Origin of the sequence: Acinetobacter sp. ANC 4173 (assembly GCF_004331255.1) — a bacterium.
Classification (GTDB): domain Bacteria; phylum Pseudomonadota; class Gammaproteobacteria; order Pseudomonadales; family Moraxellaceae; genus Acinetobacter.
This window is the reverse complement of the sequence record NZ_SJOF01000007.1, coordinates 57672-115342: the sequence shown is the minus strand read 5'-3', so window position 1 is coordinate 115342 and position 57671 is coordinate 57672. Positions and strand designations below refer to the sequence as shown.

53 protein-coding genes (2 of these 53 cut by a window edge) are annotated in these 57671 nt (G+C 38.2%); 35 read left to right on the top strand and 18 right to left on the bottom strand.

Annotated elements, in window-relative coordinates:
- The 7 genes from E0H94_RS10065 to E0H94_RS10035 form a co-directional block, all read left to right on the top strand.
- Positions 1–1638: the 3' portion of an autotransporter assembly complex protein TamA gene (locus E0H94_RS10065; RefSeq protein WP_131326481.1), read on the top strand. The gene continues 1134 nt to the left of window position 1, outside the view; the window shows 1638 of its 2772 coding nt (coding positions 1135–2772); its start codon lies beyond the left edge, outside the window; it ends in the stop codon at positions 1636–1638.
- A gap of 30 nt (positions 1639–1668) precedes the next feature.
- On the top strand, positions 1669–6189 hold the full coding sequence (locus E0H94_RS10060; RefSeq protein ID WP_131326398.1) for a translocation/assembly module TamB domain-containing protein: 4521 nt from the start codon (positions 1669–1671) through the stop codon (positions 6187–6189).
- A gap of 711 nt (positions 6190–6900) precedes the next feature.
- The gene (locus tag E0H94_RS10055; protein ID WP_131326396.1) at positions 6901–7350 is read left to right on the top strand and encodes a type IV pilin protein; all 450 of its coding nucleotides are present in this window, start codon (positions 6901–6903) and stop codon (positions 7348–7350) included.
- Positions 7344–7832, top strand: a complete 489-nt coding sequence (locus E0H94_RS10050; RefSeq protein ID WP_131326394.1) for a Tfp pilus assembly protein FimT/FimU — start codon at positions 7344–7346, stop codon at positions 7830–7832. The genes E0H94_RS10055 and E0H94_RS10050 overlap by 7 nt, the downstream gene beginning before the upstream one ends.
- Positions 7810–8424: a type II secretion system protein J gene (locus E0H94_RS10045; protein ID WP_131326392.1), complete on the top strand. Its 615-nt coding sequence runs from the start codon at positions 7810–7812 to the stop codon at positions 8422–8424. Before E0H94_RS10050 ends, E0H94_RS10045 begins: the two co-directional genes overlap by 23 nt.
- Positions 8424–9089, top strand: coding sequence for a PilW family protein (locus tag E0H94_RS10040; protein WP_131326391.1), 666 nt, complete (start codon positions 8424–8426; stop codon positions 9087–9089). Before E0H94_RS10045 ends, E0H94_RS10040 begins: the two co-directional genes overlap by 1 nt.
- Positions 9090–9098: 9 nt before the next feature.
- Positions 9099–11399 (top strand): hypothetical protein, encoded by a 2301-nt coding sequence (locus E0H94_RS10035; RefSeq protein ID WP_131326389.1) that lies wholly within the window; start codon positions 9099–9101, stop codon positions 11397–11399.
- A gap of 519 nt (positions 11400–11918) precedes the next feature.
- Here the strand turns inward: E0H94_RS10035 and E0H94_RS10030 are convergent.
- Positions 11919–12155 (bottom strand): hypothetical protein, encoded by a 237-nt coding sequence (locus tag E0H94_RS10030; RefSeq protein ID WP_131326387.1) that lies wholly within the window; start codon positions 12153–12155, stop codon positions 11919–11921.
- Positions 12156–12875: 720 nt separating this feature from the next.
- On the opposite strand from E0H94_RS10030, the gene E0H94_RS10025 reads away from it, so the two are divergent.
- The 8 genes from E0H94_RS10025 (at position 12876) to E0H94_RS09990 (ending at position 18532) form a co-directional block, all read left to right on the top strand.
- A complete protein-coding gene (locus E0H94_RS10025) occupies positions 12876–13079 on the top strand; it encodes a hypothetical protein (protein WP_131264419.1) in 204 nt (67 codons plus the stop codon).
- A 138-nt stretch (positions 13080–13217) separates the two neighbouring features.
- Positions 13218–13652: an I78 family peptidase inhibitor gene (locus E0H94_RS10020; RefSeq protein WP_131326385.1), complete on the top strand. Its 435-nt coding sequence runs from the start codon at positions 13218–13220 to the stop codon at positions 13650–13652.
- A 111-nt stretch (positions 13653–13763) separates the two neighbouring features.
- Positions 13764–14123 carry a hypothetical protein gene (locus tag E0H94_RS10015; protein ID WP_131326383.1) on the top strand — a complete coding sequence of 120 codons (360 nt, stop codon included), beginning with the start codon at positions 13764–13766 and terminating at the stop codon, positions 14121–14123.
- A 247-nt stretch (positions 14124–14370) separates the two neighbouring features.
- A complete protein-coding gene (locus E0H94_RS10010; RefSeq protein WP_131326382.1) occupies positions 14371–14640 on the top strand; it encodes a hypothetical protein in 270 nt (89 codons plus the stop codon).
- Positions 14641–14934: 294 nt separating this feature from the next.
- Positions 14935–17574 carry a bifunctional aconitate hydratase 2/2-methylisocitrate dehydratase gene (locus E0H94_RS10005; RefSeq protein WP_131326380.1) on the top strand — a complete coding sequence of 880 codons (2640 nt, stop codon included), beginning with the start codon at positions 14935–14937 and terminating at the stop codon, positions 17572–17574.
- Between the two features lie 63 nt (positions 17575–17637).
- Positions 17638–17982: a hypothetical protein gene (locus E0H94_RS10000; RefSeq protein ID WP_131326378.1), complete on the top strand. Its 345-nt coding sequence runs from the start codon at positions 17638–17640 to the stop codon at positions 17980–17982.
- On the top strand, positions 17960–18202 hold the full coding sequence (locus tag E0H94_RS09995; protein WP_131326376.1) for a hypothetical protein: 243 nt from the start codon (positions 17960–17962) through the stop codon (positions 18200–18202). Before E0H94_RS10000 ends, E0H94_RS09995 begins: the two co-directional genes overlap by 23 nt.
- A 108-nt stretch (positions 18203–18310) precedes the next feature.
- Positions 18311–18532 (top strand): hypothetical protein, encoded by a 222-nt coding sequence (locus E0H94_RS09990; protein ID WP_131326373.1) that lies wholly within the window; start codon positions 18311–18313, stop codon positions 18530–18532.
- A 178-nt stretch (positions 18533–18710) separates the two neighbouring features.
- Here E0H94_RS09990 and E0H94_RS09985 read toward each other — a convergent pair whose 3' ends face one another.
- Positions 18711–19196, bottom strand: a complete 486-nt coding sequence (locus tag E0H94_RS09985; protein WP_131326371.1) for an Lrp/AsnC family transcriptional regulator — start codon at positions 19194–19196, stop codon at positions 18711–18713.
- Between the two features lie 525 nt (positions 19197–19721).
- On the opposite strand from E0H94_RS09985, the gene E0H94_RS09980 reads away from it, so the two are divergent.
- Complete coding sequence (locus tag E0H94_RS09980) at positions 19722–20453, top strand: hypothetical protein (RefSeq protein WP_131326369.1); 732 nt, start codon at positions 19722–19724, stop codon at positions 20451–20453.
- A gap of 30 nt (positions 20454–20483) precedes the next feature.
- On the opposite strand, the gene thiM is transcribed toward E0H94_RS09980, so the two are convergent.
- The 3 genes from thiM to E0H94_RS09965 all read right to left on the bottom strand — a co-directional run bounded on the left by thiM (position 20484) and on the right by E0H94_RS09965 (position 22950).
- Positions 20484–21353: a hydroxyethylthiazole kinase gene (gene thiM / locus E0H94_RS09975; protein WP_131326368.1), complete on the bottom strand. Its 870-nt coding sequence runs from the start codon at positions 21351–21353 to the stop codon at positions 20484–20486.
- Positions 21354–21365: 12 nt separating this feature from the next.
- Complete coding sequence (locus E0H94_RS09970; protein ID WP_131326366.1) at positions 21366–22523, bottom strand: hypothetical protein; 1158 nt, start codon at positions 22521–22523, stop codon at positions 21366–21368.
- Between the two features lie 163 nt (positions 22524–22686).
- Entirely contained in the window at positions 22687–22950 is a 264-nt protein-coding gene (locus tag E0H94_RS09965) for a hypothetical protein (RefSeq protein ID WP_131326364.1), read from the bottom strand.
- A gap of 343 nt (positions 22951–23293) precedes the next feature.
- Here E0H94_RS09965 and E0H94_RS09960 point away from each other — a divergent pair, with 343 nt between their 5' ends.
- Together E0H94_RS09960 and pepN are read left to right on the top strand one after the other, a co-directional pair.
- A complete protein-coding gene (locus E0H94_RS09960; protein WP_131326362.1) occupies positions 23294–23590 on the top strand; it encodes a hypothetical protein in 297 nt (98 codons plus the stop codon).
- 166 nt (positions 23591–23756) lie between these two features.
- A complete protein-coding gene (gene pepN, locus E0H94_RS09955) occupies positions 23757–26366 on the top strand; it encodes an aminopeptidase N (protein WP_131326360.1) in 2610 nt (869 codons plus the stop codon).
- A 358-nt stretch (positions 26367–26724) separates the two neighbouring features.
- On the opposite strand, the gene E0H94_RS09950 is transcribed toward pepN, so the two are convergent.
- Complete coding sequence (locus E0H94_RS09950; protein WP_131326358.1) at positions 26725–27168, bottom strand: universal stress protein; 444 nt, start codon at positions 27166–27168, stop codon at positions 26725–26727.
- A 121-nt stretch (positions 27169–27289) separates the two neighbouring features.
- Positions 27290–27733 (bottom strand): universal stress protein, encoded by a 444-nt coding sequence (locus E0H94_RS09945; RefSeq protein WP_131326356.1) that lies wholly within the window; start codon positions 27731–27733, stop codon positions 27290–27292.
- Between the two features lie 325 nt (positions 27734–28058).
- On the opposite strand from E0H94_RS09945, the gene E0H94_RS09940 reads away from it, so the two are divergent.
- A complete protein-coding gene (locus tag E0H94_RS09940) occupies positions 28059–29066 on the top strand; it encodes an alpha/beta hydrolase (protein WP_131326354.1) in 1008 nt (335 codons plus the stop codon).
- Positions 29067–29136: 70 nt separating this feature from the next.
- The gene (locus tag E0H94_RS09935; protein WP_131326352.1) at positions 29137–29481 is read left to right on the top strand and encodes a DMT family transporter; all 345 of its coding nucleotides are present in this window, start codon (positions 29137–29139) and stop codon (positions 29479–29481) included.
- A gap of 55 nt (positions 29482–29536) precedes the next feature.
- On the opposite strand, the gene E0H94_RS09930 is transcribed toward E0H94_RS09935, so the two are convergent.
- The 4 genes from E0H94_RS09930 to E0H94_RS09915 all read right to left on the bottom strand — a co-directional run bounded on the left by E0H94_RS09930 (position 29537) and on the right by E0H94_RS09915 (position 33546).
- Entirely contained in the window at positions 29537–30709 is a 1173-nt protein-coding gene (locus E0H94_RS09930; protein ID WP_131326350.1) for a benzoate/H(+) symporter BenE family transporter, read from the bottom strand.
- A gap of 140 nt (positions 30710–30849) precedes the next feature.
- On the bottom strand, positions 30850–31503 hold the full coding sequence (gene leuE / locus E0H94_RS09925) for a leucine efflux protein LeuE (protein ID WP_131326348.1): 654 nt from the start codon (positions 31501–31503) through the stop codon (positions 30850–30852).
- Between the two features lie 78 nt (positions 31504–31581).
- Entirely contained in the window at positions 31582–32568 is a 987-nt protein-coding gene (tal, locus tag E0H94_RS09920; protein ID WP_131326346.1) for a transaldolase, read from the bottom strand.
- A gap of 87 nt (positions 32569–32655) precedes the next feature.
- Entirely contained in the window at positions 32656–33546 is an 891-nt protein-coding gene (locus E0H94_RS09915; RefSeq protein WP_131326344.1) for a LysR family transcriptional regulator, read from the bottom strand.
- A 133-nt stretch (positions 33547–33679) separates the two neighbouring features.
- Here E0H94_RS09915 and aceI point away from each other — a divergent pair, with 133 nt between their 5' ends.
- The gene (gene aceI / locus E0H94_RS09910) at positions 33680–34108 is read left to right on the top strand and encodes a chlorhexidine efflux PACE transporter AceI (RefSeq protein WP_131326342.1); all 429 of its coding nucleotides are present in this window, start codon (positions 33680–33682) and stop codon (positions 34106–34108) included.
- Positions 34109–34402: 294 nt separating this feature from the next.
- On the top strand, positions 34403–34984 hold the full coding sequence (locus E0H94_RS09905; RefSeq protein WP_131326340.1) for a DedA family protein: 582 nt from the start codon (positions 34403–34405) through the stop codon (positions 34982–34984).
- 99 nt (positions 34985–35083) lie between these two features.
- Here the strand turns inward: E0H94_RS09905 and E0H94_RS09900 are convergent, their stop codons facing one another.
- Complete coding sequence (locus E0H94_RS09900; protein WP_131326338.1) at positions 35084–36610, bottom strand: acetyl-CoA C-acetyltransferase; 1527 nt, start codon at positions 36608–36610, stop codon at positions 35084–35086.
- Positions 36611–36853: 243 nt separating this feature from the next.
- Here E0H94_RS09900 and E0H94_RS09895 point away from each other — a divergent pair, with 243 nt between their 5' ends.
- The 4 genes from E0H94_RS09895 to dnaX all read left to right on the top strand — a co-directional run bounded on the left by E0H94_RS09895 (position 36854) and on the right by dnaX (position 43018).
- Complete coding sequence (locus E0H94_RS09895; RefSeq protein WP_131326337.1) at positions 36854–38245, top strand: 3-oxoacyl-ACP reductase; 1392 nt, start codon at positions 36854–36856, stop codon at positions 38243–38245.
- 145 nt (positions 38246–38390) lie between these two features.
- Positions 38391–39245, top strand: coding sequence for a MaoC family dehydratase (locus E0H94_RS09890; protein WP_131326335.1), 855 nt, complete (start codon positions 38391–38393; stop codon positions 39243–39245).
- A gap of 87 nt (positions 39246–39332) precedes the next feature.
- The gene (locus tag E0H94_RS09885; RefSeq protein ID WP_131326333.1) at positions 39333–40592 is read left to right on the top strand and encodes a serine hydrolase domain-containing protein; all 1260 of its coding nucleotides are present in this window, start codon (positions 39333–39335) and stop codon (positions 40590–40592) included.
- A gap of 323 nt (positions 40593–40915) precedes the next feature.
- The gene (gene dnaX / locus E0H94_RS09880; RefSeq protein WP_131326331.1) at positions 40916–43018 is read left to right on the top strand and encodes a DNA polymerase III subunit gamma/tau; all 2103 of its coding nucleotides are present in this window, start codon (positions 40916–40918) and stop codon (positions 43016–43018) included.
- Between the two features lie 3 nt (positions 43019–43021).
- Here dnaX and E0H94_RS09875 read toward each other — a convergent pair whose 3' ends face one another.
- Both E0H94_RS09875 and E0H94_RS09870 read right to left on the bottom strand, forming a co-directional pair.
- The gene (locus E0H94_RS09875) at positions 43022–43477 is read right to left on the bottom strand and encodes an acyl-CoA thioesterase (protein ID WP_131326329.1); all 456 of its coding nucleotides are present in this window, start codon (positions 43475–43477) and stop codon (positions 43022–43024) included.
- Positions 43478–43507: 30 nt separating this feature from the next.
- The gene (locus E0H94_RS09870) at positions 43508–44668 is read right to left on the bottom strand and encodes an iron-containing alcohol dehydrogenase (protein ID WP_131326328.1); all 1161 of its coding nucleotides are present in this window, start codon (positions 44666–44668) and stop codon (positions 43508–43510) included.
- A 120-nt stretch (positions 44669–44788) separates the two neighbouring features.
- Here E0H94_RS09870 and E0H94_RS09865 point away from each other — a divergent pair, with 120 nt between their 5' ends.
- The 4 genes from E0H94_RS09865 to E0H94_RS09850 are packed head-to-tail and all read left to right on the top strand — an operon-like array spanning position 44789 to position 48514.
- Positions 44789–45298 carry a low molecular weight protein-tyrosine-phosphatase gene (locus E0H94_RS09865; protein ID WP_131326326.1) on the top strand — a complete coding sequence of 170 codons (510 nt, stop codon included), beginning with the start codon at positions 44789–44791 and terminating at the stop codon, positions 45296–45298.
- Positions 45299–45311: 13 nt separating this feature from the next.
- Positions 45312–46346, top strand: coding sequence for a UDP-N-acetylmuramate dehydrogenase (murB, locus tag E0H94_RS09860; RefSeq protein ID WP_131326324.1), 1035 nt, complete (start codon positions 45312–45314; stop codon positions 46344–46346).
- A gap of 3 nt (positions 46347–46349) precedes the next feature.
- Positions 46350–47471, top strand: a complete 1122-nt coding sequence (locus E0H94_RS09855; RefSeq protein WP_131326322.1) for a YdcF family protein — start codon at positions 46350–46352, stop codon at positions 47469–47471.
- Positions 47471–48514: an alpha/beta hydrolase gene (locus tag E0H94_RS09850; RefSeq protein WP_131326320.1), complete on the top strand. Its 1044-nt coding sequence runs from the start codon at positions 47471–47473 to the stop codon at positions 48512–48514. Before E0H94_RS09855 ends, E0H94_RS09850 begins: the two co-directional genes overlap by 1 nt.
- A 64-nt stretch (positions 48515–48578) precedes the next feature.
- Here E0H94_RS09850 and E0H94_RS09845 read toward each other — a convergent pair whose 3' ends face one another.
- On the bottom strand, positions 48579–50249 hold the full coding sequence (locus tag E0H94_RS09845) for an FMN-binding glutamate synthase family protein (RefSeq protein ID WP_131326318.1): 1671 nt from the start codon (positions 50247–50249) through the stop codon (positions 48579–48581).
- Between the two features lie 314 nt (positions 50250–50563).
- Here E0H94_RS09845 and E0H94_RS09840 point away from each other — a divergent pair, with 314 nt between their 5' ends.
- Together E0H94_RS09840 and E0H94_RS09835 are read left to right on the top strand one after the other, a co-directional pair.
- The gene (locus E0H94_RS09840; protein WP_131326316.1) at positions 50564–51253 is read left to right on the top strand and encodes a response regulator; all 690 of its coding nucleotides are present in this window, start codon (positions 50564–50566) and stop codon (positions 51251–51253) included.
- Entirely contained in the window at positions 51250–53139 is a 1890-nt protein-coding gene (locus tag E0H94_RS09835; protein ID WP_413773010.1) for a 7TM diverse intracellular signaling domain-containing protein, read from the top strand. Before E0H94_RS09840 ends, E0H94_RS09835 begins: the two co-directional genes overlap by 4 nt.
- Positions 53140–53186: 47 nt before the next feature.
- On the opposite strand, the gene E0H94_RS09830 is transcribed toward E0H94_RS09835, so the two are convergent.
- From E0H94_RS09830 to E0H94_RS09820, 3 genes are read right to left on the bottom strand one after another with little or no spacing between them, the layout of a single operon-like run.
- Positions 53187–54353, bottom strand: a complete 1167-nt coding sequence (locus tag E0H94_RS09830) for a cupin domain-containing protein (RefSeq protein WP_131326313.1) — start codon at positions 54351–54353, stop codon at positions 53187–53189.
- Between the two features lie 15 nt (positions 54354–54368).
- Positions 54369–54959 carry a Maf family protein gene (locus E0H94_RS09825; RefSeq protein WP_131326311.1) on the bottom strand — a complete coding sequence of 197 codons (591 nt, stop codon included), beginning with the start codon at positions 54957–54959 and terminating at the stop codon, positions 54369–54371.
- The gene (locus E0H94_RS09820) at positions 54959–55342 is read right to left on the bottom strand and encodes a DUF2237 family protein (protein ID WP_131264380.1); all 384 of its coding nucleotides are present in this window, start codon (positions 55340–55342) and stop codon (positions 54959–54961) included. Before E0H94_RS09820 ends, E0H94_RS09825 begins: the two co-directional genes overlap by 1 nt.
- Before the next feature lie 138 nt (positions 55343–55480).
- Here E0H94_RS09820 and E0H94_RS09815 point away from each other — a divergent pair, with 138 nt between their 5' ends.
- From E0H94_RS09815 to fba, 3 genes are all read left to right on the top strand, one after another.
- Positions 55481–56668, top strand: coding sequence for a phosphoglycerate kinase (locus E0H94_RS09815; protein ID WP_131326309.1), 1188 nt, complete (start codon positions 55481–55483; stop codon positions 56666–56668).
- A gap of 144 nt (positions 56669–56812) precedes the next feature.
- Positions 56813–57073, top strand: coding sequence for a hypothetical protein (locus E0H94_RS09810; protein ID WP_131326307.1), 261 nt, complete (start codon positions 56813–56815; stop codon positions 57071–57073).
- Positions 57074–57193: 120 nt separating this feature from the next.
- Positions 57194–57671, top strand: partial view of a class II fructose-bisphosphate aldolase gene (gene fba, locus E0H94_RS09805; RefSeq protein ID WP_131264377.1) — the 5' end (the start) only. 560 nt of this gene lie beyond the right edge of the window; 478 of the gene's 1038 nt are visible here — the first part of the coding sequence; the start codon lies at positions 57194–57196; the stop codon falls past the right edge of the window.

The window sequence follows — 57671 nt, the reverse complement described above, 5'->3', positions numbered from 1 at the left end:
CAGTATGAATATACAAAAAAACGGATTGTCGATGCTTCTACAAACAACGGTTATTTTGATGCCTATTGGCGCTTGCATGATGTGAAGGTTGCTCAGCCTCAAGATTTGGCTGATATTAATTTGCGATTTGAAACGGGTGAACGTTACAAGCTCGCTGACGTAGAATTCCGTATGAGTGATCCTGCTAAACCTTTCCCATTGGATATGGACATCTTGAAAATGATGGTGCCATGGGAAGATGGTGCGGATTATGCATTGTGGCGTGTGAATACTTTGGCAAATAACTTAGCCAATTCACGTTATTTTAACTATACCTTGGTTGATGCAGTACGTCCTGACCCAGTTGAACTGCCTTTAGAGCTTCCACCAGATTTACAAGCCTTAGTTGATCAAGAAAAAATTGCAAGTAGCGATTTAAAAGTTCAAGACCAAAACGACATAAATTCTGCGAAGGAAGTGACGCAATCTGTTGTCAATGAAGATCAATTCGCTGGTGCAAATGATAAGGAACTTGATCCTGATATTAAACAGCAAAGAGCCGCTCAAGAATCCCGTTTAGAAGAAGATGAGCGACTGAAAATACAAGCACGTGATGAGAAAAAAGTACCAGTAATTGTGACCTTAAATGCAGATCGCTTAAATAATGCTGAAGTTGGTTTAGGCTGGGGGTCTGATACAGGTGCAAGATTAAGAACGACCTATCGTCGAGCTATTGTGAACTCAAGAGGTCACTCATTTGATGCGAACTTAGAGTTATCGCAGATTCGACAAGCGGTGGATACCCGCTATAACATTCCATATAACCATCCATTAAATGATTATATTAGTTTAGTCGGTGGATACGAGCGTGAAGAACGAGATGGTGTGGCTCAGGGTAATAGCTTAACCATCGAATCTGCAGTTGTCGGAGCAGATCGTATTATTAAGCGCTCCGTGGGCAATTGGCAGCATACATTTGGTTTGCGTTATCGATTGGATCGCCTAAGTCAAAATGGGGTAATCGATGAAAGTGATATTCCTGATGCCTTCTTAGCGAGTTCGGATACGGAGCAACAATCGTTGCTGGCAGGTTATGAGGCTTCACGCGTAGATTCAGATAAGCGGGTAAATCCAACCAAGGGCTTCCGACAAATTTATAAAGTGGAAGTTGGAAGTGAAGCGCTTTTATCTGATGCAAATATGGCAATATTAAATGCAGGCTGGCGATTCATTTATTCCTTAGGTGAAAATAATGATCACCAGTTTATAGGCCGTAGTGACTTGGGCTATATCGTGACTGAAGACTTTAATAAAATTCCTTATAATCTTCGGTATTTTGCGGGTGGAGATCAATCTATTCGTGGTTTTGACTATAAGAGTTTAACGCCCGAAGTGGATGGTTATAAAATTGGCGGGCAAGCTTTAGCAGTTGGTTCACTCGAATATAACTATCAATTTAAAGATGGGTGGCGTGCAGCATTATTTAGTGACTTTGGTAATGCTTATGATAAAAATTTTAGTAACGATACAGAATATAGCGTTGGTGTAGGTATTCGTTGGGCATCTCCAATTGGACCTTTACGTATAGATATTGCATCGGGTATTTCGGATGAAAACCATCCAATCCGGGTGCATTTCTTTATTGGTTCACCACTTTAAAATTTAACTTAATTTGTACTTGAGAAGGTTATGGCTGAAGTAGAACAGCAAAAACAAGAATTACCCGAATCACCATTGCCTAAAAAGCGTCGTGTTATGAGGAGTGTACTTTTAACGCTGCTTCTTTTGGTGATTTTGCTTGTATCTGCTTTCGCTATCATGTTTTCGACCGACAAAGGAAGTAAGTTTCTCCTGAATCGTGTGTTGGAACGTCAACAGATTATTCATTATGAATATGAAGGTGGTAATCTTTTAAAAGGCATTATTTTAAAAAATATTTTGGTGACCTTGTCGGTGGTAGATGTAAAGATTGATCGTGCAGAAGTGACTTTGGGGTGGAGGGCTTTAGTTCATAAAGAAGTTCATCTATATAGTGCCGATGTCCGTAATTTACAGGTCATCACCAAAACGCCACCGAGTAATGAGCCTTTTAAGTTTAAAGAAATTAAATTGCCATTTACCCTTCGTTTAGATCATGCCGATGTCGATCATTTATTGATTAAAACACATGCGGCCTTTGTGAATTTTAAGGATATTGAGTTAAATGAAGCACTTTGGTCCAACACTAAATTAGAGTTTGAGGACTCTAGTGCGCATATGGGCTATCTAGCCATTAAAAATGCGACTGGAAACATGGATTTTCAGGGTAAATATCCATTACATGCCAAAGCGATAGTGAATATTCCTGCATTAAATCATAGTCTAAACATACATGATATTCAGGTTGTAGCGAAAGGAAGTTTAGATACGATTACAGCTGGATTTGCGACCAATACACCTGATTTACTTTCAGGTTGGGGAGTCGTGCATCCCGTACGTAGTCATGTTCCTATGTTTGGAGAGTTACAGCTTGAAAAGTATCACTGGCCGTTACTGACCGATCAAAAATTATTTACTCAAGCAGGTGTCCTTCGTTATCAAGGGAATATACAACGTCTTAATCTCGGATTATCGACTGATTTAACGGGACAGAATCTTCCAAAAGGCAAATATACTGCTGCCATGCATACCGACTTGGTGCATCAACTGAATATTGACCAGTTTAAAGGTCAAGTGATGAATGGAACGGTTGATGCCAAAGGTCTAGTCAGTTGGGAAAAGCATGTACATTGGGATGTGCAGGGACATTTAAATAAAATTAACCCTAAAGATAAGTTAATTCCACAAGTAGTTAAAGATTTCTTGCCACCAAGCCTCGATGCAAAAATTGCTTCGACTGGTCGTTTAGAAAAAGGGTTACATCTGACAGGTTTGGTTGATTTTGATCAATATGAAACTTGGAATTTAAAATTAAACCAGAATGAAGCGAAACCGAAACAACCTCAACCAATGTTGCTTGATGTTGCATGGAAAAATATTGACCGTGCGATGCCTTATATTGGATGGCTAAAAAGTGATTCAGGTGATGTTCAACTTCGCTTAATCGAAGGTCAGCAAAATGTAGTGGTTTCTGCGGCGATTGGTCAGCATGAATCGGCGTTACTTCCAGTAGGCCAATATAAGGCGCAACTCAATATTAAGAAAAATATATTAAAGGTGCCAAGTTTTAGTTATGTTGCCAATAAAGGAAGTTTGAGTGGGCAGGCGAATGTTATTTTGCCTACAGATAAAACCCAATTGAAATGGAATGCCAATGTCAAAGCACAAGATTTTAATCCACAAACTGTTGTTGCCGCTGCACCAGTTGATTTAGTCAATGGTCAAATACAGGCGAGCGGATATGCAAAACCGAATCAACATATTATTGAGCTTAAAGCAATTAACCTGATTGGGCATTTACCGCAACAGGCTCAACAAGAAACGGTACAGCTGACAGGTAAAAGTACTGTAGCGGTTCTCTTTCATGATGTGAAAGCAGGTGGTGGCTTCAAAAGTTTCGCCGTAAATTATGATGGTGCCTTAAAATCGAGCAAGATCAAAGAAAGTAGTGGGCTGTTAAAGGTTAAAATTTCTGGTACACCTCTACTTCTAAAAATTGATCAATTTCAACATGATGGCGCTGCAGGTAAAATTCTTGCACAAGGTAAAGTCGATTTAAGTAAGGGTATTGGATGGAATATTAATGCTTCACTGGTTCGCTTTAAGCCACAGTATTTTGTTTCCACGGTTCGTGGCGAAATATCTGGTATTGTGCAAACGGAAGGGTTTTGGTCTGATGCACTTAAACGTATCAATATTCAGAAATTAAATGTGGCGGGTTATATAAATAATAAGCCTGTGCGTGGTACAGGTAATTTGGCTTTGGTATTAAATAATAATCAAAAAGGCTTTTTACCTCAGCAATTTGAAGCCAATAATTTGTATATGTCTTATGCAAACAACCAAATTCAAGCGACAGGCAATGCACAAAACTTACGGCTTAAAATTAATGCGCCTGCATTGTATGAGCTGTATGGTGGCTTAAGAGGTAGAGCTTATGGTTATCTCAATATACAGTCGCAACCGCGTTTGCAGGCAACGGCAAATCTGGCAGTTGATGATTTTAGAGTGGGTAATATTCTGAGTATGCAAAAATTACGCGTACAAGGTCAATTGCCAACTTCTGAAACAACGCCAACATTGCTTAAAGCAGAAATGACAAATTTACGAAGCGGTAATAGAGAAATCCAGCATGGTGTTGTCTCACTTGCTGGTACAAGAAAAGCACATGTATTAAAAGTTGAAGGTAACAACCGATTTAGTAATTTTTATGTACAGCTTGCTGGTGGGTTTAATGGTAATAATTCATGGTTAGGTCAGATTCAAAAGGGTGACTTTGACTCAGTTCGCGTACGTTTGGTACAACGTCAGAATGCTTCGGTGGTGTTCAATCAAAATACGGCAGAATTATTTGTAGGAGCACATTGTTGGGCAAGTCAGCAAAGTGAATTATGTTTCGATCAACCCATCCGAATCAGTAAAGCCAAAGGCAATATCTCTTTTGTGACCAAAAACCTCGACTTAAATGACTTCGCCGCGTTTATGCCAGAAGGTCTGGCAATTACAGGAAGAGCCAATGGTTATGCGAAAGCAGCTTGGGCACAAGGCAGTAAACCAAAAATCGATGCGAGAATGGTATCACGGCAGGGTATTATTGGGATTGCTGCTGAAGATCCTCAAGATACGGCATCGTCATTGAGATATGACGAAATTTCAGTGAATGCGAAAAGTGTTGCGCAAGGACTACAGCTTCGTTTAGATGTAAAAGCACCTGAAATTGGTACGGGTTATACCAATGTAATTATTGACCCTTTCAAGGCAAATAAGCCAATGCAAGGAGAGATTGCGTTTAATGAAGTGCAACTAAAAGTCTTTAAACCATTTATAAAAGATATCCGTACTTTAAGTGGAACACTTTCTTTTGCAGGGAAAATTGGTGGCGAGCTTTTGGAACCACGCTTAAAAGGCGAAATGCGTTTAAAAGATGGTGTGATCAGTATGATTTCACTACCTATTAATTTAACCAACGTTCAAGTTTATTCTTCCATTCAGAATGACCATGCAACTATTAATGGGGCATTTAACAGCGGACAAGGTGTTGGCTTACTTACAGGAAATCTAGACTGGAAAAATGAGCCGCGTATTCAACTGCATTTAAAAGGCGATAATTTATTAATTCGCCAAGCACCGTTAATTACGGCATTAGTTACCCCAGACTTCAGTTTGGATGTTATGCCTTTCCAGAAAAAATTAGTATTAAAAGGTAAGGTTGACGTTCCGCGTGCGTTAATCTCGATGCCTGAATCTTCTGCACCTGTAGTGGATGTCTCTTCTGATGTGCGAATTGTACACGAGGGACAAGATCAGTTGGCAATCTTAAAGTCAGCACGTCCTTGGGATATTAAAGCTGATGTGATGATTAATTTAGGTAAACAGGTCGTATTTCAAGGTTTTAATAGCCGTATTCCATTGATTGGACGCTTATATTTATCACAACGTGGCATTGAAACTGCAATGCGGGCGAATGGTGCGATTGGTGTAAGTCAAAAGGTTAAAATTGAAGCCTATGGACAGAGTCTAGATCTAAATCGTGCAATTGCACGTTTCAATGGTCCTTTGGCAAATCCAACATTAGATGTAGATACCAATAAAACCATACAAGGAACAATAGTTGGGGTTCGAATCACAGGTACAGCAAGCAATCCAAATATTCAGGTCTACAATGATGGTAATTTGACTGAACAAGAAGCAATGAATGCGTTGGTTACAGGACGTATTAATGAAGGTGCGAATAATATTAATCAGTCCGAGACATTTAAGTCAGATGTGAATAACACTATTGCCGCTGCTGGTATTAGTATGGGCTTGGGTGGAACAAGAGCCTTTACTAATCAGTTGGGGCAATCCTTTGGTTTAAGCGGTTTGGCGCTAGATGCTCAAGGTACAGGTGATGATACTCAAGTGAGTGTGACGGGGTATCTAACCCCAGATTTGTATATTCGTTATGGGGTCGGTGTGTTTACACCAGTCAACAAATTAACATTACGTTATCAAATCAATCAAAAATTGTATTTGGAAGCGAGCCAGTCAGTCGATCGTGCTGTAGATTTCTTCTATAACTGGCGTTTCTAGGTAATGGACACTTTATTTTATTATAAAATATTGTTTTTAAATGCATTATTTTGAATTTAACCAGTATTAAGAAATACGGATGTAGACTGTTAAGCAATTTCAGATTAAAAATACAAATGTCTAACTTGTAGATTTAGTCTGAAATGGCACTCAACAGGTCTAATGTTGATGTTATTGAATTGGTAAAAAAAGGGCAAGCCAAGCCATCTATCGAAATGCAGATATGATAGGTTTTGCAGTCCGAGCCACCACAAAAATAAATCCTATATTGTCGAACGATGACATGAGGGAAAATTTTTCCGTGCTACTCTTAGAAAGACAAATGAGATAACACCTCTTGAAGTGAGAAAAAAAGCTCAAACCGTTTGGTTGAGATAGCTCATGGGGTTTATGAAAAAAATAAATAAAACAATGATGAAATGAGATTTAGATAAGTTTTTGAACTCTACTTTAATCAAAGCAAGCTAAAACAACTCAAGCGCTCATAGGGTATTTTCTCAATAATCATCCTCATAAATGATGGCTTGGACTGTCAGGTATAACCTTTCCTTTTGAAGCAGCACAGAGTTTTTAACAGTATTTAACTGATAATTAGGTGAAATATTATTAAATGAGAATTAATTTTTTGCCAATTGGTATAAATTTTTATCAAAAAACATACAAAAATGTGATAAGTTTAACCATTTACAAAAAAACATATGTAAATTTCACATGTATCAAATATTTAAATATAAACCAAACAGAATTTCAGGCTTTACTCTTATAGAACTTATGGTAACCATTGTAATTGTTGCTATTTTGGCAGCAATAGCTCTCCCTTCGTACCAAAGTTATATTAAGCGAGCGAATATTAAAGCTGCTCAGGCTGATCTTGTCTCATTAAGCTTGGTATTTGAAAACTATTATCAAAGAAATCTATCCTATCCTAATCAAGATTATGCAAGTGCTAGTGCATTAAACGCTAGTTCGGCTTTTCCGCAATGGTCTGCCAGCAAGTCAGATATTTTTGAGTTTTCAAGTAAAACGGTGGATAGCGGCAAAGGCTATGAATTAATAGCAACAGCAAAAGATTCTAGTAACTTAGTCGGTTGTAACTTAAAAATTACGAATACTAATAGTCGTACTTCAACAACAAGCTGTGATGGTCAGACGACATGGTAATCGAAAAATCAAAACAATATGGAATTAGCTTAATTGAGTTGATGATCACAATTGCGATCTTGGCAATACTAGTCACTATAGGCACATCCTTTACTGGATTATGGGCAAAACAGGCTGAATTAGATAAAGCTTCAATGTCACTTAAAAGTGCTATGAGTTTAGCTAAAGCCACAGCAATCCGTAATGAGTTTGGTTTGAATGCTGCTCAACCATCAAGTCAGATATGTTTAGATGAAGTTACTAAACACCTTACCGTACATAAGGCAACTTCAACTGGATCAGCGAGTTGTTCAAGCCCAAAAGTATTTGATTATCCTTTAAATTCCGCCATATTGATTAGAAATCCTGATACTACACTCTTTCGGTGTTATGCCTTCAACAACTTTGGACAAGTCACTACAGAAATTACGACTAATTGCAAAACCAACTTATCTTTGACGATAAGTAATGGAACTTTAAATGAAACGTATACCCTCAATTAAAAAAGCACAAGCAGGACTTGGTTTATTAGAAGCTCTAATCGCTATAGCGCTCTCATCTATTGTTATTTTAGGGGCGGTTTATAGTATTGGTCGTATGCTTGTCAGTCAGCAACAAAACAATCTGCAATACATTGTTATAAATGAGCTTCGTGCGAAAATGCAAAATGCAACAGCTGAAGATAAAAAACAGTGGTGTGAAGGAACTAAAACCCTTTCAATTAATATCAGCAACAGCAACAGCAACAGCAACAGCAACAGCAACAGCAACAGCAACAGCAACAGCAACAGCAACAGCAACAGCAACAGCAACAGCAACAGCAACAGCAACAGCAATACTAGTAATAATGGTAATGGCAATAGTAATGGTAATGGAAGTGGTAATTGTAATGGCGTAGGTAACGAGAATTGTAATGGCAAAGATGATGATAAAAACAAAGATATTAATGTGAAAGTTATTTGTAAGGAGATGACAGTTACTGTAAATAGTTCCAGTAATAATTTGAATGCCACGATTTCTGACAGTCAGCCGATGAAATTTGAAATAGAAAGTGAGTCATTAGAGGAGCAAATAACAGTAGGGGAATTTTTATAATGAAAAGTCAGTTAGGTACAACATTAATAGGGTTGTTGGTTGGACTTGTAATTTCAATGCTATGCATTATCGCTGTTTTAAGTGTTTACCGAACCATGGTTAAAACTGGAGTTGATTCGAGAGTGGCTTCAACTCACGATACTCAGTTGCAGAGTGGATTTACAACTGCCCAAATGTTTTTACAAAATGCAGGATTCGGATTAGATGGATCATCACATTTCTTACAATCGGATACTATTTCGATAGACTCAAAAAATGTAAATGCAATTTTATGGCGTTTCAAAGAAGGCTCAACAGTAGTTTGCCAAGGGCTAGCCGATGTTGCGACTGCTGATAATAAGAAACGTAGTTTTATATTACTGAATGGATTTTTAGGCGAGACAGAAACGAATTGTTCAGAAACAGAAAGTCTGAGTTCAACGACTATTAAGTGGAAAGTTAAAGCCACTCTAGCCGAATTAGAGGATTATTCTCTAGATAAATCTAATCCCAAACAAATTAATTTTGAGCAATCGACTACTAACTGTACACCATACGGTGCTGGCGATCCAGATGTAAACACTCAGCATCCTTTAGTAACCATTTTAGCTCAAACAAGCACTCAAAAAATTGCAGGATTAGGCCAAATTAAAGTACCAGTTTGCCTCATGAATATTACTGCTTAGGGCCTTAAAATGACATTAAGAAATAAAAATCTCCCAGCTTCACAACGTGGTTTTGCAACAATTTTAATTGTTTTACTTGTAGGGCTAACTATTGCTGCTTCAGCTTTAGGCACGGCTTATTATATAAATACCTCTCAACGTACGTTGGTGACGAGTCATGCTTTAACTAATGCACAATCTGGGGCTTGGACTGGTGTTGAAGTTTTCCGAAAATATTTAGATCAATATGTAGGTAAAGTAAAAAATAAATCTGAGGTAGAGGTTGAGACCGAGGTTAATAAATTAAAAGGCGAAACATTCACGTTGAATGTAATTGATGGGCGAACATTGAATGTAAGAAATGTCGATGTTGAAGTCCTTAGTACAACTCCCAAAACATATCGTGTCTCAGCAAATATTCAGAATTTGAGTAGTAAGTCGGAATCATCAGCAACGATACAAGTTACTTACCTAATTTCTTTAGGTAAAGGAAATAATTCAACTAATAATAATACTTCGGTAAATGCAATAGATATTTATGGTGATCTTAAAGTTGCAGGTGGTATTGAAATTAAAGGTGGTAAGAATGCTGTGGTCAATGTACATGGTAACTTTGAATCCACTGGAAACACCTTTATTGGTGTAAATGAACTCAATGTTACAGGCAATGTTACTTTAAATGGAGGTGGTGAAAGAATTGGAACAATTGTATCAAATGGAGATGTATATTTAGGCCCGGGCAGTGAAGTTGACGTCGTTTATGCTAAAGGAAAAATTACAGTCAATACTGGGAAACAAGTGGGTGAAATGTATGCAGATAAAGATATTATTATTACAAATGGTAGTGTAAAAGTTGCGAATACTTTATCGAATATTAACTTAAGTGGTGGTGGTACTGGAACAATATTAATTGCAGGTGGCGATATCACTGTGAATAATGGATCTGTTGGTAATGCCGATGCTCAAGGAACAATTTCTTTTACAGGTAATAGCGCTAATACACTTACTGCAGGTAAAAAAATCACTGTAAATAATGGTTCAGTTGGTACAGTAAAAGCAAAAGACGAAATAGTCACGAATGGAGGAAATATTACTAACGCATTTGCAAAAGGCAATATTACTGTAAATTCCAATAGTGTAACTCTGTCTAGAAGTACAACTGAGAAAACTTTTATTTGTAATGCGGATTGGTGGAATAAACTTGAATATATTAATGCAAAAAAAATTCAATATAGCCAGCAAAACTGTGCGAAAGAATCGTCTAATGCTATAAATGTTTCATCGACGCCTACAGTCAATTTCTCAAGTGAAGAACCTAAACGACCTAGTGGATCAACTAAGGCTGTCATTGTTACAGATGAAATTCTAGTGAATGTCCTAGATAATTTAGCAGATGCAAATTATATCTTTTATATAGATAGCAACCAACGCATTAAAGTTAAAGTCCAAAATGTGAAAGATCAAACGACAAACGTTGATTACAGTGGTGATTATTATCTTGCTAAAATTAAGCTTGGTGGAAATCAATATTGGGCTGGAAATCCTTATACTGGCTATTTATGTAAAAAGTTAGATTCGACAGATCCAGAGTTTTGTGAAAATACACCTAATATTGGACAACTTAAAAATTATATTTATCAGCTTAAGCTGTTCCCGAATGAACCCAATACCACAAATGGTCAATTTGTAAGTTACCAAAGCTCTGATAGAACATGGATATTAGCAGACACTAGTTATTATGGAACACATAGTAGTATTGCTCCAGATGTACCATCTCTTGCACCAGGAGTAATGTTTTTTTATGGTAATTTAAGGGTTGGGCAGGGTGCGTACAATAATTCAATGTTAGCAACTGGTAATATTGAGGCATCTATTCCATCTGTTTATTCACCTAACTATGCAGGTGCAAATAAAATTTGTAATGTCTCAGGTTACAAGATGCCCTCAAATTTGTGTAAATCGAGTTCAGAATTAACGAGTGCTACTATTGGAGATATTGCATTAATGGCAGGCTCATGTACAAACGGAAACAGTCTACAAGCGTGCAAAGCCAGTTATAATGGAGGCAATATTAATCTTACATCGAATTCATATATTTTTGGTAAGGTAATAGCTGGTTCTCGTTTTAATACAGCGGGTGCTAGCCAAATTTCTGGGCAGATTACAGCGGCAAATTTAGGTGCAAGTCAAAGCAATTTTTCTTCATTTAATAGTAGTGTTGTCATTGACCTTACTAATGTGAAAAATGATTCAGGCAATAATACTGATGATAACAACACTACTGGATCTGATGGAAATTTTACAAAAATTAAGTGGGCACGATATTTATAGCCCATGAGTTTAATTTAGTTAAACAGCCCCTTAGTAAGGAGCTGTTTAACATAAATTTTATAAGAAGCCTATTTTACTTGGTATAAAATCCTTTAGGGGAATGTACGAAACCCTCAACAATTTTTCTTTCCGTACAAATAGGGACTATTCATCCATCCTTCAAAGCCCCAAAGTATAGTAAAAAATATAGATGGTTTTGTAGGCTATTGAACTATAAATTCAAACTGTTATATAGTTCCTGCGAAGTATCGCTAAAATATAAAACATTCAAGTACAATCTTTTATAGAGCTTTATAGTTAATTACATTCATTGAAAATCACCAATCTCAGAACTGGCGTTACTAAGTCACGGAAATAATATTTTTTAGTAAGATACTATTTATGATTATATTATTGGGGATTTAACCAGTATTAAGCAATACGGATGTAGACTGTTAAGTAATTTCAGATTAAAAATACAAATGTCTAACTTGTAGATTTAGTCTGAAATAGCACTCAACAGGTCTATTCTTATCCCACTTATTGAGAACTATCTCTGCTGTTATGACTTGGATGCTGAGATTCGGTGGCTGAATGTTCTGCAGTGTTTGTTGGTTGTTGGGCGACTTTTGGTTCGCGGTTAGGCATATACTCTGGATCGCTTGACATCGCTAAATATAAAAAAGAAAAAAAGATGGTCGTGATAATTCCAACAATAACAATAAATTTCCAACCCAATACGGTTGATTCGGTGTCGTTAGAAGAAGATGTTTTCATAAAAAGCCCAAATGGGAAAAAGGCTATGTATAGCACAAAGCTAGTGCCATGTGATAACTCGTTGAAAAATAATTTATGCCTTTGGGTTTGATCCAAATACTTAATATGAGTCGAGTCAAAGGGCAGAAAAGGACGAAATAGAACCTATTAAGTGCCGTTTAGTAACTCTTCGAAGGGTCACGGGATTCGTTTTAAGTTGCATTCGTATTTACTGATTAAATATGATAGCTCTGAATATCAGTGATACTCGTATACAACAATAATTTGCAAATGGAAAAACCATATTGATATTGCGATTAACTCTTAAAAAAGAAATGATGGTTTTTTATTCGCTTATTAATAGTACAGGTTTAAAATACCAGAATGAAGGAAAATGAAAAACAAGAAGCATCAGTCTGAATATCGTTGTCAATGGAGTGAATTACATATCTGTATAGATGCAGAAATGTTTCAAATATATAAGTTTCAGCTCACTACAAATAATGTTAGTTCGATTCACAAGTACTCAGTAATTTAATTCATCCATATTTGAAATATAGCTTCTACTACGATCTTTATATTTGAACAAGCTTCGAAAAAGTATTTCCATCGTACTTGAGGTGATTTATCTAGATCAAGAAAATCTATAAATAACAGTCATTAGATACCTAAAATCAATAAAACCATATGAAAAGTATGTGTATAGTAAGTAGACGAGCTAAATATAGAGCGATGATCACTATGCCAATCAAATTTGTACTGCGTTTTGCAGCCATTTTATTTTCTGTTTTAATCTTGGCGGCAATAGCTATTCAATTTTTCTTCAATCCTGACTATACCGTGATCTTTTGGATCTTCTCTATACCTTTCATTTTGGGGACACCAATTTTAGCTTCTGTAGTTTTAGCGAAAAATGAAGAACTTGATATTCATTCAGTGAATTAAAGTTAATGTATAAAAGAAGTTTTAAGTATGGAAAGCTCATCATTTGATGGGCTTTTTTGATTGATATTTAGCAAAAATCGCACAGTTTGTTTTCAATATTTTTGCTATGTTAATCTTTTATTTAAAGAAATATCCTTTATGAAAAAAATCGTGATGCTTGGACTGATTATGACGGCTTTGTCGGGTTGTAGCACTGCACAAAAGAGTGAAACTGTAAAACCGAACGTTGGTATGGCAAATCCTGCGAGTACTTTTTGTGTTGAACAAAATGGTAAATTAGAAATTAGAAAAGAAACGAATGGTGAAGTTGGGTATTGTCATTTACCTAATGGGCAGATTGTTGAAGAGTGGGAATTTTTCCGTGCAAATCAGGCAAAATGTGTACCTGAACAAGCGGCAGCTTTGGTTGGGCAAAGTGGCTTGACCGAGGTACAAATTAAACAAAAAACGAGTGCACACGTCGTACGTTTAGTTCAACCAGGTCAACCTGTGACGATGGATTATCGTGAAGACCGTGTTACGGTCACGATTAATCCGAAAGACAATAAAGTGGTTCAAGCGAGTTGCGGTTAATTTTTTCAGTGAAATAAGCCCAAATCAGGGCTTTTTTCATATTCGTAGATAGTAAGAGTTCTTCATTTTAAAAAGTTTGACTATCATAGGGTGCAAAATTGGAGAGTATGCATGAAAAAAGTTTATTTTTTGGCGATTGTGGCGGCATTAGCTGGATGTTCTGAAAAGAAGCCATTAACTCCTGAAGAACAATGGCATGGTTACTGTACCAGTATGGGCAATGCTGCACGTTCAATTATGCTCGATCGTCAAAGTGCTATTGAAAAAGATAAAGCCATAGAACACGCGAATAAAATTGATGATGAATTTACTAAAAAGTTCATTTTGGGGATTATTGAACAAGTCTATGCCTTGCCAGAAGAGCAAATTAAACAAGATAAAGACGCAGCACGTGAGCAAATTAAGGCACAAATTACAGAGAAATGTTTGGTAACGCCACATGATCAATTGCCAGAGTATAAGCAGTTTTAAATGAGCTATAACGGATAGAATACAATCTTTTCTGAAAATCTAAATGCAAAATGAGGCCTTGTGTAAGAGTGATACAAGGCTTTTTTGCTTGGGTGGGTTTTCCCTAGAACGAAATAGTCTTATTTAGGATCAATAGAATAGCCTAAGTATATTTAAAATATATTATGAATGCGATCTGAGGATATAGAAAACTATCAATTTTTAAACAATAATGAAAGCAGAATAATAACAACCAATGAGGTGAGATATGGAAGTTGTTGGTTATTTAAATCACGCAGATTTACTTTTACAGAATGAAACACATTGTATGATTATTGCGGGTAGTCATTATGTGCTTAGTCTTGGCGATAGAGTTTATATACAACACTCAATTGATACAGATCTAAAGCTCTATGCTGTAAAAATTTCATTTATTAGCGCACAGCATCTTATGCTGCATGAGGATGAAGTTCAGGTCAAATTTGAAGGGGATAAATCTGCCTTGGCGGAGTATTTACGAGAAACCACTGTCCACTAAGGTTGAATATTTATCTAGAGTGAAAAAAGGCAACATAAGTTGCCTTTTTTGTTTTTGAATGGCAGTTCAAAGTTAATGTGAAAAAAGTCCAAATGATCTGACTATATTGCTGTTTTTATATGCAATCGATATGAGCATCATTTAGTTAAAAAATAATGGGCATCACGAAGAAACACTTGTAGCGCATTAACTTTTAACTGGAATTTTAGTAAAATCAAGCAGTCCATATTATTTGCGTAGCTTTATTTAAAGCAGGAATGCGTAAATAATTTTTTAAAAAAGAGGAATAACACCGTGCTAGAAGCTTACCGCCAACACGTTGCAGAACGTGCCGCACTCGGAGTCCCACCGAAGCCACTTGATGATGCTCAAACAGCTGCATTAGTTGAATTATTAAAAAATCCACCAGCTGGCGAAGAAGCATTTTTAGTTGATCTACTAGAAAATCGTGTTCCAGCGGGTGTTGACCAAGCTGCATACGTTAAAGCTGCTTTTTTGGCTGCTTTGGCTAAAGGCGAAGCGACTTCACCATTAGTTTCTAAAGAACGTGCGGTTTACTTACTAGGCACTATGCTTGGTGGTTATAACGTTGCTCCTTTAGTTGCTCTTCTTGATGATGCTGCACTTGCTGAATTAGCGGCTGAAGCATTGAAGAAAACTCTTCTTGTATTTGATGCATTCCATGACGTTGCAGATAAAGCAAAAGCGGGTAACGCGAATGCACAAGCGGTTATGCAATCTTGGGCTGATGCTGAATGGTTCACTAGCCGTAAAGATGTTCCAACTGAAATCAAACTTACTGTTTTCAAAGTAACTGGCGAAACCAACACTGACGACTTGTCACCTGCACAAGACGCATGGAGCCGTCCAGACATTCCATTGCACGCAAATGCGATGTTGAAAAACGTACGTGACGGTATCAACCCAGAAGTTCCTGGTGAAGTTGGTCCATTAAACCAAATTAAAGACTTAATCGCGAAAGGCAACCAAGTTGCTTACGTAGGTGACGTTGTTGGTACAGGTTCAAGCCGTAAATCAGCAACTAACTCTGTACTTTGGTTCTTCGGTGACGAAATTGCTCACATCCCGAACAAAAAAGACGGTGGTTACTGCTTAGGTTCTAAAATCGCTCCGATTTTCTTCAACACAATGGAAGATGCTGGCGCGTTGCCAATCGAGATTGATGTTGCAAACATGAACATGGGCGATGAAATCGTTCTTAACATTGATCATGCTGCTGCAAAAGTAACTGCAACTAAAGACGGCGCAGTAATTGCTGAAGCTGAATTGAAAACTCCAGTGCTTCTAGACGAAGTGCGCGCGGGTGGTCGTATCAACCTAATCGTTGGTCGTGGTTTGACGACTAAAGCGCGTGAAGCTTTAGGTCTTGCTCCATCTACTTTATTCCGTACTCCAGTTCAACCTGCTGCTACTGGCAAAGGTTTCACTCAAGCACAGAAAATGGTTGGTCGCGCATGTGGTCTTCCTGAAGGTCAAGGCGTACTTCCAGGTACTTACTGTGAACCTAAGATGACGACTGTTGGTTCGCAAGATACCACTGGTCCAATGACACGTGACGAATTGAAAGACTTGGCTTGCCTAGGTTTCTCTGCTGACTTAGTTATGCAATCTTTCTGTCATACTGCTGCGTATCCAAAACCAGTTGACGTTCAAATGCAACACTCGCTTCCTGATTTCATCATGAACCGTGGCGGTGTATCTTTACGTCCAGGTGATGGTATTATTCACTCTTGGTTAAACCGTATGCTTCTTCCAGATACAGTTGGTACTGGTGGTGACTCACATACGCGTTTCCCAATTGGTATTTCATTCCCAGCGGGTTCTGGTCTTGTAGCATTCGCTGCTGCGACTGGTGTTATGCCATTAGACATGCCTGAATCTGTACTTGTTAAGTTCAAAGGTAAAATGCAACCTGGTATCACTCTACGTGACCTTGTACATGCAATTCCTTACGTTGCGATTCAGCAAGGTGACTTAACTGTAGAGAAGAAAGGTAAGAAAAACATCTTCTCTGGTCGTATCCTTGAGATCGACTTAACAGAAATGGAAACAGATCTTACTGTTGAGCAAGCATTCGAACTTTCTGATGCGTCTGCTGAACGTTCTGCTGCTGGTTGTTCTATCACGCTTTCTGAAGAGAAAGTTGCTGAATACCTGAAATCAAACATCACAATGTTGAAGTGGATGATTTCTGAAGGTTATGGCGATGCGCGTACTATGGCTCGTCGTGTTGAGAACATGGAAAAATGGTTAGCGAACCCATCACTTCTTAAAGCTGATGCTGACGCTGAATACACGAAAGTGTATGAAATTGACCTTTCTACGATCACTGAACCAGTTCTTTGCTGCCCGAATGACCCAGATGATGCGAAATTGCTTTCTGACGTTCAAGGCGTGAAAATTGACGAAGTATTCGTTGGTTCATGTATGACGAACATCGGTCATTTCCGCGCAACTGGTAAGTTGTTAGAGAAAGTTCCTGGTGGCGTACTTTCAACTCGTTTGTGGATTGCTCCACCTACGCGTATGGACGAACGTCAATTGATGGAAGAAGGTTTCTACAATACTTATGGTAAAGCTGGCGCGCGTACTGAAATGCCAGGTTGTTCATTATGTATGGGTAACCAAGCACGTGTAGCGCCGAACACAACATGTGTATCGACTTCTACTCGTAACTTCCCGAACCGTTTAGGTCAAGGTGCGAACGTTTATTTAGCATCTGCTGAACTTGCATCTGTTGCTGCTGTACTTGGTAAATTACCAACTCCAGAAGAATACCAACAGTATGCAGCGCAAATTGATAGCATGTCTGCTGACATCTACCAATACTTAAGCTTCGACAAGATGACAGACTATACTAAACCTGCATCTGAGATTGATACGAAGAAAATTGCTGCTGCTCAATTGACTTAATTGATTGATAGTTAAGCAATAAGTGGTTTAAAATAAGGGCTAATTTATTAGCCCTTATTTTTTATGAATATATTAGATGTTGTAAATAGTGATAATAACTTAAGTAATTACTATCAAGTCATTTTGAAATTATGTAGCGATAACAATTACTCACTTCAACTAGAATATAAATTACCAGCTGATCCAATACCAAATCTAGGTTATTTTTCTGATAATATAAATCATGGTGTAATAAAAGTTAGTGCTGAATTGGATTTTAATGATCAGATTTCTTGTATAGCACATGAGTTGGCTCATGTTGAACTAGTATTAAATCCTAATATAGAGCAGAACTTAAGTTCTTTCGGAGATGATTTAAATAATTATATTGATAAAGTGTACTTTGATGGACATTTCATTACTAGATGATTCTGAAGATTTTAAAGTTTTTCAAGATGTTTTGAATGATTTGATTAAGATAGAGAAAAGTTTAAATGCAAACGATGGAGATTTTCAAGGATTAGTTAATGAATCATTATATCAAGTTTTCCAAAATTTTAAAGAAAGTAGTTTATCTATTGAAGAGTTAATATCTTCGTTGAAGAGTATTTTGTTGGTAAATGATCGGGCTAAAACTCTCTTGGTTTGATATTTTTAAACAAGGCTAATTATACTGAATAGTAACCCTACTTTACACTTAGTCAAATAAATCGTTTAATCCACGCATTGTGAAATGATTTAAAAAGTTAATGTAAAAATGCCTAAACAATCCCGATTCCTCTGTATTGGTGGTTTCCTCAACAGAACTCAAGTCAAAGACCAAGGCGATAGCTTTGTCTGTGTTGAAAACTCTAAAAAAGTGACCTATCGAAAAATGGAAATTTTCCATCAAGACTCATGGGATCATGACTATTATGTTTGTGAAACCACGACAGACCAACAAGCACGAAATTGGGTCTATGACATCGAGTCTAATTAATCAGATATATTTTTATTCAGTGAGTAGAATTATAACGAAGTTTCTTTAATAGACAGACAATAAAAAGCCCCATTTTAGGGGCTAGTCGTATAGCTCGCGCTATACTCATATAAGGCTCATCTCATACTAAGTATATTAAAACACAGATCTACCTAAATTGCAGTAAAAGAGTTTTGGATTATTCAATTAACATTAAATCTGAACTTGTTGCAGATTTGAGGGGTCGTAAAGCAAAAGTCGAGCGTGTATGTCGAATTCCTTTAATTGAATAGAGTTTTTTTCTTAGAAAACGCTCATAGTGTTCAGCATTTTTTACAGCAACTTTGACCAAATAATCATAATCTCCAGTCACTAAATGAGCTTCAATCACTTCGGGAATGTCTGCTAAAGTTTGGCTAAATTTCTCCAAAATTTCATCGTCATGTCGTTCTAGCGTGATTTCGATAAAGAATAATTCATTAATCCCAATTGCCTTGGGATTGATGTTGGCTGTATAGCCATCAATAATTTTTAGAGTCTCCAAACGTTTTAAGCGCGTCCAACACGGAGAGGAGGAAAGTCCGACTTCATCTGCGAGTTGTGCGACGGTCAATCTACCATTTTGTCTTAAAGCAGATAAAATCTTCCGATCAATTTTATCTAGGGTATATTCTGTGCTGTTCAAAATTCATTCCATAGAAGAATCTTCTTTAAAATATAAATATACTGCATTCTTATGCTGAAATTCTTTTAAATCACTTTAAATACAGCAGATAATTGTGCAAGTTAATGATTAAACTAGATATATAAATTATCACTGAATGGGTTAAAGGTGATAATTGAACCAATAGCATTTTTAGGGAAGGGTGACTTAAAGGTGCTATTGGTTCATTTTATGTCTTACTCTGTCATTACATATTCAAGCAATCAGTGAAAATGATCTAAAACTAAAAAATGATTGATAAAAATACTTAAATTTTTTATGGGTTATTTTACGAAAATTTTGGGTATTTCTATTCATTGGGTTAAAGTTGTATTTTACTTATATCTTATTGATTTTGCTAAATACATAATCCTGTAATCTATTGATTTAAAATATGAATATTCATTCTTTTTAACGAAATTAAAGCTTGAATTACCAAGTTTAGGGGATATTAGGTAGAAGCATCTCGTATTAGAATGGCTAGGTCTATTCAACTCGGACGGAGTTATGAATATTTCTGAAACAATAACAGATTATAAGAAGTTATTACCCGAAGATCAGAACCAATATCTAGAACAACTTTTAGCATTTGATCGTATTATTTTTCCTGATACCTGTAAGCAAGAATTGCATGATTTTATGCATGATTCTGATGCGATATCGGTACAAGTAGTCGAGTATTTTGATGGCGTTCGTTTAATTGGGTATAACAGTATTCTTGTATTAAAACTAAAAATTCGTGAAAAGAATGTTTTTGTGGCAAATTCTCGCGGTTCATTTTTACCCAATTATCAACGGGCCAACAAAACCATCAATTCAGTCATTAAAGTTGCGGTACAACATAGTATTAAACATCCACTTGTTCCTTTGTGGATTGTCATGACCTTAATGCAACCGAAAGCTTATGCTTTACTTGCATCTTGTGCACAGAATTTTTATCCACGCACTGATATGGACACACCTCAGGACTACCTTGAAATACTTAAATTAATTGCATTGAAAAAATCTGATGTGCAAAAACGTGGGGAAGGTATTTATGTACATCCTCGGGTAATTCCTGAAACTGCCTTAGATGAATCTATAAATATTCATGATCAGGCAAATCAACATATCGATTTCTTTATGCAACACACACCAGATTTCTTTGATGGAATGGGCATGGTGTGTGTGAGTAAACTCAATACCAAAATGCTGACAGAAGCTGCAATATTGAGTGCGATTGAACGTGCTGCAAGCTAAGCGAATTAGTGCTACAGAATGCTGACTTTCTTAACGATTGATGATTTTTACATCCGTATATTCATTCAATAGTTCTGTATCAATACGATCTAATGCATCTAAGAAAGCGACATTAAATGATCCGACAGTCTGTGCAGTTTGGTAAGCCAATTGTCCTGCCACGGCAAAATGCACATGTGCTGTTAGCGTTGCAGTAGTTGCATCGGTTACAGCACAATAAGCAGCAATTAATGCGCCAAGGGCACAACCTGTTGCAGTCACACGAGGTTGTAGAAAGCAACCGCCATTCACTTGAATGATGCTGTTTAATTCTTTAGAAAGAATAAAATCAGATTCTCCTGAAATCGCAATACACTCTGCATGGTCTAACAAAGTCCAAGCTTGTGCATAGACTTCAGCGCTATCCAGCGTACTATCTACTCCTTTACCTGCAACCTGATTACCCGCCAGTCCACTCATTTCAGAAGCATTTCCTCGAATCACTGTAGGTTGATATTGCAACAATTCATTGGTCATTTCCGAGCGCCAAGATAAAATGTTGCCATAACCGACAGGGTCAAGTACCCAAGGAATAGAAGCTTGATGTGCAGTATTGGCAGAAATTTGCATTGCCTGCATTTGTTCTGTTGTTGGTGTGCCCAGATTAATACTGAGTGCACCACTAATTCGAGTAAAACTTTCTGCTTCAAAGGGGTTATCAATCATGGCCGGTGAAGCGCCACACGCGAGTAGAACATTAGCTACATAATTGGCTGCGACACTATTGGTAATGCATTGTACTAGAGGCTGGGTCGCACGAAGCTGAGTATGTGCTTCAATAATTTTCTGTAGTAATGCTGCAGTTTGATCCACTAAATTATCCTGAAGGTCAATTATGGGTTGATTTGAAAGTGTAGACATGATGTTCACCATTCACCGTGTGAAATAGTGGTCCTGATGCTTACAACGTCGACAAAATAATGACACATATTCTTCGGCATCATAGTCAACGGCTAAGTCATTGGAACCACAATACATACAGCGTTTGACTGAATAAAAATTTAACCGCGGTTCAATTTTCTTCCACGAACGCCAGACAGGTTGAAAGAAAATACGTTCATCATAACCGAGAAACTTAAAAAATAGGATTTCACTCATTTTACTAAGCGGCATAGTTGGTAAACGAGGAAGTGTAGAGGTTTCCCATTTTTCTGCGAGGGATCGTTCTCGATACTGCTGAACAGTTTTTTTGAGTAAGTTGGTATTAATGAAGTTTTCATTGCGTGGCTTAAGCGCTTTTTGTTCATATAGATATTCTAATGCAGTTTGCATCAGATAATAAATCTGACCCACCGCGAGAGTATCCATTAAACGATAACAAAAGGTTTGAAAACTCTGATTTCCTGCAATTTGAACCCCCCAAGATTTGCAGTAAAATTGCATAAACTGAACAATTTCTTGATACAAGATTAAATACAGGGTGTTTTTAACTTCGTCAGCGTCTTTAAATGGAATACCGAGTTTTAAATTTTCGTAAAACCAATGTCTGAGTTGTTGGGTAATACTGAACAAACTTGGTTCTGTATAACCTTCTAGACGAACATTGACATAATATTCATGCGCTTCTTCGGCAAAATCTTTGGCAATTAAAATTTGGTCTTTTAACAGTTGCTTGAGCAAAGTACTTTGAAAATAATAATTGGGTGTAATCGGTTGATATTTAATTTTTTCCCAGTGAATAAATTCGTCATGTGCTGAATATTCCTGAATCTGATTATCCAGAATACTGAGTAAAAACAATTTGTGAAGAAAACTTAATTGGCTGAGTTCTAGCTCGACAATCTCTTTCTTTTTGAGTTTACGTTGCTCTTGCAGTCGCGTTTCTTGAAGTAATTTTTTACGTTTTGAAGCACAACTGTCACAGTGGCAAGTGAATTTATCCGACTGAAACACCCGATGCGCACAGTGACTACATTCATGAAATTGCACATCTTGATCATACTGTTCAGCTTCTACCCAATACATTGCTGCCTGACAAAGCGGACAAGTTGTACTTTCATCCAGTTGTTTTTGCAGAATTTGGAGCAGCATGATTGGTCATCGAATAATTGAATCAGTGCTTAAGATTATACACCGTTTAGGTGTTGTTCAGAGTTGAACTGTTAAGCATTTGTGCAAAGCTTTGCTGATGTTTTGCAAATAAAAAGAGCTACTGCTTCGAGTAGCTCTTTATTTGTTAGCAGTTAAAAAGAATTTAATAGGCTGCTGGGCAAGGCAGGGTTTCGTCATCTTCTCCGAGTTGTTTGGCACAAATTAAGGCTTTGACTTTTTTAGAAGGAATTTTTTTGCCTCCTAAAGCATCATACTGATTTAAAACGCTGCTGACTTCTTGCGCTTGCATTGGAATACCTTCGCAACACATAAATGTGGCAATCACTTTATGATCGATTCCTGCTGCGTGTAAGGTTTGCATGACTTTAATATTTCCCGTACGGATTAAGTGTTCTTTGATATACATTTTGCACCTCGTTTTTATTTTGCTCATTTTATAGTGCGCTTTGCACATCTATTTACAAGCAAAAAGCGTGCACAAATTGTAGTCAGTTTGAAAGATAAGTCATAAAAATGTCACTCTCGGCAGTGTTACGAAACGGTATGTAAGTAATATGGGAACAACAGAATTAAATGCATTGTAATTTATGGGCTATGAGTGTCTGATTCACTTTTTGTTTTTGTTCATCTGCCAGATAATTTTGATAAGACGTTATTACACCAGATTGCTTTGCGGTATAGATCACAGCATAAATCCGTGCACCTTGCAGAACAATTTCATATTGTCCTGTATTGCGTTGAGAATTACGTTGATTGAAAAAAAAGATGTTGTTCAAAGGGGCGACCTTCTGCCATCTCAATGGTTTCGGTTTTTATATAATGCAAAGAAATGGGTTTTAAATAAGGGAAATACATCAGTTTTATTGTTTGCTCATTTTGAGTTGGAGCAACCAAAACAAAATGATGTTGTTGATTTGAGCTTAAGCATTCCATGTATTGAAGAGTTGGCGCAGCAATTGCCGTTGATGCAAAACTTAACAGGATGCTGCTGTAAAACAGGTGTTGTATTTTCATTTTTAGCAGACATACTCATAGAAGAGGAATAAAGCGTATAAATAAAATACATCTCCTTAAAATTATGCGCAATCATGATTGAAATGCGGAAAATAAACACCCATATTGAATGATAAATAAGGGCAAAGATTCTTGTGCTGTGTTGAAAGATTTTACGCAATGCAAAGGTCAATGCTAAAAAGACAAATAGGAAATGATATGAATATTGCGGCAAATCCAGTGGTTGAAGCAGACCAAACTGTCTATTTAAAAGACTATGAAAAACCTGTATTTCTAGTTGATTCGATCAATTTAGATATTCAGGTGTATGCAGAACACACTCAAGTGGATGCCAATTTGGTCATGAAACGCCAGACTGAAGGTGATTTGGTCTTATTGGGGCGTGATTTAGAGCTGAAGTCTATAAGTTTAAATGGTCAGGTTTTAAATGCAGGCGATTACACCTTAGATAGTGAGCAGCTTGTTATTCATAATGCACCAAATGAAGTCATTTTAGAAACATCGGTGATCATTCATCCAGAATCAAATACGCAACTTGAAGGCTTATACCAAGCAGCATCAGATTTGTATGTAACACAAAATGAACCAGAAGGTTTCCGTAAAATTACATTCTATCCAGACCGTCCTGATGTTTTAGGTGTATTTACGACGCGTGTAGAAGCCGATAAAAAATATCCAGTGCTTTTAGCCAATGGTAATTTGCTTGAAACAGGTTTAGTTGGTGAAGACCGCCATTTTGCGATTTGGCAAGATCCAACCAAAAAACCAAGCTATCTTTTTGCTTGTGTGATTGGTGATTTGGCCGTTTTAAAAGATCGTTACACGACCTCTGAAGGGCGTGATGTGGCTTTGGAAATTTATGCTGAAGAAAAAGATATTCCAAAATGCCATATTGCGATGGAAGCCTTAAAACATTCGATGCGTTGGGATGAAGAACATTATGGTCGTCCATATGATCTAGACAATTACATGATTGTTGCCACTAGCGCTTTCAACATGGGCGCAATGGAAAATAAAGGCTTAAATATCTTTAATACCTCATGTGTACTGGCAGATGAAGAATACACCACGGACGCCGCAATTATGCGTGTGCAATCGGTCATTGCGCATGAATACTTCCATAACTGGACGGGCAACCGTATTACTTGCCGTGACTGGTTCCAATTATGTTTAAAAGAAGGCTTAACAGTTTTTCGTGATCAATCTTTTTCGGAAGATTTGCAATCGGCAGCTGTGCAACGGATTGATGATGTGGCGGTACTCAAAGCACATCAATTCCCGGAAGATTCAGGTCCTTTATCACATCCGCCACGTCCTGACCATTTTGTAGAAATTAATAACTTTTACACAGCAACTGTATATGAGAAAGGTGCGGAAATTAACCGCATGATGGCGACTTTATTAGGAAAAGAAAAATTCCGTAAAGGTACAGATGAATATTTCTACCGTCACGATGGTCAAGCTGTAACAGTTGAAGATTGGGTTGCGGCTTTAACTGCGGGTTCAGGTGTTGATTTGTCAAATTTCCTGACTTGGTACAATCAACCAGGCACGCCAAAACTTGAAGCGACAGGAGAGTATGATGCTGCGGCACAAACCTATCGTTTGAGTTTTAAACAAAGCCTTAAAGCCCATGCGAAATACCCGAACTTAAAAGCAGTGCCTATTCCTGTGGCACTGGCATTATTTAATGCGGAAACAGGTGAACAATACACGCTACAATCTGATGCATTATTTGAAAATGGCGTGAAAGATGGTGTGTATTTGTTCGATCAAGAACAAGCTAGCATTGTCTTTATAGATGTAACAGCTAAACCTGTCGTGTCTTTACTACGTAATTTCTCTGCACCAGTCAATCTTGAATTTAATTATTCAGATGAAGAATTGGCGTTCCTGATTCAGTATGAAACCAATGGCTTTAACCAATGGCAGGCAACACAAACCTTGTTAGAGCGTGTTTTATTGAATGATCATGATGCAGCAATTTATGTTCAAGCCATTAAAAATACGTTGCCAGCACTTGTCGAAAAAGATCCTTTACTGGCTTCACGTTTGTTTGATGTTCCGAGCGAAGGTTATTTGGGCAGTCGTATTGATGAAAACTATAATCCTGTCGTAATTCAAGAAAAGCGTAATGCATTGTTAAATACCTTGGCACGTGAATTAGGTCAATTCTGTAAAGAAACATACTTAGCTTTGGACCCTGATTTGCAGAAAGATTTTTCACAGGCAATGGGTGTGCGGGCATTAAAAAATATCATGTTGATGATGTTGGCACGACAAGGTGACACAGAAGCTTTTGATTTGGCTTACCGTCAATACACCAGTACGACCAATATGTCTGAGCGTTTAGGGGCTTTAAGTGTTTTAGTCTGGAATGATGCACCACAAGCTTCAACTGCTCTCCAAGACTTTTATACGCGTTTCAAAGATGAGGCTCTTTCTCTTGACCAGTGGTTTACAGTGCAAGCGTCAAATCCGAATGCAACTGCAGAAAGTATTCGAACTTTGATTAATCATCCAGATTATGATTTGGCAGTGCCAAACCGAATTCGTGCTGTGAGCGGTGGTTTAAATAGCAACCCTGTAAATACTTGGAGCTTTGGTGTTGAACATTTTATAGATTTGGCCAAGTATTTAGACGAAAAAAATCCAATTTTAGGTTCGCGCTTATTACAGGTTTTATCTCGTTGGTATACTTTAGCCGAACCACAACGTTCCGATGTATTGGCATCTTTAGAGGCTTTAAAGCCACAAGTCAAATCTAAAAATGTGGTGGAAACTTTAAACAGTATGCTGAGTATCTGATAAAGAGTTTTCTAAACTTTAAGCATGTTCAGGCTATTTTTCAGCAATGAGAAATAGCCTTTTTATTGGCTTCATTAAAAGTGAAAATACAATCACTGAATAAGTGAAGTGATATAAGATATTTATTTTCTTGAATTTTTTATGATTATAGAATGTCCTATTGTAGGCCAATATAGAGAAAAGGTCTAAAATGACAAAGCTTTAGCCGTGGTATTTACAGACTAAGTGCCTGAAGATGTAATGGCGCGTGCGATTCAAACTAACAAGTAATAAAGCTGCTTTTAATGATGTAAGTTTGCATTTTGCTGAACAAACACATAAAAAAATCCCTCTAAGCAGAGGGATTTTTTTATGTGCTCTAAACTTTTACAATCAGAACTGGAATAGGAGACTGGGTAAGTACAGCTTGCGCAACACTACCAAGCATCATCTTCTTGAAGCCAGTACGACCATGTGAGCCCATAATGATTAAGTCGGCACTGACTTCATCCGCAATGTGGATAATGCCATCTGCAACAGAAACACCACGAATGACTTTGGTGTCGACCTCAATTTCATCCCGAACGAAGGATTGTTTAATATCTGCCAGACGTTTTTGAGCATTTTCTTCCGCCTGCATAAAATAATCTGTAATTGCTGGGGCAACTTTATAAAAGTCTACGCCGACAAAAGGGTCGACAGCCACTACACACATTACGGTAACACGACAGTTTAATAGTTTGGCTAAAGAAAGTGCTTGCTCAACAGCAGTATATGAGATTGGAGATTCATCGACAGGTACTAAAATATGTTGATAAGTCATGAGTGCACACCTTCGATCATTATTATAAAAACTTGGCTTTGTGTATTAGAGAACTTTTAAAGCATCTACGAAAGATACTTCAATGAGCACCCACGTAAAAGTAGGTGCTGAATTTTTGGACTTATTCTTTCACAATTAAAACAGGCAAATGTGTACCGCGAAGCACATCTTGCGCGAAACTACCGAGTAAAAACTTTTGGAAGCCCTTACGACCATGCGAACCCATAACAATTAAGTCAGATTTCTTTTCTTCGGCAGTTTGAACCACACCTTCCGCAGAAACTTGCCCTTTAATGATTTGAGTTGTTGGCTCAACACCTTCAGCCTGAGCAAAGACAATCGCTTCTTTTAGGGCTTTTTCAGCATTTGCATAAGCTTGTACAAAGTATTCTTTCATAATTGCAGAAGAATAATAAAAGTCGACTTCAGTAAAAGGATCTTCTGCAACAAGGCTAATTAAAGTTAATTCGCTGCCAAATGCTTTCGCAATAATCGCGGCGTGTTTAACTGCGGAGAATGAGATTGCAGAGCCGTCTACTGGAACTAAAATATGTTGGTAAGACATCGGATTTACTCCTGTTGTTTATGATTATTGCTACTTAATTATAGATAGCACATAGTCAGATTGTGATCAATTTATAAAGTGAAAAAACAGCGTAAATTCATTCAATTAATTAGAAATTTTTAATATTTTTAGATTTCATCTAAAAGTTAAAAAGTTGAGTGTTTTCATCAGATTTACATTAAAAGGTTACGATCAGAATAGGAAGTTTTTTACCTGATTTTTTTATGCAGAAGGCTTTGCTTTTTCAGCTAAAATAAGCCTGTTGTAAAAAGTTATTTAAATACATATCTTTATCAAAAGACTTAAAAAAACTGTGGAATTGCTCATGCATAAAAAGACAATTTTTATCATTTTAAGCTGTATGTTGGTGTTGTTAACAGCATGCCAAAATACTCAAAAAAGTAGCAAAGTTATTGCGCGGAGTTTTAACACGGCCACAGAAATACAGAAAAAAATGCTGGATAAGCACGCACCTAAAAACGTATTGATTCATTCAAATATTGAATATTCCAAAGATCCAAAACTAGGGCTTGATCTCTATCAACCTGAAAATATAAAAGAACTTGGTTTAAGACCTACAATTGTCTGGATTCATGGTGGGGGATGGATTTCTGGTTCAAAAGAACATGCTCGTGGATACTTTAAATTACTTGTTGCACAAGGTTTTAATGTTGTATCTGTCGAGTACCAATTCGCCCCTCAAGTGATTTACCCGAATCAGTTATTGCAAATTAATCAGGCCCTTAAGTTTATTAGTAAACAGGCTGAGGACTATCAGATTGATGCCAATCAATTGTATTTGGCAGGTGACTCTGCTGGTGCTAATTTGGCAAGCCATTATGCTGCTTTATTAAGTAATCCTGAGTTTGCGCAACAGTCGAATTTTGTCCCTGCGATACAACGACAGCAACTTAAAGGGTTAATTTTGCATTGTGGTATTTATGATATGGCCTCATTCGCTGCGACAGCACCTGATGAGCGAAAAATTATAGAATGGGGCATTTATAGTTTAGTACAGGCATATACAGGAGAACGTAAGAATGATGTCGCTTTCTTAAATGAAATATCTCCAATGCAACATTTAACTCCAAACTATCCTCCTGTGTTTATTAGTGGTGGCAATAAAGATTTTTTAACATCGACTCAGTCGATCCCGTTTGTTGCAGCATTAAAGCAGCAGGAGATCCCTGTAACTGCTGTATTTTATCCTGAGAGTAAAGAGTTATTAATTCATGAGTATCAGTTTCTTATGGGGTTAAAAGCCAGTCAGCAAACGTTTGAACAAACCATTTCTTTTGTACAAGAAAACAGTGATTTAGATTCTGAATTATAGAAAAATCATATAATGAGCAATTATGAACTGTTAAGCTGCATCCAGAAAATTTGGAGAGGTGAAGTAAAGTATGAATGCACTGATATTGGCTTATGCGATGTTGGCTTTGGCAATTGTTTCCGAAGTGACTGGCTCTGTATTTTTAGTAAAATCTGATGGTTTTACAAAATTAGGACCAAGCCTGTTGGTGGTTGTGTTTTATGTCATTTCTTTTTATTTATTATCGCAAGTGATCAAAACTATTCCCTTGGGAATTGCCTATGCAATTTGGGGTGGTGTGGGTATTGTATTAACGGCTTTGATCGGATTTTTTGTATTTAAACAAATTTTAGATTTACCTGCTTTGATTGGAATTGCCATGATTGTTGGAGGGGTAATTGTAATGAACGTTTTTTCAAACTCGATTGGACATTGATACAAAACGGTGAAAAAAGCATGCAAATTTTGCATGCTTTTTTGTTCTATAGTGCTTATTTTTTGATGTTTAATTTCATAATGAATGCAACTACGAAGCCGAACAGTAGTCCCCAGAATGCAGAACCAATGCCAAAAAACTGAACGCCAGACGCACTAAATAAAAAAGTCATGAGTGCAGCTTCACGGTTAGAAACTTCATGAAAGGCCAGTGCTATGTTGTGGCTGATGGTACCAAATAAGGCTATTCCAGCTAATGTAACAATAAAAATATGTGGGAACGACATTAAAAGGCTAGTGAGTGTCGCTGCAAATAACCCCATTAATACGTAGAAGAAACCACAACTAATACCCGCAATATAGCGCTTACTTGGGTCTGGATGTACTTGATCGTCTAAGCTGACTGCTGCACTAATGGCTGCGATATTTACACTATAACAACCAAAAGGGGCTAGTACCGCTTGAATTAGTCCTGTTCCCCCAATCAACTGATTGACATGAGGTTGATAGCCATAACTTTTAATCATGGCAATGCCAGGTAAATATTGTGAAGCCATGTTAATCACAAACAGGGGAAGTGCAAGACCTAAAATTGCAGACCAAGTAAAGTCAGGTGTCATCCAGACAGGTTGAGCCATACTCCATGTAACTGTCGGGGCATGAAATTCTAAAAAGACTGGGCATAAGGCAATAGCAGCAATAACGGTTAATACAATGCTGTAGCGCGGAGTAAGTTTTTTCGCAACGATATAAACTGCTAATAAGGATAGAATAAATCCCCAATCAGTTTTAAGGCTAGCAAAGAGTTCGATGCCAAATTTTAACAATACACCAGCTAACATCGCGCTGGTCAGGCTTTGTGGAATAAGCGTTAGAATTTTTTCAAAAATGCCTAAATAACCTAAAACCGCAGTAATTAAGCCACAAATCAGAAAAGCACCAATTGCTTCATTTAAGCTATAACCACTGCCTGTGGCAATAATGAGGGCTAAACCCGCAGTAGACCATGCAGTAGACACTGGGTATTTTAGTTTCCAAGACAGAAACATACCCACCAGACCAATTCCAAGCCCTAAAGCCCAAAACCACGAGGTGATTTGTTCTGTGCTTGCCCCTAAAATTTGAGCAGCTTGAATAACCAACACTGCAGAAACACTGATCCCAATTAAAAACGTGATGAAACCAGCGAAGACTGCGGGAATAGAAAAATCTTGAATGAGTTTTTGCATGTATCCGTACTTATTCTATTTTGACCAAAGGTTTAAATGTAGGTCTTGCATCATACGCTTAAGCTATATTTTGGGAAAGTGAATATCTAAAAATTAAACGATATTTCACGTTTTAACGATATTTATTGAAATTTATTCAACTATAGTGTTGAAAATGCTAATTTAATTCCGAAGCCTAAAAAAGCAAATCCAACGATTGCGACGGCAACTGAAGTGAGGCGATAACGCTGATTGAAAAATGCTGCAAAACGTACGCCAGAGAAAATCAGAATACTTAAATAAAGCATACTAATGATCTGTAAAATAACCGACATCAGCGTAAAGCTAATTGCTGGGTACGGATAGCTCGGGTCGACAAATTGTACGAAGAAAGACAGATAAAATAAAATCGCTTTAGGGTTGAGGATACTAATTGTTAATGCAGTACGATAGGGTTGAGCATCTTTATAAGTGGTGATTTTGTTCGAGCTTTCCAATGCTTGAGCAGTCGTCCCTTTCCAAGTACGGACGCTTGCAATGATGAGTCGGCTACCCAAGTAGGATAGATAAGCTGCACCGACTACTTTTAGCACGGTAAATAACCATGGAAAACTATGTAATAAAGAAGCAGCACCGAAGATGGTGCAAAGAATTAGAATGAGATCGCCAGTAAAAACGCCTAAGGCCGCAAGATAACCTATCCGTGTTCCGAAGCGTGAGGCAATCGACATGACATATAACGAATTTGGACCGGGAAGAATAACAATTAAAATTGTTCCAATAATATAGGTACTGAGATCCGTAATGCCAAACACAATATACTCATTATAAAAAGCCCATTTTGTTATTGTAACAAAATGGGCTTAAGGTTTGCACACTTATGGTGCGTGATTTTAAGCCTGAATTTCAGCATCTAAACCGAATGATTGACGTAATAAGGTACTGAGTTGTTCACGTGCTTTAATAAAGCCATCAATACCGCCTTGCAGCAATTGGAAGGCCATTAGATCATGTTCTAAATGGTCTTTAAACGTCGCTTTATCAAGAATGACTGCTTGTTCGGAACTGCTTGTAATTTGGTTTGGGTCGAGCTGAAGTTGTACTTCACGTGTATCAAGTTCTAATTCAGCCAATAAATTAGGAGATACAGTTAATAAATCACAACCTGCTAAACCAAGGACTTGATCGATACTACGGAAACTTGCACCCATAATTTCAGTTTGAATGTGGTGCTGTTTGTAATATTGATAAATTTGCTTTACAGAGAGTACGCCAGGGTCTTTTTCAATAGGATAGTTCTGTACATTCTCTGCTTTTTTGTACCAATCCAAAATACGACCAACAAATGGAGAAATTAAGGTTACTTTAGCATCTGCACAGGCTTGAGCTTGATGTAAACCAAACAGTAGTGTGAGGTTACAGTGAATACCTTCAGCTTCAAGTACACGAGCAGCTTGAATTCCTTCCCATGTAGATGCAATTTTGATCAAAATTCTGTTTTGATCAATGCCATAAGCTTTATAAAGCGCTAAAAGCTCTTTGGCCTTGGCGATGGTTGCTTCGGTGTCATAAGATAATGAAGCATCCACTTCCGTTGAAACACGACCATCAATGAGTTTAAGAATTTCTACCCCAAATTTTACGGTCAGAATATCAATGGTACGTTCAATCAATTCATCAGAAGTATAGCCTTCTTGTTTTGCTTGATCATACGCAGCTTCAATTAAAACTTTGTTTTCTTGTTGATTGGCTGCAGCCGTGATTAAAGAAGGATTGGTCGTTGCATCGAGTGGACGAAATTTTTCAATTGCCGCTAAGTCACTACTATCAGCAACGATGGTTGTCATCTTTTTTAATTGGTTTAACGCATTCTGTGTCATTGAGATCTATTTCTTAAAAGTTGTACCCGTCATTTAGTTATACCACAAACTTTGTCTGACCCAAGCAAAATCAGGGGTCTAGCTTAGCTAATTCGTATTTTTTTTGCTGTTTCGAATATGATCAATCAAAAAACGAGCAGCCGCACCCAGTTGACTTTCTCGACTCCAAACTAAATCGACGAAATATTCAAATTTGGGCGAAAAATCTTGAAAATTCAGAATTTTTAATTGTTGTTGCAATGCTGGATTTTCATTGAGCATTTCATAAGGAAGTACGCCCCAACCTAAGTTTTGTAAAATCATGGCACATGAGGAGTGATGATTATCCGTGCGCCAATAATTTTTAGAAAAAAGCAATTCAGGCTTTAAACTTCGGTCACGACTGGCCACAACAATTTGTCGACTTTGCAGTAATTGCTCATAGCTTATTTTTTCATGTTGGGCGAGAGGATGTTGTATTGCTGCCACAGCTATAAGCGTTTCTCGCTTGAGTTCTACAAATTGTTCACCACTTTGTAATTGTTCGCGCTCAAACATCAATGCTAATTGTGCCGATTGATCAAGCAACATTTGCAATGCATCTTCTTGCGGTGCCGAAAAAATGTTGATTTGAAGTTCAGGAAAACGTTGCTCTAGTAGCAGAATGTAGTCCGTCCAATGCGTATGCAATAATTCAGAAACTACCACAATGTTTAAATTCGATTCTAAACCTTCAGCTAAGGCAAAGGCATGTTGTTTCCATTGATTCATTTCAATGAGAAGTTGTTGAGTTTTCTCATATAAAGTCATGGCTTGAGCAGTTGCAATCGGCTCACGACCTTGACGGCTGAAAAGCGTGAGATCCAGATCAATTTCAAGATTTGCAATAGACATACTAATCGCGGAAGGGACTTTACCCAGTTTTCTTGCAGCCGCGGAAAAAGAACCTGTTTCTATCACAGTCTGAAAAATAATCAGTTGATCTTGGTTAATATTCATTGGCGTATTTTTTGCTTAAGTTACTAAAAAAAGTTTCAAGACAGACCTTTCAATAAAACTGAAAGAATCTAACTCGATTAATCAATATAATAAAAATAAAATAGCAAACATCGAAGACAAAGAGTAGTTTTAAATGTTGATTTCCAAGAGAAGGATTGTTCATGCGTTGAGCTATGAGATCATCCTGTTGGTCATCATTGCCATCGCATTAAGTTTTATTTTTAATATGCCTATGGAAGTGACAGGAAGCCTAGGAGTTGTTATGGCGGTCACTTCTGTATTTTGGAATATGATTTTTAATCATTTTTTTGAAAAATTTGAGCAACGCCGCAAATTGCAGCGTACAGTTGCTGTTCGTATTATGCATGCGATTGGATTTGAGGGCGGTTTGATGTTAGCCACTATTCCAATGGTGGCGTATGCAATGGATATGACCATTTGGCAAGCCATATTATTGGATCTGAGTTTGACCATGTGTATTTTGGTTTATACCTTTATTTTCCAATGGTGTTATGACCATATTGAAATGCGCTTAGGATATTCTCCTGTTCAGCAGTCCTAAGAAGTTAAAAAGCCGCAAATGAGTGGCTTTTTTTATGTATAGTCGTTGAATTGCTTAACAGCAAACTCATTACAAAAATAAAAATATTGCATTATTTCGATTGTCTGACGATAGGTAAGGTGATTGATGCATCTTGAGTCGGATCTCAGATCGATTAAATAACTTTGTAATCATATCTCAAATGCGGTTTTAGTCTTTTAAATGATCTATCCTATAATCGTAAAAAGTTTGAGCGGTATCTCAGCTTTGATTTTTAAATAAAGAGATCCTAATAACGATAAAAAGAGTATGTAGATGGATTGGACTCACTTATTACAGCATTATGGTTATTTTGCCGTCATCATTGGTTCTTTTTTCGAAGGTGAAACGATACTCATGCTCGGTGCTTATGCCGTACATCAGCATGTTCTCAATTTTTGGCTGTTGATTGTTTCTGCAATGATCGGGGGTTTTATGGGTGATCAGTTGTATTATCAAATTGGTAAACGATATGGATATGACTTTATTGACCAGCATCCAAAATTAAAACTGAGATTTCAAAAAGCCAGTGTACTGATAGAAAACTATCCGACCTTAAGTATTTTATTGATGCGTTTTGCTTGGGGCTTAAGAACAGTTCTTCCTATGATCATTGGGATTAAGCAATATCCAGTTTTGCGTTATATGGCAATCAATGTATTGGCTTGTTTTATTTGGGCATTTGTTATTGTAAGTGTTGGTTTGCAAGTCTCGCATTGGTTGCATCAGTTCTGGCAAGGGGTAGTCCAACATGACGAATATTCAGTCTTGATCATTGTCGCAGTGATTACCTGTATCTTATTGGTTCGTTTTCTCTTTTGGATGGTTTCATACCTTAGACAACCTAAAGATCATTGAGTTTGCTACAAATTGATCTTGAAGTTGAGCGTTAATTTAAGTCTCAGAGGGGAAAAAAAGCACCTCCGTAGAAGTGCTTTTTTAGAAGGGGTAAGTCAATTATTTTTCAACAATTGCCGTTACACCTTGACCACCCGCCGCACAAATCGAGATGAGTACGCGACCAGAGCCTTTCTGGTTAAGAAGTTTTGCAGCCGTTGCTAAAATACGTCCACCTGTTGCAGCAAATGGGTGACCCGCTGCCAAAGAAGAACCTTTAACATTAAGTTTGCTACGGTCAATTGAACCTAAAGGTGCAGCTAAGCCTAAGCGATCTTTACAGAATTGCGGATCTTCCCAAGCTTTTAGAGTTGAAAGGACTTGTGAAGCAAAGGCTTCATGAATTTCGTAATAATCAAAGTCTTGCAGAGTAATACCAGCACGTTCAAGCATACGAGGAACTGCATAAGCAGGAGCCATTAATAAGCCTTCTTTTGGTCCATTCTTGCCAATGAAGTCTACCGCGGCAGTTTCAGTAAAAGTTAAATAAGCCAATACTTCATGACCGTTGGCTTTTGCCCATTCTTCAGAGGCAAGTAACACACATGATGCACCATCAGTCAAAGGTGTAGAGTTAGCTGCGGTCATGGTACGAGCATCGCCCTTACCAAATACTGGTTTAAGTTTTGCCAGTTTCTCAACTGATGAGTCTGCACGTAAATTGTTATCACGATTTAAACCTAAAAATGGCGTGATGAGGTCATCAAAGAAACCTTCTTCATAAGCCTTTGCCATTTTTTGGTGTGAAGATGCAGCAAGTTCGTCCTGCGCTTCACGAGCAATACCCCATTCTAATGCAGTAATGGCTTGATGATCACCCATAGAAAGCCCTGTACGTGGCTCACCATTTTTAGGGGCATCCATTAAATTTTTTAGGTTAATTTTGGTTAATGCTTTTAAACGGTCTTTACCGGTTTTTGCAATATTGAGCTCAAGCAATGCTTTACGTAAACCATCACCAAAAGCAATTGGCGCATCTGAAGTGGTATCTACACCACCAGCGATACCAACTTCAATTTGTCCCAAGGCAATTTTATTCGCAACTTGGAAAGCTGCTTGTAAGCCTGTTCCACATGCTTGTTGCAAATCATAAGCAGGAGTTTCAGGGGCTAAAGCAGTATCTAGAACACACTCACGAGTCATATTGAAGTCACGGCTATGTTTTAACACTGCGCCCGCGACCACTTCACCTAGACGTTGACCTTGAAGATTATAACGCTCAATAAGACCATTTAATGCTGCGGTAAACATATCCATGTTTGATGCTGTGAAATAAGCACCATTTGAACGAGCGAATGGAATACGGTTACCACCAATAATTGCAACGCGGCGAGGAGTATTTTGACTCATAATTTTTTCCTGTTGGACAGAAGTTTGAGTTGTAGATTCAGTTTTAGTTGTACTAGGTGCTGCTTTTTTGCGAGGCGAAGAAGTTGCACGTGTACGTGTTGTTTTAGTCGTTGGGGTTGCAGACGTAGAAGCTGTGTCAGTTGTTTTGCGTGTACGAGTACGTGCTTTTGATGTATTTGACAAAGTTTCAGCCACAGAATGATCGACTGCTGGATTATCTTGAGTTGTTTTGCTCATAAGGCTTTTCCAAGCATGTTACAGTATTCTTGAGGTGTACATTAACACAATACAGCATAGCTCGAATTGACTACAATGACATTGCAGAATACATTCAGGTCAAGTCATCACTAGATTAACTCAAGTATGATTCAACGGAAACTGATGGGTCTATTGAAATCTATGTCTTTGACATGATATTGAAGTTAAACAGTAGTTTAAAAGCCATCAAATAAATTTAATTCGTTTTGAGAGATAATAAACATGACTGACCAATACCAAGCATTCGCAAAATCTCCAATTGGTAAATTTGTCATTAAAAATTTAGGTTTACCAGCACCCACTTTTTTAGATCGTTTTGACTCTGCGACGCCTGTAATTAAAGGGGCAGTTTTGGTTGGTGCTGCACCAGCAGGCACATTATCTGGTGCAATTTCTCAGGTTTTGGCAAATATTCATGCCAATAGTTATGCAGGCAACAATGCAGAATTACAACAAGTCGCCGCAACACAAGGTTTAAAGCTGAATGCGTTTAACGATGGTGATCGTGAGTCGAAGTTCAAAGCTGTCATTTTTGATGCGTCTGGTATTCAAAATTCTGAACAATTAAAAGAACTTTATAATTTCTTTAACCCGATTTCACGTCAGATTCTCGCTTCAGGTCGTGTCATTGTGGTGGGAACAACACCTGAAACGGCTAAAACAGTAAAGCAAGCGATTGCTCAACGCGCTTTAGAGGGTTTTGTTAAATCTGTAGGCAAAGAATTTAAAAAAGGGATTGCAGCGCAATTGGTCTATGTAGATGAAGGTGCAGAAGCTAATTTAGAATCGACCTTACGTTTTGCTTTATCGCCACGTTCTGCTTATGTTTCAGGACAAGTCATTCGTGTATCTAAAGCTGATGTGATTGATGTAGATTGGGTAAAACCACTTGCAGGAAAAACTGCTGTCGTCACAGGTGCGAGCCGTGGTATTGGTGAGGCAATTGCACATGTGTTATCACGTGATGGCGCGCATGTGATTTGTTTGGATGTGCCACAACAACAAGCTGACTTGGATCGTGTTGCGGGTGAAATTGGTGGTTCGACTTTAGCGATTGATATTACCGCAGCAGATGCAGGCCAGAAAATTAAAGAAGCTGCTGTAGCACAGGGCGGTGTTGATATTATTGTGCACAATGCAGGTATTACCCGTGACAAGACTTTGGCCAATATGAAGCCAGAACTCTGGGACTTGGTGATTAACATCAATTTGTCTGCGATTGAACGAGTCAATGATTATTTACTTGAACATAAGGGTTTGAATGCCAATGGCCGTATTATCTGTGTATCTTCAATTTCAGGTATTGCAGGGAACTTAGGTCAAACCAATTACGCTGCATCGAAAGCAGGTGTTATTGGAGTGGTGAAATTTACTGCACCAATCTTAAAAAATGGTATAACCATTAATGCAGTTGCACCAGGCTTTATTGAAACACAAATGACAGCAGCAATTCCATTTGCCATCCGTGAAGCAGGCCGTCGTATGAACTCGATGAGTCAAGGTGGTTTACCTGTCGATGTTGCAGAAACCATTGCTTTATTTGCTTCAACGGCTTCGACAGGCTTAAATGGTAACGTTGTTCGTGTGTGCGGACAAAGTTTGTTGGGTGCTTAATCATAAAAAGGCTCTAATTTTCCCTCTTCTTTAAGGAGAGGGAAAACCAATAAAGGGAATGGAATTTTCCTTCATCCCAACCTTCTCCCTGAAGGAGAAGACGCTTTCAAAAAATATTGAAATAAAAACTTCATATAGGTTCAACATGAAAACGCGCCATTTTTCTCAGCTTCCGAAACCTTATTTGGCTTATCCAAAAGTCGTGCAGGGACTCATCTTTAAAAAGCCTAAAGGCGAAAAAGTTCTTCCGCAAGTTGAATATGTAGTGGATTCTTTTAAGGTTGATCCAAAGCATTTGAAAGCGTATAACGCCGTGTGCGGATTTAAAAATAATGGTTATATTCCAGCGATTTATTTAGCTGTTTTGTCGCAAAGTTTACAAATGCATATGATGACGCAAGAGGCATTTCCTTTTGCAATTTTAGGTTTGGTACATATTCGTAATCTAGTTTCTCAAAGTCGTAAAATTGGTGTAAATGAAAGCTTAAGCCTATCTTGCCAGTTTGGTGAATTAAAACCACATGATAAAGGCGTGCAGTTTGATTTTATTACCACCGCAAAAGTGGGCAATGAAGTCGTGATGCAAGGGGTGACCACTTATCTTGCACGTCAAAAAACTGAAACTAAAGCGGCTACTAAAGCAAAAGACGAAACTCGCCCAAATTATACGCTTCAGGCAGAGTGGACAGTTTCAGAAAATACAGGTCGTCGTTATGCTTTAACCTCTGGTGATTTCAATTTAATTCACATTCATGCAATTACGGCAAAAGCATTTGGTTTTAAGCAAGCGATTGCTCATGGTATGTGGAGCAAAGCAAAAGCCTTAGCCAATTTAACTTTACCAGATAGCTATGAGGCTGATGTCTGGTTTAAATTACCTATGTATTTGCCTTCCAAAGTTGAGTTCCTCACTGTGCAGGTAGGTAAGGATATCGATTTTATGATTCAAAATAGTAAAAATAAAAAACCACATGTGACAGGTCATATTACCGCACGCTAATAGCTCTGAATAAAAGCCCAAATTTTAAGGATTTGGGCTTTTTTACTTATGTATGTATCAATAATTAAAAAATTATAAGGATGTAAGATGAAAGAACTAAAAGCATATTTATCGGCGAATCTAAATCAATATCATGGGGATGTTGCTGAAAATTTTAAAGATTTGGCGAAACAGTTCAGTCGTTTACAGCATCCACGAATGCATCAAGGTGGGGCTGCACTTTGCGTGTATTTTCAAGGACAAAAGGTCGTTAATATTTGTATCGGGAAAAAATCAGCTACAGAACAATGGGAAAAGAACACCTTGTCGGTCTGTTACTCAACAGGCAAAGGTGTTTTGGCAACGTTAGCTCATATTTTAGTCAGCCAAGGTTTGCTTGATTATGATCAACCAATTGTAAAGTATTGGCCTAAATTTGCACAAAATGGTAAATCCAACATTCGTTTGGCGGATATTCTAAGTCACCAAAGTGGCTTATTTGATATCCGCAATTTGGTTCAAGACGCAGCGCAAATGGCCGATTGGGAGCTTATGTTAAATCGGATTGCTGAGGCCAAACCGCGCTTTGCTGTAGGTGAAGATGCAGCCTATCAACCTTTAACTTTTGGCTGGTTAGTGGGCGGTGTTGTGGAAAAAGCCACAGGGCAAAGTTTATCTCATTTAATGCAACAATATCTGTTGCAACCGCTTCATATACAAGATGCTTATTTTGGCGTGCCGACATTACAACTTGATCGGGTTGCACGACCATTCTCCACAGCGAACTCTAAAAGTTCAAGTTCTGATTCTTCAAAAAGAAAAAATACAACCAAGAAAACGACTTTAATGGATCGTGTTGCGACATGGTCAGGTCAAAATCCACAAGATTTCCAAGATGCCATGATTCCTAAAGGCATGAAGAACTTTAGTTTTTTTAGTGAACAAGGTTTACAAGCTGTAATTCCAGCTGCCAATGGTGTTTTCTCTGCTGAAAGTTTGGCAAAAATTTATGCCATGTTGGCACAAGGGGGGACATGGCAACAGCAACAGTTGATTAAACCTGAAGTATTTCAACGCATGTCACAGATTCAATATCAGCATCGTGACCGAATTATGCCGATTCCAATGCATTGGCGTTTGGGGTATCACCGTGTCCTGACTTTAGGCAAACAAGTTCCACAAGGTTTCGGACACATGGGTTTTAATGGTTCAGGTGCTTGGTGTGATCCAGAGCGCCAATTAAGTTTTGCTTACACACATAATTTTGCAACGGCGTCCATCACTGGCGACTATCGTTTATGGGGCTTAACGCAAGAAACTTTAAGATGTGCCGATGCAATATTAAAGGGACATAAAGGCTGGTTTTAAGATTTTTATATGGGATGGATCAACTTTATACGCGAAACAAGTGATTTAGTATGACGGGCTGTGTCTCAGATTTAATTGGAATTCAATAAAATCCAAAATAGAGAATTGAATAAACTCACTTTAAAAAAATATCACTTAAATTATGTGAAAGATGTGACTGAACAAGATCAAATTGCTGATCGATTTAAAGTGCATATTGACTGAATTTAAGATTAAGGTATCAACAGCGTGTTTAATTTCCACAATCATTAACTCGCTTTGAGATTGTTCATTCACTCTTGTGCAAAAAAACAGTATGCTTAGACCTGTGAAAAGGAGCATACATGTATCAAGTACTTGCGCGTAAATATCGTCCCCGTAATTTTAATGAATTAGTGGGGCAAAACCATGTCTCGCGTGCACTCAGCAGTGCATTAGAACGTGGGCGTTTACACCATGCGTATTTATTTACAGGTACGCGTGGCGTGGGTAAAACTACCATTGCACGTATTCTTGCGAAATGCTTAAACTGCGAGACAGGTGTAACAGCGACTCCGTGTGAAGTCTGTGCCACGTGTAAAGCGGTGAATGAAGGCCGTTTTATCGACCTGATTGAAATTGATGCGGCGTCACGAACCAAAGTCGAAGATACGCGAGAACTTTTAGATAACGTACCGTATGCGCCAACTCAGGGACGTTATAAAGTGTACTTGATTGACGAAGTACACATGCTTTCTACACATTCATTTAATGCCTTGCTTAAAACCTTAGAAGAACCGCCTGAGCATGTGAAATTTTTATTTGCAACCACAGATCCGCAAAAGCTCCCAATTACGGTGATTTCGCGTTGTTTGCAATTTACCTTGCGTCCTTTAGCAGTCGATGAAATTACCGAGCATTTGACAAAAATTCTTGAAAAAGAACAGATCCCATCTCAACAAGACGCAATCTGGCAAATTGCAGAGTCTGCACAAGGCTCACTGCGTGATGCGCTGTCTTTAACTGACCAAGCGATTGCCTATGGTCAAGGTGCGATTCAGCATCAAGATGTAAAAGAGATGTTGGGCTTGATTGATCGTACGATCATTTATGATTTATTGATGGCGATTCATCAAAATCAAAAAGTGCGTGTGAGTCAATTGTTGCTGCAATTTAGACAGCAAGCTTTAGATGTTTCTCTGGTTTTAGATCAGTTGATTTCAACTTTGCATGAATTAGCATTGCTGCAATATTTCCCTGATCTAAGCCTGAAATATAGTGCCGAAATTAATCAAAAGATTTCTCAGCTTTCTCAGCTAATCGCCGATCAAGATTTACAACTTTATTACCAGATTGCGTGTAAAGGGCGTGCAGATTTGCAACTTGCGGTGACGCAAGAGCAAGGTTTTGAAATGTGCGTATTGCGTTTGTTGGCATTTAGACCTTTGCAACCAAATGAAGTCTTGGTTTCAACTCCTGCTACACAAATTCAGTCGGTACCAGTGTTGGCTACTGAACAAGCTGTCACAAATATCAATACTGTAGTTGCAGCTCCGCAAGATCAAATCCAAGTGATAGCGGAAGTTACACCACTTGTAGAAAACCTTGCTGTTGAGACAAATCTACAGGATGAGTCTGCATTACCAGAAATTCCAGAGCAGGTTGAAGAAACGGCCAATCTAACCAGTCATTCAGATCAAATCGTGTTTGACCCTGCGAGTGCAGATGTCTTATTCGACCTTGATGAAGACACTGATACATCATACGAAGCTCCCTCTGAAGCAAGTAGTGATGACTTCTTGTTTGAAGAAATTGCACCGATTACCGCAGAAGAAAAAGTAGAACGTGCAGTCGAAGCATCTGTTGAAAATGAGTCATTATCAGCCGACACAGGTTTTACCAGTGTAGACACAGAGCAAGACTCACTCTTCAGTTTGGCCGCTGATGAGGTTGAAACACATTCAACGGTTCAGCCGCTTATAGAACAACCTGAGCCTGAAATTAAATCCCAGCCAGCGACAACTGTATCGAATACAGAAATCACGAAACTTATGCCGCAAGATATTTTGCGTGTACAAGAACAAGTTTTGGAAGGTGAGTGGACGCTCGGTAAGTGGGAGTTCTGGTTCAGACACAGTGAATTATCGCCTGCGGTGCAAGAATTGGCACAACATGGTCTGATGACGGGTCAAATTGATGCTGAATCTGTGTTTCATATTCCAGAGCAATATCAGCAATTATTGGGTCAATCCCAACATGCTCTTGAACAGGCACTAAAAAACCAGTGGCCAAATACGCTGTTTAAAATTGAGTATGGTGCGGTAACAGATACCACACCGTATCTCTTACAGCATCAACGTAAAGAGCAAGCTTATCAGCGTGCAGGGGAGCTATTACAAACAGAACCTGTCGTGCGTGATTTAATCCAAAGTTTTGATGCTGAATTACATAACATTCAATTGAAATAACGATTAAACGAATTTCTGGTCAGGCTCAACTCGCATAAAAGTGTGTAGAGCCTGACGCATATTCATGGGAATCGGTGTACTTTTACGCTGCTCTCGATCTACAAAAACATGAATGAATTGTCCCTGTGCTGCGGCTGTATTTTGATTGGCTTTAAAGATGGCTAAGTCATATTCCAAAGAACTGTTTCCTATACGTTTGATTGCCACACCGACTTCAATTACTTCGGGATAACAAAGCTCTTGTAAAAACTGACAAGATGAACTTACCACTAAGCCAATAATCGGTGAATGGTGTATATCAAAATGAGCTTTTTGAATCAGTAGCGCATTTGCAGCGCTATCAAAGAAACTGTAATAATTGACATTGTTCACATGCCCGTAAATATCATTATCCGACCAACGTGTTTGTATGGGAAAAATAAAAGGATAAGTTTCTTTAAGTTTGGCTTGGGGTTTCATTGTTTTACATGTCCATTGCTAAGTGATGAGTTAAGCGTAAATCGCTTGGTAAATTTGTTCAGCGTCATTCAGGCTTAGATCACGTGGGTTATTTTGTAATAGTCTGGTTTGTAACATGGCATCCTGTGCCAGTGTTGAAAGGGCAGTCTTTGGTACATTTAGTGCATTGAGCTTTAAAGTCAAACCACTTCGGTCTAAATGATTTTGCATATGATCGATAAATAAATCACATAATCCATCGATACAACCTTTGCTATAAGGGTCTATCCATGTCATCAGTTCAGCATATAAATGCTTGGCATTTAGTGCATTGAACTTCAAGACTTCAGTTAAAACCAAGGCATTACTGTGACCATGTGAAATGTGAAAATGTCCACCCAAAGGATAAGCCAATGCATGTACTGCACCTACAGGGGCATTGGCAAATGCCTGACCTGCAAACATCGAACCATTAAGCATATTTTGCCGTGCCTGTAGATTAGAACCATCTTCTAGTACCAGTTTTAAATTTTGATTGAGTAGCCTTAATGCTTGTTTGGCTAACATATCGGCATACAGATTTTTTTTAATTTTCGAAGTATAGGCTTCAATAGCATGCACCATGGCATCAATACCTGTTGCTGCCGTAATATGCGCGGGTAAATTTTGGGTAAAAGTCGCATCTAGAATGGCTACATCAGCATACAGTTCGGGTGAGACAATGCCCATTTTAGTGGTTTCACCTGTAGTCACAATAGAAATCGGGGTAACTTCAGAGCCTGTACCTGCGGTGGTGGGAATTAGAATTAAGGGTAATCGTGGTGATTTTGCATTGTTAATCCCATAGAGTTCAGCCAATTTTTGCGACTGGTCTGGATGGGCTAAGATTGCAATGAGTTTTGCAACATCTAAAGAGCTACCTCCGCCAAAGCCAATCACCGTATCAATTTTTTCCTGTTGTGCAAATTCTACCGCTGCATTGACAATCTGCTCAGGTGGGTCAGCAATGACATCGGCATAAATAACATGTGCTAAAGATAGATGTTCCAGAATTTCTAAAATAGAGTGATGTAACTGCTGTTGTAGCATGCCGTTATCTGTCACCAACAGTACTTTCTTACCACCTTGTTCAGTCAAGACCGTTGTGAGTTCTTGAATTGAGCCTAGACCAGAAATAATTCGGGAAACAGTTTGAAACTGAAAGTCATACATTGGCAATTCCTTCATGCTTTATCAATATTTACGTGTTTTTGTTATACAGTTTTAGTGGGATTCATCCTCCAAATAACTTAACATAAGACATTGCAAAATAAACGTTCTATTGAGGTGCTTATGTCATCGCAAACGCCCTACAAGGTGTTATGTGTCTGTCTTGGAAATATCTGCCGTTCACCCACAGCAGAAGTGGTATTTAGACATTACTGTGATGCACATCAACTGAATATTGAGGTCGATTCCGCAGGAACCAGCAATTATCATCCGAATAAAGCACCTGATTTAAGAAGCCAAAAACATGCTAAACATCGGGGGTATGATTTATCTGCTTTACGCGCGCGTCAGCTTAAGCTTCAAGACTTTGCTGAGTTTGATCTGATTTTGGCAATGGATTATGAAAATTTAGAAGATATTCAAGACCTGATGCAGCAAGCTCAATTGGTTTTAGGGCAGCATATGCTTCGCGCAAAGATTGCCCTGATGAGTCAGCATGATCAAAAATTCCTTCAACAAGCAGTGCCAGACCCTTATTATGGTGGTGATGATGGATTTGAGCGTGTACTTGATCAATGTGAATCAAGTAGTTTGGCTTGGGTTCAGGTACTTCAACAACAGATGAAAGGCTAGTTCAGGTTTTAGCATGCATATTCAAAATAACGTTCAACTTAAGCCTTTTAACACCTTAAATTTGAGTGCGGTCGCATCACACTATGTAAAAATTGAAAATGAGCCGATGTTGCTGGAAGCCTTATCTTATGCAGAACAGCAACAGCTTAATATTTTAATTTTATCGGGTGGCAGCAATATGCTTTTGCCTGAGTATATACATGCTTTGGTTATCCATATGGATGTTCAAGGGATTGAAACGTTAAATGAAGATGAGCAGACCAAGACGCTAGCCGTTGGTGCAGGTCAAGTATGGCACGATTTTGTGTTATGGACGACTGAACAGCATTTATATGGTCTGCAAAATTTAGCTTTAATCCCGGGTTTAGTCGGGGCATCCCCAGTACAAAATATTGGTGCTTATGGGGTAGAAGTTGGTGAGTTTATTCAGGCGGTACGGGTTTATGACCGCGTAACACAGCAATTTACTAAAATTCTCGCATCAGATTGTCAATTTGCTTATCGACACAGTATTTTTAAAGATCAACCTGAGCGTTATGTTATCACTCAAGTGATTTTTCAGCTTTTGAAATATGCAGATTTGAAGCTGAGCTATGGTGATTTAAAACAAGCTGTGGGTGATGACTTAACTGCAGAAAATCTACAAAATCAAGTCATTCAAATTCGTCAAAGTAAATTGCCAGATCCAAAAGAATATCCGAATGCGGGCAGTTTCTTTAAAAATCCTGTGATCTCTGCACAATGTTTTGACCAAATAAATACGAAATTCCCTCAATTGCCCCATTACCCTCAAGCAAATGGACAGATTAAAATTGCTGCAGGTTGGCTAATTGATCAGGCGGGTTGGAAAGGTAAGCGTTTAGGTATGGTTGGTATGTTTGCAAAACAGGCGTTGGTTTTGGTGAATTATGAAGATGCCACTTTATTGGATGTTCAGGCAACCTATCGTGCAGTTCAGCAAGCTGTGTCGAATAAGTTCAATATCAACTTAGAGCCAGAACCAGTTCTTTTTAATGCAGTTGGTTTAATTCAATCACACATGGAATAATGAATGATTAAAACACATTGGATGGTTCGTATTGTACAAATTGCAGCGCTGCTTTTTGTACTTTTGGGCTGTCTGGTGATTTTTATCTATTCGCCATTTTATTCAAAATTGGTGGTCAAAGCATTAAATACCTTTGTTCCTGTAGAAGTGAATGAAGTGGCGGCAAAAAGTCAAAAAATGGCAGCGTTAAGCGAAGCCGAAAATCTTGAACCTGGTTCTAATTTATGGATTGCACGTCAAGCGTATCTCAAATTGATGGAACAGGAAATTCAGCAAAACAATTCTGAAAATTTACCGCAAATTCAGGCACGTTACACTGCGCTGCAAGACGTGATTAATAAAGAACAGCAAGCACAAAACGAGGAAGGAGAACGCCCTCAAGTTCCGCTTTTGGCAGATCCAAAGCAAGCCGCCTCAGCGCCTGAAGATCCAACACAAAATGTAAAAGATTTATTAGAGTTAGACAGCAAGGAAAATAAAGCCTTGATGGAAAAGTATCTGGATTTTCTACAGATACATGAAGTAAAACCTGTAGTTGAAAGTGTTGACGCACGGCAAATTGAAAAAGATATTGCTCAAATTAAAGAACAGAATGAAATGCCGAAAGGGGCTTTATCTCAACCTTATGCCATTGTGGTGTTGGGTGGTGGTTTAACTTTAGATAAAAATAGAAAAGATATAGTCGTGAATGACTATACAAAATTAAGACTAGAGAAAACTCTAGCTGTAGAGAAAGTGTATAACTTACCGATTGTACTAAGTGGAGTAGAAGCTCCTTATATGCAGCGTTGGTTAAAAGAGCGTGGTGTCGATGCAAAACTATTAGAAAATAGAAGTATGAACACCTGTGAAAATTCACGTTTTAGCTCGCTATTATTACAAAAGAAAGGAGGAGCACCAACCGTGATTCTCATTACTGATCAATATCATATGCCTAGAACGCGCCGTTTATTTGCTTTAAATGGAATTGAGACGGTGCCTATTGAAGCGCCAATGCCAACAGAATTAACTGCTTGGCAGCCTAGCCAACAGAACTATGATCATAGCCGCCGCGCAAATTATGAAATGTTGGCGACCATTCGCGACATGTTATTCGGCTCAAGTGATTGCCGAGAGGTACCTTAATGCCTGAAATTCCATTTTTAAATCCAAGCATACTGAAACAATTAGACTTACCTGTGCCTAATCGAGATACGACGCCACAGGTTTTAAGTCCATTAAATTTGAATCATGCATTTTCCCCCTCAGTTGAATTACAGGCGTATCGTAAGTTGTACGGGTTACATTTGCTGGATTGTGAACATTGGCAAGGTTTTATACAAATGCCTTTGTTTAAATTGCATGTGCAAGTGTTTCAACCCAAAGCAAATGCTGAAGGAAAAGTAGAAATAAAAGGAACGGTATTACTTTTACACGGCTATTTAGAGCACAGTGGAATTTATCAGCCGATTATCCGTGAACTACTTGAACAAGGTTTCAGTGTGCTGACTTATGATTTACCAGGTCATGGGTTAAGTAATGGTTCGCCTGCGAGTATTCAAGATTTTGATCATTATCAGCGTGTTTTACATGCGGTATATCAATATGTAAAAAATGCTTCACAACTTCCTAAACCATGGTTAGGAATTGGACAAAGTACTGGTGGTGCAATCCTTATGCATCATTTACTTGAGTTTGCAGAGCGCCGTGAAAATCCATATGTAGAGCGTGTTTTATTATTGTCACCTTTAATTCGGCCTGCTAAATCTGCTTGGTGGCACAACTCTGTCGGTTTAGGCATTATTCGTCGAATTAAGCGTCAAGTTCCGAGACATTTCCGTCGGAATAATCATAACCCTGAATTTTTAAGATTTGTCCGTTTAAAAGACCCTTTACAACCTCGTATGATGGGTATGGACTGGATTTTGGCGATGTCGAAGTGGATGCAGCAGATGGAAGAGCGACCTTCTTGTCGTATACCTGTCTGGTTGGCTCAAGGCGCATTAGATCAAACGGTAGACTGGCGTTATAACATTGAGTTTATTCGTCAAAAATTTCGATTACAGACCTTGTTGATGTTGGAAGAAGGTTCTCATCAATTAATTAATGAACGAGCTGATATTCGTGCCGCTTTAACAGGTCTAATCCCTGCTTTTTTACATGCGCATAGCACAGGCGAGTATTATTAAGTTTATTTTTGAAATTCATGTTTTGAACAGACTTGGCTAAAATTATAACCAAGTCTGTCTGATGCTAGAAATATTCCATTTTTGCCATATTCCACATACGGAAATAAAAGTTTTCCTGATCTTTATTTTCGCAATTCAGAAGCTCACCGTCTTTTAACCAAAAATGCAATTGAGCATAGTTTTTAATTTCACGATCATTAATACGTTGCGCTAAATGGTGGGCTTTAATATCTGAAGGGTGGCGTAGACCTGCCGCAGCAATCATTTCGGATAAAGCGCGCAGGGTGTTTTTGTGGAAATGGAAAACACGTTCAGCTTTTGTAGGCACATGTATTGCCTTTTGGCGATCTTGATCTTGCGTTGCAACACCGACGGGACACTGGTTGGTATGGCAACTCTGTGCTTGAATACAACCAATCGCAAACATAAAGCCGCGTGCTGAGTTGACCCAGTCAGCCCCAATCGCCATGGTGTTAGCAACATCAAAAGCACTAATAATTTTACCACTGGCACCAATTTTGATGTGTTTTCTGAGTCCAGCTCCAATTAACGTATTATGGACAAATAAAACGCCTTCGCGGAGTGGTGTACCCATATTATTGATCAGTTCGATGGGAGCAGCACCTGTACCACCTTCCGAACCATCAACAACAATAAAGTCAGGTAATATTTGCGTATGTAGCATCGCTTTGACTATACCCATAAACTGCCAAGGCTGACCGATACACAATTTGAATCCTACGGGTTTTCCGCCAGAGAGTTCACGTAATTTTTGAATAAACTGTAGCATTTCAATAGGCGTATTGAAGGCTGAGTGCTTTGAGGGGGAAATACAATCACGATCGCGGGGAATACCTCGAATTTGTGCAATTTCTGCAGAAATCTTATCTTTAGGTAAAATGCCGCCATGTCCAGGTTTAGCACCTTGCGATAGTTTAATCTCAATCATTTTAATTTGTGGAAGTACGGCCTGCTGCGCGAACTTTATTGGATCGAAAGTACCGTCCTCCGTGCGACAACCAAAGTATCCACTACCCAGTTCCCAGACAATATCACCACCATATTCTAAGTGATAAGGACTGAGACTACCTTCACCAGTATCGTGGTAAAAGTTGCCCAATTGTGCTCCTTTGTTTAATGCACGAATGGCATTAGCACTCAAACTACCAAAGCTCATGGCAGAAATATTCATGATAGAGGCATTATAGGGTTGAGTACATTGTGAACTCCCGATTTGGATGCGGAATGTAGATGGGTCAGCAGGAGGGCAAGGTTGAATCGAGTGGGTCATAAAACGATAGTCTTGCTGATACACATCGATGATAGAACCGAAAGGTTTATCTGAATTTTCATTCTTAGCGCGTTGATAAACTAAGCTGCGTTGCATTCTTGAAAAGGGTAAAGCATCTTCATCGGATTCAATGAAATATTGCCGAATTTCTGGTCGGAACTCTTCAAATAAAAAGCGAAAATGTCCAATGATTGGGTAGTTTTTTAAAATTGAGTGCCGATTCTGTAATAAATCATATACGCCGACCAAACTTAACAGTGTGCTGATTAACCATAATACGTTAAGCGTCGTATCTGAGAGGAAATAATAAATATAATGAGGGGCATAATTGAGTCTAAACCAAGTAATGCTAAGTGTAATAAAAATAAAAGTGAACCAAACAGAATGACGCGAAAAAAAGGTGTTCAGTAATTTGTGGCGTACAATTTGTGCTGGATTCGGCATAGTTATAATTCATCCTTGTGCCTGAAGTTTATTTCATTTCACAATGCCAAGATTTGATGATGAGTACAAGTAACTATTTGTGTTGGGCGTTCACTAATAAATCATTAAAAAAGTCGAGTGATTTGCATAACAATCATGTTTATTTTCATTTAATTTATGCGACTGAGCAGTTTTTTTGTGTAAAAAGTAAGCGATGAGTGTATCTTAGAAGAATAGGTATTAAATTGAAGGAGAAAGCTTTAATTTACCCAAATATGGGGATATGAGTCATCTTAAAAATTTGAGTATAGTACATACCAAAAATGGGGTGTTACATGAGCAATGATGAAACAATGTTGCCAGTACCAGTAATTATTCTGGAAGATGAGCCAATTATACAGAACCGTCTAAGAAGAATTCTAACTGAACTGGGATATGAAACTGAGACATTACATTTTGTCTCTAATCTTAAAGAAGCATTTGCAAAAATTGAGGAAATTCCGATCTCATTGGCATTAGTAGACTTAGGTTTGCCAGATGGAAATGGCATCGAGTTTATTGAAAGGTTGCGTGAAAGAGATACGAGTGCCTTAATTCTGGTTATTTCAGCATGGAGTACACAGTCAAGCTTATTCTCTGCCATTAAGGCCGGTGCAACGGGTTATGTGTTAAAAGAGCGTGATGATGCTGAAGTCTTGTTAGCGATCCGTAGTATTTTGCGTGGTGGTGCGCCAATTGATCCTTTTATTGCCCGAGAGATTCTGAACCAAATTGCAGTTCAAGAAAACTCACATGATAAAAGTCAACAACATGATGCTTTACCTGTTGATATGGAAGCTTTAACCAATCGCGAAAAGGAAATTTTAGATTTGGTGGCGCAAGGGTTAAGTAATCGGGAAATCTCTGAGCAATTATTTGTTTCGCGCTATACGGTAGAAAGTCATATTAAGCATATTTATCGGAAACTTTCCGTTTCAAAAAGGACGAAAGCTGTAAGTGCAGCGAGAACTTTAGGGATTATATGACCAAATTGATTCTGCGGATTTTTTGTATGTTTGCACTGGTTTGCATTCATATGCAGACTGACGCAGCATCATCTTATTATTCCATAGATGAGCATTGTACCATTCAAGTACAACCGATTCAGTTTGTAAAAGCGGATTCGATTCATCATATTCCTACATCGGGTTGGAAAGAGGTAGAGTTGCCTGATAATTGGGCTATCCATGAGCCAAATTATAATGGCGGTGCGTGGTATAAAATACGTTGGAAACCTGATTGTTCTTCAGGAACACTTAGTGAATCTTTTGCATTTTCGATTGAATATATTAATTCTGCGGGTGCAGTTTATTTTAATCGTAATGTGCTTTGGCATGATCAAAATTTGGTTGAACCCTTATCGAAAAGCTGGAATATGCCTAGATATTGGGTATTAATGCCATCTAGTTTTAAAACTGGAGAGAATGAATTTTTAATTTATGTGAATGGTTATGCCTTTCAAAAAGCAGGACTTGGAGGGATTTCTTTCCATAATGTGCAAGCTGCTGATGCTCAATATCAGCAACAGGTTTGGAATAGGCGAACTTTATTTGAAATTAATATTATCATTTCATTGGTGCTAGGTCTTTTATGTTTTTCAATATGGATTTTTAGGCGTTCAGAAACAACTTTTGCATGGTTCGCACTAAGTTGCATACTTTGGGTTTTATTTATTTCCAATATTCTAGTAACAGAAACTAAACCATTTCCTAATAATGTGATTTCTGCACAAGCCAATATTAGCTTCTTTATTCTTTATATGGTGTGCTTCTGTACGTATTTGCTTAGATTTATTCGTATTGAGTTTTCACGCTTAGAACGCGGTATTTGGGGTATCACGTTTATCGTATTAATTATTATTTTCTTTACACCGCTACAATGGATTATCCCAGTTTTTATTAATATTTTTATCCTCTATATTTTATTGTTTTTAGCAACTTATCTTTATTTAGGTTACATCACATTTAAAACTAAAAATAGAGAGTATATATTTCTGTTGCTCTGTCTTACGGGTATTTTAATTTGTGCATTATTTGATAGCTTGCTTCTAGGTTCGGACTTACATAAAAATATAAAACCACTTTCTCCTTATACATCTCCAATCATTACGGTCTTTGTCGTGCTTATTTTAGGGGTGAAATTAGCCAGAAATACTCGCCGTGTAGAGAAGTTTAATGTAAGACTAGAAGAAAAAATGCATCAGGTCAGTCAAGATTTATATGCCAGTATGAATGAAAAACATAAGCTGGAATTGGAGAATGTTCGTTTACAGGAGAGAATTCATCTTTCACATGATTTACATGATGGATTAGGTTCATCTTTGGTGCGTTCCATGATTATTGTGGATCAGGCCGAACACAATATGAGTAATCAGCAATTTCTATCTATTTTAAAGTTGTTGCGGGATGATTTAAGACAAATCATTGATAGTGGGTCAAGTCTTGGCTCACGAGTTCCTGAAAATCCAATTTTATGGGTGGCGCCAGTTCGTCACCGTTTTAGCCAACTCATGGATGAATTGGACATAGAATCGAAATGGTCTTTTCCTCAAAACTGGGGCTATGTGCCGAATGCTTTGCAGTGTTTGACCCTTATTCGGGTTTTGGAAGAAAGTCTGACCAATATTGTGAAACATAGTCAGGCGAAACATGTCTTTGTGTCTATGGTATTTCCGTATGAGCGCCAATTAATTTTAACGATTGAGGATGATGGTGTTGGTTTTGATGTGAAGAGCAATTTTCAAAATGGGATGAGCATTGGAATTCGAAGTATGAAAATGCGTTTAGAACGTGTAGGTGCTGAATTACAAGTCAGCTCTGAAAAGGGTAAAACGGTGGTTCAAGCATTATTAGAAGTTAGAGAAGAGAAATAATCAGGAAAGGCACTCAAAACGAGATTGAATGCCTTTGTAACTTGGATTTATTCTTCAGCTGGTGGAAGTAGCATCAGAATCGAATCATTCATCAGTTGTGCAAAGTCAGCCAAAATTTCGTCATGGTTAAAGTGTTGATCAAAGGCCAATACTTGCCCATCTGCAATTTGCTTTAACAGATCACTAGAATCTTCAGAAATACAAATTTGCTCACCATTTGCCCAGAACAATAATGCTTGCTCTTGTTCGGCATACAATAAACGTGATGCAGGTTCGAGCAAAATTTCATAACCTGTATCTAAAATTTCACGTAAGTCATCCGCTTCAATTTCATCAGGTTCAGGAATGTTGTCTGGATATTTTGGTTCTGACATTAAACTGATAATGGCATTATCCAGTTCAGATGAATTCTGTAAGCGTTCGAGTAACAGGGTTTTTAAATAATCCAACTCTGATTTGGTGATCTGCCCAATAGGATTGGCTTGTTGTCTTTGAATATCAATCAATGGATTTTTTAAAAAAGTGTTATCAGCAAACTTATCACTGACACGATCCATTACATCTGCCATATTTGGCATACGGAAACCAAACGAGAAAGTGAGACAATCATCTTCAGCGACACCATAATGAGATAAACCCGGTGGGACATAGAGTAAATCACCAGGTGCGAGTACTTCATCAAAATCAATCTGCATTTCTGGCAGTAATTTTAAAGGTTGACCTGCAACAAATTCGGTATTGGCATCACACATCTGTCCAAGCTGCCAACGACGATGCCCATAGCCTTGCACAAGAAACACATCATAAAAGTCAAAGTGTTTTCCGACAGAACCGCCTTTTGGGGCATAGGACACCATAATGTCATCACGGCGCCATTGTGGAATAAAAGGGAACTTTTTCCACAATTCAGCTAGATCAAATGAGTAATGATCGACGGCTTGAACCAGTAAGGTCCATAGTTTCGGCATTTTTTGGAAATCACCTTTAATTAAAGGCGATGATTTCACTGTCCATTGATTCGGGTCTTTATCTTTTTGCTTAATTAAACGCGCTGTCACGTGCTCTTCTAAAGCCAGTTCCATCACATCATTGGGTTCTAAGATGTTGATGATTTCAGGTAAAGCATTACGTACAAGTAGAGGTTTCTTTTGCCAGTATTCGCGAAGAAACTGTTCAGCGGTGATGCCGCCTAAAATGTCTAAAGGTTGGGACATAAATTACAGCCTAAATTAAGGAACTAAAATATTTAATTGACGAAGAATTTGGCACAATTGAATCATCGGCATGCCCATTAATGTGGTTTGATCGTGTCCGATCATTTGTTCGAATAAACTAATACCCAAACTCTCACATTTAAAGCTACCCGCACAATGTAGCGGTTGCTCTATAGCGACATAACGTTCAATCTCTGCCAAACTCAGTTTTCTAAATTTTACTTTGTAGTGTTCTACCAGTGTTTGTTCAAATCCAGTTGAATGTTGTTGTACGCTCAGTGCAGTGCTGAAATAGACGATTTTGTCAGAATTGGCTTGTAACTGACGAATGGCTTTATCTGCCGAGAGCGGTTTGCCAATAAAAATATCTGGGGCACCTTCACGCCAAGCCACTTGGTCTGAACCAATGACAATCGAGTCAGGATGTTTCTGTGCAACGGCATTGGCTTTTTCAAAGGCTAAACGACGAGCCAAATCATCTGCATGTAATTCACCACGCGGTGATTCATCAATATCTGGTACAACACAATCATATTGGATCTTTAAGCGATCCATTAAATCTTTGCGCGTCTGACTGCTTGAAGCCAGAATGATTTGGGTATTCATCAGATGGCATAATCCATTAATACATTCAGTGGAACATAAGAAAGAACGGCTTGATGGCAGGCATGAATTTTAACAGGAGGTGCTTGACCCGCCTGATAGGCTTCCACCCAACGTGTTACACAAATACACCAGAAATCGCCAGGTTGTAAACCAGAAAAACCAACTTCGGGTACAGGAGTGATTAAGTCATTGCCAACTTTCTGTGAAAAATTTAGAAACTCTGAAGTCATTTGTGCACACATGGTGTGCTGCCCTAAATCGGTCGTTGCAGTATGGCAAAATCCATTGCGGAAATAACCTGTAATTGGGTCAAAACAACAACTGGCTAAGGGTTCGCCAAATACATTTAAGCGGTTAATTTTAGGATCTGGATGAAATGACATAGCAGTGAATCAATTTGTGGCTTTTCAATATCATAATCAAAACTAACGCTTTCGGCAGCTTTTATACAAAAGAAGCTAACCTTTTTTCTGCATAATCATTTAAAATCGTGCCGATTTTATATATTCAGAGAGCTATACATGAATTTTCAGCGTATGACTGACCTTGATTTAGCAGGTAAACGAGTTCTTATTCGTGAAGACTTAAACGTTCCTGTTAAAAATGGTGTGATTACCAGTGATGCACGTTTACGTGCTGCATTACCGACAATCAAAGCTGCATTAGATAAAGGCGCAGCAGTCATGGTGTATTCACATCTTGGTCGTCCTGTAGAAGGTGAGCCAAAAGCTGAACAATCATTAGCTCCTGTAGCTGCTTATTTAACAGAAGCATTGGGTCAAGACGTTCAGTTAGTGACTGACTACCTTGATGGTGTTGACGTTCAAGCAGGTCAAGTGGTTCTGTTAGAAAACTGCCGTTTTAACCACGGTGAAAAGAAAAACAACCCTGAACTTGCACAAAAATATGCAGCACTTTGTGATGTGTTTGTGATGGATGCATTTGGTACTGCGCACCGTGCTGAAGCATCAACTGAAGGTGTTGCACGTTTAGCACCTGTTGCAGCAGCAGGACCGCTTCTTGCAGCTGAACTTGATGCATTGGGTCGCGCATTACAAACACCTGAAAAACCAATGGTTGCAATTGTTGCAGGTTCTAAAGTATCGACTAAACTTGATGTTTTAACTTCATTGTCAGATATTTGTGATCAATTGATCGTGGGTGGCGGTATTGCCAATACTTTCTTGGCAGCAGCAGGCTTCAATGTTGGCAAATCATTGTGTGAAAATGATTTAATCGATACAGCAAAAGCGATTGCAGCAAAAGTATCTGTTCCACTTCCAACAGACGTTGTTGTTGCAGACGCATCTGAAATTAACTTTGATGATTTCTTGGGTTCATTGGCTGCTGCAAAAGCAGTGGTGAAAAAAGTTGAAGATGTTACTGATAACGACATGATTTTGGATGTTGGCCCAGAAACAGCGCAAGCTTTTGCAGAAATCTTAAAAACTTCAAAAACAATTCTTTGGAACGGTCCAGTAGGCGTGTTTGAAGTTGATCAATTTGGTGAAGGCACGAAAACACTTTCTCTTGCGATTGCTGAATCGGCTGGTTTCTCAATTGCAGGTGGTGGTGATACTTTAGCTGCGATCGACAAATACGAAGTTGCAGACAAAATTGGTTATATCTCAACAGGTGGTGGTGCTTTCCTTGAATTTGTTGAAGGTAAAACACTTCCAGCAGTCGCTGTTCTTTTAGAACGTGCTTAAAAAAAATACTTCATTGAATGAGATGAAATAGAAAAGGTTGACTTTGGTCAGCCTTTTTTATTGCATTCATCTTTAGGTCATAAAACTGTCACATCTTTGAAATAAAATCACGCCTATTAAATCACCTGTTGTAGGAATAATGTGATGAACCTAAAATTAACGCTTGCTGCTTTATTAATCGCACCATTGGCTTTAACGGCTTGTGCAAAAAAAGATGAAGCACCGAAAACAGATGCAGCAGTAGAAGAAAAAGTTACTCCAGAGCAACAAGCTGCGATTGATTCATTAGATAAGCCAGTTATGGATGAAAAGAATACTGATGTGCCTGCAGAAGTTGCCAATGTAGATGCCGATGCTGCCACTCCTGCAACAGAAGCTGAAGCTTCAAAGGCCGCTGCTCAATAAATTGTCGTATTTTCTTAGAAGGTCCCTGCAATTGCGGGGATTTTTTTTAAATAGTGTTATTTATTGCTGAATTGAAATTAATGACCATGTAGAATATGTCGCATTACCTGGGAGGACACTATGGCTCTTATTTCATTGCGCCAGCTCTTGGATCACGCCGGCGAACATGCTTACGGCGTACCAGCATTCAACGTAAACAACTTAGAACAAATGCGCGCAATCATGCTTGCAGCAGATGCGACAAATTCACCTGTTATCGTACAAGCATCAGCGGGTGCGCGTAAATACGCAGGTGCTCCATTCTTACGTCACCTTATTTTGGCTGCAATTGAAGAATGGCCACATATTCCAGTGGTAATGCACCAAGACCATGGTACAGATCCAGATGTTTGTCAACGTTCAATTCAATTGGGCTTCTCATCAGTAATGATGGATGGTTCATTGGGTGCAGACGGTAAAACACCGACGACTTATGAATACAACGTTGATGTAACACGTCGTACAGTACAAATGGCGCATGCGTGCGGTGTTTCTGTAGAAGGTGAAATTGGTTGTTTAGGTAGCCTAGAAACAGGTATGGCGGGTGAAGAAGATGGTG

Excerpts from the sequence above, each read along its gene's own strand:
- dnaX (WP_131326331.1), top strand. The coding sequence starts at position 40,916 with ATGTATCAAGTACTTGCGCGTAAATATCGTCCCCGTAATTTTAATGAA.
- E0H94_RS09835 (WP_413773010.1), top strand. The coding sequence starts at position 51,250 with ATGACCAAATTGATTCTGCGGATTTTTTGTATGTTTGCACTGGTTTGC.
- thiM (WP_131326368.1), bottom strand. The coding sequence starts at position 21,353 with ATGTCTACACTTTCAAATCAACCCATAATTGACCTTCAGGATAATTTA.
- E0H94_RS09900 (WP_131326338.1), bottom strand. The coding sequence starts at position 36,610 with ATGAGCAAAACAACTCAAGATAATCCAGCAGTCGATCATTCTGTGGCT.
- E0H94_RS09840 (WP_131326316.1), top strand. The coding sequence starts at position 50,564 with ATGAGCAATGATGAAACAATGTTGCCAGTACCAGTAATTATTCTGGAA.
- E0H94_RS10030 (WP_131326387.1), bottom strand. The coding sequence starts at position 12,155 with ATGAAAACATCTTCTTCTAACGACACCGAATCAACCGTATTGGGTTGG.
- E0H94_RS09890 (WP_131326335.1), top strand. The coding sequence starts at position 38,391 with ATGAAAACGCGCCATTTTTCTCAGCTTCCGAAACCTTATTTGGCTTAT.
- E0H94_RS09830 (WP_131326313.1), bottom strand. The coding sequence starts at position 54,353 with ATGTCCCAACCTTTAGACATTTTAGGCGGCATCACCGCTGAACAGTTT.
- E0H94_RS10025 (WP_131264419.1), top strand. The coding sequence starts at position 12,876 with ATGCCAATCAAATTTGTACTGCGTTTTGCAGCCATTTTATTTTCTGTT.
- E0H94_RS09945 (WP_131326356.1), bottom strand. The coding sequence starts at position 27,733 with ATGTCTTACCAACATATTTTAGTTCCAGTAGACGGCTCTGCAATCTCA.
- E0H94_RS09950 (WP_131326358.1), bottom strand. The coding sequence starts at position 27,168 with ATGACTTATCAACATATTTTAGTACCTGTCGATGAATCTCCAATCTCA.
- E0H94_RS09850 (WP_131326320.1), top strand. The coding sequence starts at position 47,471 with ATGCCTGAAATTCCATTTTTAAATCCAAGCATACTGAAACAATTAGAC.
- E0H94_RS10010 (WP_131326382.1), top strand. The coding sequence starts at position 14,371 with ATGGAAGTTGTTGGTTATTTAAATCACGCAGATTTACTTTTACAGAAT.
- E0H94_RS10045 (WP_131326392.1), top strand. The coding sequence starts at position 7,810 with ATGAAACGTATACCCTCAATTAAAAAAGCACAAGCAGGACTTGGTTTA.
- E0H94_RS10040 (WP_131326391.1), top strand. The coding sequence starts at position 8,424 with ATGAAAAGTCAGTTAGGTACAACATTAATAGGGTTGTTGGTTGGACTT.
- E0H94_RS09915 (WP_131326344.1), bottom strand. The coding sequence starts at position 33,546 with ATGAATATTAACCAAGATCAACTGATTATTTTTCAGACTGTGATAGAA.
- E0H94_RS09990 (WP_131326373.1), top strand. The coding sequence starts at position 18,311 with ATGCCTAAACAATCCCGATTCCTCTGTATTGGTGGTTTCCTCAACAGA.
- E0H94_RS10055 (WP_131326396.1), top strand. The coding sequence starts at position 6,901 with ATGTATCAAATATTTAAATATAAACCAAACAGAATTTCAGGCTTTACT.
- murB (WP_131326324.1), top strand. The coding sequence starts at position 45,312 with ATGCATATTCAAAATAACGTTCAACTTAAGCCTTTTAACACCTTAAAT.
- E0H94_RS10000 (WP_131326378.1), top strand. The coding sequence starts at position 17,638 with ATGAATATATTAGATGTTGTAAATAGTGATAATAACTTAAGTAATTAC.
- E0H94_RS09845 (WP_131326318.1), bottom strand. The coding sequence starts at position 50,249 with ATGCCGAATCCAGCACAAATTGTACGCCACAAATTACTGAACACCTTT.
- E0H94_RS10050 (WP_131326394.1), top strand. The coding sequence starts at position 7,344 with ATGGTAATCGAAAAATCAAAACAATATGGAATTAGCTTAATTGAGTTG.
- E0H94_RS10015 (WP_131326383.1), top strand. The coding sequence starts at position 13,764 with ATGAAAAAAGTTTATTTTTTGGCGATTGTGGCGGCATTAGCTGGATGT.
- E0H94_RS09980 (WP_131326369.1), top strand. The coding sequence starts at position 19,722 with ATGAATATTTCTGAAACAATAACAGATTATAAGAAGTTATTACCCGAA.
- E0H94_RS09905 (WP_131326340.1), top strand. The coding sequence starts at position 34,403 with ATGGATTGGACTCACTTATTACAGCATTATGGTTATTTTGCCGTCATC.
- E0H94_RS10020 (WP_131326385.1), top strand. The coding sequence starts at position 13,218 with ATGAAAAAAATCGTGATGCTTGGACTGATTATGACGGCTTTGTCGGGT.
- E0H94_RS09820 (WP_131264380.1), bottom strand. The coding sequence starts at position 55,342 with ATGTCATTTCATCCAGATCCTAAAATTAACCGCTTAAATGTATTTGGC.
- E0H94_RS09825 (WP_131326311.1), bottom strand. The coding sequence starts at position 54,959 with ATGAATACCCAAATCATTCTGGCTTCAAGCAGTCAGACGCGCAAAGAT.
- E0H94_RS09965 (WP_131326364.1), bottom strand. The coding sequence starts at position 22,950 with ATGTATATCAAAGAACACTTAATCCGTACGGGAAATATTAAAGTCATG.
- E0H94_RS10035 (WP_131326389.1), top strand. The coding sequence starts at position 9,099 with ATGACATTAAGAAATAAAAATCTCCCAGCTTCACAACGTGGTTTTGCA.
- E0H94_RS09935 (WP_131326352.1), top strand. The coding sequence starts at position 29,137 with ATGAATGCACTGATATTGGCTTATGCGATGTTGGCTTTGGCAATTGTT.
- E0H94_RS10060 (WP_131326398.1), top strand. The coding sequence starts at position 1,669 with ATGGCTGAAGTAGAACAGCAAAAACAAGAATTACCCGAATCACCATTG.
- tal (WP_131326346.1), bottom strand. The coding sequence starts at position 32,568 with ATGACACAGAATGCGTTAAACCAATTAAAAAAGATGACAACCATCGTT.
- E0H94_RS09995 (WP_131326376.1), top strand. The coding sequence starts at position 17,960 with ATGGACATTTCATTACTAGATGATTCTGAAGATTTTAAAGTTTTTCAA.
- E0H94_RS09870 (WP_131326328.1), bottom strand. The coding sequence starts at position 44,668 with ATGTATGACTTTCAGTTTCAAACTGTTTCCCGAATTATTTCTGGTCTA.
- E0H94_RS09865 (WP_131326326.1), top strand. The coding sequence starts at position 44,789 with ATGTCATCGCAAACGCCCTACAAGGTGTTATGTGTCTGTCTTGGAAAT.
- aceI (WP_131326342.1), top strand. The coding sequence starts at position 33,680 with ATGTTGATTTCCAAGAGAAGGATTGTTCATGCGTTGAGCTATGAGATC.
- pepN (WP_131326360.1), top strand. The coding sequence starts at position 23,757 with ATGAATATTGCGGCAAATCCAGTGGTTGAAGCAGACCAAACTGTCTAT.
- E0H94_RS09970 (WP_131326366.1), bottom strand. The coding sequence starts at position 22,523 with ATGCTGCTCCAAATTCTGCAAAAACAACTGGATGAAAGTACAACTTGT.
- E0H94_RS09875 (WP_131326329.1), bottom strand. The coding sequence starts at position 43,477 with ATGAAACCCCAAGCCAAACTTAAAGAAACTTATCCTTTTATTTTTCCC.
- E0H94_RS09815 (WP_131326309.1), top strand. The coding sequence starts at position 55,481 with ATGAATTTTCAGCGTATGACTGACCTTGATTTAGCAGGTAAACGAGTT.
- E0H94_RS09930 (WP_131326350.1), bottom strand. The coding sequence starts at position 30,709 with ATGCAAAAACTCATTCAAGATTTTTCTATTCCCGCAGTCTTCGCTGGT.
- E0H94_RS09895 (WP_131326337.1), top strand. The coding sequence starts at position 36,854 with ATGACTGACCAATACCAAGCATTCGCAAAATCTCCAATTGGTAAATTT.
- E0H94_RS09855 (WP_131326322.1), top strand. The coding sequence starts at position 46,350 with ATGATTAAAACACATTGGATGGTTCGTATTGTACAAATTGCAGCGCTG.
- E0H94_RS09885 (WP_131326333.1), top strand. The coding sequence starts at position 39,333 with ATGAAAGAACTAAAAGCATATTTATCGGCGAATCTAAATCAATATCAT.
- E0H94_RS09810 (WP_131326307.1), top strand. The coding sequence starts at position 56,813 with ATGAACCTAAAATTAACGCTTGCTGCTTTATTAATCGCACCATTGGCT.
- E0H94_RS09940 (WP_131326354.1), top strand. The coding sequence starts at position 28,059 with ATGCATAAAAAGACAATTTTTATCATTTTAAGCTGTATGTTGGTGTTG.